The sequence below is a fragment of the Roseococcus sp. genome (assembly GCF_965227005.1).
Taxonomy (GTDB): Bacteria; Pseudomonadota; Alphaproteobacteria; order Acetobacterales; family Acetobacteraceae; genus Roseococcus.
This window is the reverse complement of record NZ_CBDDFJ010000021.1, coordinates 224,901-280,133: the sequence shown is the minus strand read 5'-3', so window position 1 is coordinate 280,133 and position 55,233 is coordinate 224,901. Positions and strand designations below refer to the sequence as shown.

General features: G+C 70.1%; 56 protein-coding genes and 1 pseudogene (2 of these 57 running past the window's edge). 31 read left to right on the top strand and 26 right to left on the bottom strand.

The genetic code is table 11. The annotated features are described in order from the left end of the window. The 7 genes from ACO057_RS12510 to ACO057_RS12480 all read left to right on the top strand — a co-directional run. On the top strand, positions 1-358 hold the 3' portion of the coding sequence (locus ACO057_RS12510) for a winged helix-turn-helix domain-containing protein (RefSeq protein ID WP_421992195.1). It extends 323 nt beyond the left edge of the window; 358 of the gene's 681 nt are visible here — the last part of the coding sequence; the start codon falls outside the window, past its left edge; its stop codon occupies positions 356-358. Positions 359-386: 28 nt separating this feature from the next. Further along, entirely contained in the window at positions 387-1,793 is a 1,407-nt protein-coding gene (locus tag ACO057_RS12505; RefSeq protein WP_421992158.1) for an ATP-binding protein, read from the top strand. Between the two features lie 70 nt (positions 1,794-1,863). Continuing rightward, positions 1,864-2,130, top strand: coding sequence for a hypothetical protein (locus tag ACO057_RS12500; protein ID WP_421992156.1), 267 nt, complete (start codon positions 1,864-1,866; stop codon positions 2,128-2,130). 58 nt (positions 2,131-2,188) lie between these two features. Then, positions 2,189-3,316 carry a YbfB/YjiJ family MFS transporter gene (locus ACO057_RS12495; protein ID WP_421992154.1) on the top strand — a complete coding sequence of 376 codons (1,128 nt, stop codon included), beginning with the start codon at positions 2,189-2,191 and terminating at the stop codon, positions 3,314-3,316. Between the two features lie 66 nt (positions 3,317-3,382). Beyond that, positions 3,383-4,141 carry an SDR family NAD(P)-dependent oxidoreductase gene (locus ACO057_RS12490; protein ID WP_421992152.1) on the top strand — a complete coding sequence of 253 codons (759 nt, stop codon included), beginning with the start codon at positions 3,383-3,385 and terminating at the stop codon, positions 4,139-4,141. A gap of 138 nt (positions 4,142-4,279) precedes the next feature. Continuing rightward, entirely contained in the window at positions 4,280-5,788 is a 1,509-nt protein-coding gene (locus ACO057_RS12485) for an ATPase domain-containing protein (RefSeq protein ID WP_421992150.1), read from the top strand. Then, entirely contained in the window at positions 5,778-7,835 is a 2,058-nt protein-coding gene (locus ACO057_RS12480) for an ATP-binding protein (RefSeq protein WP_421992148.1), read from the top strand. Before ACO057_RS12485 ends, ACO057_RS12480 begins: the two co-directional genes overlap by 11 nt. 9 nt (positions 7,836-7,844) lie before the next feature. Here the strand turns inward: ACO057_RS12480 and ptsP are convergent, their stop codons facing one another. The 5 genes from ptsP to ACO057_RS12455 are packed head-to-tail and all read right to left on the bottom strand — an operon-like array spanning position 7,845 to position 11,967. Further along, on the bottom strand, positions 7,845-9,686 hold the full coding sequence (gene ptsP / locus ACO057_RS12475) for a phosphoenolpyruvate--protein phosphotransferase (protein WP_421992146.1): 1,842 nt from the start codon (positions 9,684-9,686) through the stop codon (positions 7,845-7,847). Then, on the bottom strand, positions 9,676-10,047 hold the full coding sequence (locus ACO057_RS12470) for an HPr family phosphocarrier protein (protein ID WP_421992144.1): 372 nt from the start codon (positions 10,045-10,047) through the stop codon (positions 9,676-9,678). The genes ptsP and ACO057_RS12470 overlap by 11 nt, the downstream gene beginning before the upstream one ends. Beyond that, entirely contained in the window at positions 10,044-10,502 is a 459-nt protein-coding gene (locus ACO057_RS12465) for a PTS sugar transporter subunit IIA (RefSeq protein ID WP_421992142.1), read from the bottom strand. Before ACO057_RS12465 ends, ACO057_RS12470 begins: the two co-directional genes overlap by 4 nt. Further along, entirely contained in the window at positions 10,499-11,524 is a 1,026-nt protein-coding gene (gene rapZ, locus ACO057_RS12460; RefSeq protein ID WP_421992140.1) for an RNase adapter RapZ, read from the bottom strand. The genes ACO057_RS12465 and rapZ overlap by 4 nt, the downstream gene beginning before the upstream one ends. Continuing rightward, positions 11,521-11,967 (bottom strand): HPr kinase/phosphorylase, encoded by a 447-nt coding sequence (locus tag ACO057_RS12455; RefSeq protein WP_421992138.1) that lies wholly within the window; start codon positions 11,965-11,967, stop codon positions 11,521-11,523. The genes rapZ and ACO057_RS12455 overlap by 4 nt, the downstream gene beginning before the upstream one ends. Positions 11,968-12,081: 114 nt before the next feature. Between ACO057_RS12455 and ACO057_RS12450 the strand changes: the two genes are divergently transcribed. Beyond that, on the top strand, positions 12,082-12,987 hold the full coding sequence (locus ACO057_RS12450; protein ID WP_421992136.1) for a serine/threonine dehydratase: 906 nt from the start codon (positions 12,082-12,084) through the stop codon (positions 12,985-12,987). An 18-nt stretch (positions 12,988-13,005) separates the two neighbouring features. On the opposite strand, the gene ACO057_RS12445 is transcribed toward ACO057_RS12450, so the two are convergent. Then, complete coding sequence (locus tag ACO057_RS12445; protein ID WP_421992134.1) at positions 13,006-13,692, bottom strand: substrate-binding periplasmic protein; 687 nt, start codon at positions 13,690-13,692, stop codon at positions 13,006-13,008. Between the two features lie 205 nt (positions 13,693-13,897). On the opposite strand from ACO057_RS12445, the gene ACO057_RS12440 reads away from it, so the two are divergent. Beyond that, positions 13,898-16,402, top strand: a complete 2,505-nt coding sequence (locus tag ACO057_RS12440; protein ID WP_421992132.1) for a response regulator — start codon at positions 13,898-13,900, stop codon at positions 16,400-16,402. Between the two features lie 315 nt (positions 16,403-16,717). Continuing rightward, positions 16,718-17,935 (top strand): cupin domain-containing protein, encoded by a 1,218-nt coding sequence (locus ACO057_RS12435; RefSeq protein ID WP_421992130.1) that lies wholly within the window; start codon positions 16,718-16,720, stop codon positions 17,933-17,935. 51 nt (positions 17,936-17,986) lie between these two features. Here the strand turns inward: ACO057_RS12435 and ACO057_RS12430 are convergent, their stop codons facing one another. The 4 genes and pseudogenes from ACO057_RS12430 to ACO057_RS12415 form a co-directional block, all read right to left on the bottom strand. Continuing rightward, positions 17,987-18,760 carry a creatininase family protein gene (locus ACO057_RS12430; RefSeq protein WP_421992128.1) on the bottom strand — a complete coding sequence of 258 codons (774 nt, stop codon included), beginning with the start codon at positions 18,758-18,760 and terminating at the stop codon, positions 17,987-17,989. A 42-nt stretch (positions 18,761-18,802) separates the two neighbouring features. Further along, positions 18,803-18,976, bottom strand: coding sequence for a hypothetical protein (locus ACO057_RS12425; RefSeq protein ID WP_421992197.1), 174 nt, complete (start codon positions 18,974-18,976; stop codon positions 18,803-18,805). Between the two features lie 46 nt (positions 18,977-19,022). Beyond that, a pseudogene (locus ACO057_RS12420) lies at positions 19,023-19,811 on the bottom strand (aspartate-semialdehyde dehydrogenase); the annotation flags it as partial. Positions 19,812-19,905: 94 nt separating this feature from the next. After that, the gene (locus tag ACO057_RS12415; RefSeq protein ID WP_421992126.1) at positions 19,906-20,748 is read right to left on the bottom strand and encodes a peptidase; all 843 of its coding nucleotides are present in this window, start codon (positions 20,746-20,748) and stop codon (positions 19,906-19,908) included. A 46-nt stretch (positions 20,749-20,794) separates the two neighbouring features. On the opposite strand from ACO057_RS12415, the gene ACO057_RS12410 reads away from it, so the two are divergent. Genes ACO057_RS12410 through ureG form a run of 7 tightly spaced genes read left to right on the top strand, consistent with a single transcriptional unit; the run spans position 20,795 to position 25,883 of the window. Beyond that, positions 20,795-21,586 carry an urease accessory protein UreD gene (locus tag ACO057_RS12410; RefSeq protein ID WP_421992124.1) on the top strand — a complete coding sequence of 264 codons (792 nt, stop codon included), beginning with the start codon at positions 20,795-20,797 and terminating at the stop codon, positions 21,584-21,586. A 24-nt stretch (positions 21,587-21,610) separates the two neighbouring features. After that, positions 21,611-21,913 carry an urease subunit gamma gene (locus ACO057_RS12405; RefSeq protein WP_421992122.1) on the top strand — a complete coding sequence of 101 codons (303 nt, stop codon included), beginning with the start codon at positions 21,611-21,613 and terminating at the stop codon, positions 21,911-21,913. A 10-nt stretch (positions 21,914-21,923) separates the two neighbouring features. After that, on the top strand, positions 21,924-22,229 hold the full coding sequence (locus ACO057_RS12400; protein WP_421992120.1) for an urease subunit beta: 306 nt from the start codon (positions 21,924-21,926) through the stop codon (positions 22,227-22,229). Positions 22,230-22,284: 55 nt separating this feature from the next. Beyond that, a complete protein-coding gene (gene ureC, locus ACO057_RS12395) occupies positions 22,285-23,994 on the top strand; it encodes an urease subunit alpha (RefSeq protein ID WP_421992118.1) in 1,710 nt (569 codons plus the stop codon). A gap of 14 nt (positions 23,995-24,008) precedes the next feature. Further along, positions 24,009-24,587, top strand: a complete 579-nt coding sequence (locus tag ACO057_RS12390) for an urease accessory protein UreE (protein ID WP_421992116.1) — start codon at positions 24,009-24,011, stop codon at positions 24,585-24,587. Beyond that, positions 24,535-25,251, top strand: coding sequence for an urease accessory protein UreF (locus ACO057_RS12385; RefSeq protein WP_421992114.1), 717 nt, complete (start codon positions 24,535-24,537; stop codon positions 25,249-25,251). The genes ACO057_RS12390 and ACO057_RS12385 overlap by 53 nt, the downstream gene beginning before the upstream one ends. Next, entirely contained in the window at positions 25,248-25,883 is a 636-nt protein-coding gene (gene ureG / locus ACO057_RS12380; RefSeq protein WP_421992112.1) for an urease accessory protein UreG, read from the top strand. Before ACO057_RS12385 ends, ureG begins: the two co-directional genes overlap by 4 nt. Here ureG and ACO057_RS12375 read toward each other — a convergent pair. The 7 genes from ACO057_RS12375 to ACO057_RS12345 form a co-directional block, all read right to left on the bottom strand. Further along, the gene (locus ACO057_RS12375; protein ID WP_421992110.1) at positions 25,873-27,207 is read right to left on the bottom strand and encodes an MFS transporter; all 1,335 of its coding nucleotides are present in this window, start codon (positions 27,205-27,207) and stop codon (positions 25,873-25,875) included. The two genes, ureG and ACO057_RS12375, sit on opposite strands and share 11 nt — an antisense overlap. A gap of 75 nt (positions 27,208-27,282) precedes the next feature. Then, on the bottom strand, positions 27,283-27,513 hold the full coding sequence (locus tag ACO057_RS12370) for a hypothetical protein (protein ID WP_421992108.1): 231 nt from the start codon (positions 27,511-27,513) through the stop codon (positions 27,283-27,285). A gap of 39 nt (positions 27,514-27,552) precedes the next feature. Continuing rightward, positions 27,553-29,070: a polysaccharide biosynthesis/export family protein gene (locus ACO057_RS12365; protein WP_421992106.1), complete on the bottom strand. Its 1,518-nt coding sequence runs from the start codon at positions 29,068-29,070 to the stop codon at positions 27,553-27,555. Between the two features lie 221 nt (positions 29,071-29,291). Beyond that, the gene (locus ACO057_RS12360; protein WP_421992104.1) at positions 29,292-30,563 is read right to left on the bottom strand and encodes a capsule biosynthesis protein; all 1,272 of its coding nucleotides are present in this window, start codon (positions 30,561-30,563) and stop codon (positions 29,292-29,294) included. Further along, entirely contained in the window at positions 30,520-31,167 is a 648-nt protein-coding gene (locus ACO057_RS12355) for an ABC transporter ATP-binding protein (RefSeq protein WP_421992102.1), read from the bottom strand. Before ACO057_RS12355 ends, ACO057_RS12360 begins: the two co-directional genes overlap by 44 nt. A 6-nt stretch (positions 31,168-31,173) precedes the next feature. Beyond that, entirely contained in the window at positions 31,174-31,977 is an 804-nt protein-coding gene (locus ACO057_RS12350; RefSeq protein ID WP_421992100.1) for an ABC transporter permease, read from the bottom strand. Positions 31,978-31,986: 9 nt separating this feature from the next. After that, entirely contained in the window at positions 31,987-32,280 is a 294-nt protein-coding gene (locus tag ACO057_RS12345; RefSeq protein ID WP_421992098.1) for a DVU3141 family protein, read from the bottom strand. A gap of 234 nt (positions 32,281-32,514) precedes the next feature. Between ACO057_RS12345 and ACO057_RS12340 the strand changes: the two genes are divergently transcribed. Next, positions 32,515-33,291, top strand: coding sequence for an SDR family NAD(P)-dependent oxidoreductase (locus ACO057_RS12340; protein ID WP_421992096.1), 777 nt, complete (start codon positions 32,515-32,517; stop codon positions 33,289-33,291). Here ACO057_RS12340 and ACO057_RS12335 read toward each other — a convergent pair. Then, complete coding sequence (locus ACO057_RS12335; protein ID WP_421992094.1) at positions 33,282-34,625, bottom strand: tetratricopeptide repeat protein; 1,344 nt, start codon at positions 34,623-34,625, stop codon at positions 33,282-33,284. The genes ACO057_RS12340 and ACO057_RS12335 overlap by 10 nt on opposite strands. Positions 34,626-34,627: 2 nt before the next feature. Then, on the bottom strand, positions 34,628-35,746 hold the full coding sequence (locus ACO057_RS12330; protein WP_421992092.1) for a CaiB/BaiF CoA transferase family protein: 1,119 nt from the start codon (positions 35,744-35,746) through the stop codon (positions 34,628-34,630). 110 nt (positions 35,747-35,856) lie between these two features. Here ACO057_RS12330 and ACO057_RS12325 point away from each other — a divergent pair, with 110 nt between their 5' ends. Together ACO057_RS12325 and ACO057_RS12320 are read left to right on the top strand one after the other, a co-directional pair. After that, positions 35,857-36,822, top strand: coding sequence for a tripartite tricarboxylate transporter substrate binding protein (locus ACO057_RS12325; protein ID WP_421992090.1), 966 nt, complete (start codon positions 35,857-35,859; stop codon positions 36,820-36,822). Beyond that, positions 36,819-37,799: an NADPH:quinone oxidoreductase family protein gene (locus tag ACO057_RS12320; protein ID WP_421992088.1), complete on the top strand. Its 981-nt coding sequence runs from the start codon at positions 36,819-36,821 to the stop codon at positions 37,797-37,799. The genes ACO057_RS12325 and ACO057_RS12320 overlap by 4 nt, the downstream gene beginning before the upstream one ends. A gap of 20 nt (positions 37,800-37,819) precedes the next feature. Here ACO057_RS12320 and ACO057_RS12315 read toward each other — a convergent pair whose 3' ends face one another. The 6 genes from ACO057_RS12315 to ACO057_RS12290 all read right to left on the bottom strand — a co-directional run bounded on the left by ACO057_RS12315 (position 37,820) and on the right by ACO057_RS12290 (position 45,176). After that, a complete protein-coding gene (locus ACO057_RS12315) occupies positions 37,820-38,953 on the bottom strand; it encodes a THUMP domain-containing class I SAM-dependent RNA methyltransferase (protein WP_421992086.1) in 1,134 nt (377 codons plus the stop codon). A 42-nt stretch (positions 38,954-38,995) separates the two neighbouring features. After that, positions 38,996-39,742 carry an enoyl-CoA hydratase-related protein gene (locus ACO057_RS12310; RefSeq protein ID WP_421992084.1) on the bottom strand — a complete coding sequence of 249 codons (747 nt, stop codon included), beginning with the start codon at positions 39,740-39,742 and terminating at the stop codon, positions 38,996-38,998. Between the two features lie 29 nt (positions 39,743-39,771). Further along, complete coding sequence (mobB, locus tag ACO057_RS12305; RefSeq protein ID WP_421992082.1) at positions 39,772-40,269, bottom strand: molybdopterin-guanine dinucleotide biosynthesis protein B; 498 nt, start codon at positions 40,267-40,269, stop codon at positions 39,772-39,774. 9 nt (positions 40,270-40,278) lie between these two features. Continuing rightward, complete coding sequence (locus tag ACO057_RS12300) at positions 40,279-41,475, bottom strand: MFS transporter (protein ID WP_421992080.1); 1,197 nt, start codon at positions 41,473-41,475, stop codon at positions 40,279-40,281. A gap of 126 nt (positions 41,476-41,601) precedes the next feature. Then, entirely contained in the window at positions 41,602-43,551 is a 1,950-nt protein-coding gene (locus ACO057_RS12295) for a lysylphosphatidylglycerol synthase domain-containing protein (protein WP_421992078.1), read from the bottom strand. Beyond that, positions 43,548-45,176, bottom strand: coding sequence for a lysine--tRNA ligase (locus tag ACO057_RS12290; protein WP_421992076.1), 1,629 nt, complete (start codon positions 45,174-45,176; stop codon positions 43,548-43,550). Before ACO057_RS12290 ends, ACO057_RS12295 begins: the two co-directional genes overlap by 4 nt. 290 nt (positions 45,177-45,466) lie before the next feature. On the opposite strand from ACO057_RS12290, the gene hpxZ reads away from it, so the two are divergent. Together hpxZ and ACO057_RS12280 are read left to right on the top strand one after the other, a co-directional pair. Beyond that, complete coding sequence (gene hpxZ, locus ACO057_RS12285) at positions 45,467-45,856, top strand: oxalurate catabolism protein HpxZ (protein ID WP_421992074.1); 390 nt, start codon at positions 45,467-45,469, stop codon at positions 45,854-45,856. Between the two features lie 111 nt (positions 45,857-45,967). Then, positions 45,968-46,591: a glycine zipper family protein gene (locus ACO057_RS12280; protein WP_421992072.1), complete on the top strand. Its 624-nt coding sequence runs from the start codon at positions 45,968-45,970 to the stop codon at positions 46,589-46,591. A gap of 21 nt (positions 46,592-46,612) precedes the next feature. On the opposite strand, the gene ACO057_RS12275 is transcribed toward ACO057_RS12280, so the two are convergent. After that, a complete protein-coding gene (locus ACO057_RS12275) occupies positions 46,613-47,842 on the bottom strand; it encodes an RsmB/NOP family class I SAM-dependent RNA methyltransferase (protein ID WP_421992070.1) in 1,230 nt (409 codons plus the stop codon). An 87-nt stretch (positions 47,843-47,929) separates the two neighbouring features. On the opposite strand from ACO057_RS12275, the gene ACO057_RS12270 reads away from it, so the two are divergent. The 9 genes from ACO057_RS12270 to ACO057_RS12230 all read left to right on the top strand — a co-directional run. Then, positions 47,930-49,633 (top strand): ArnT family glycosyltransferase, encoded by a 1,704-nt coding sequence (locus ACO057_RS12270; RefSeq protein ID WP_421992068.1) that lies wholly within the window; start codon positions 47,930-47,932, stop codon positions 49,631-49,633. Next, positions 49,630-50,244, top strand: coding sequence for a DedA family protein (locus tag ACO057_RS12265; RefSeq protein ID WP_421992066.1), 615 nt, complete (start codon positions 49,630-49,632; stop codon positions 50,242-50,244). The genes ACO057_RS12270 and ACO057_RS12265 overlap by 4 nt, the downstream gene beginning before the upstream one ends. Further along, positions 50,241-50,744, top strand: coding sequence for a GNAT family N-acetyltransferase (locus tag ACO057_RS12260; protein ID WP_421992064.1), 504 nt, complete (start codon positions 50,241-50,243; stop codon positions 50,742-50,744). Before ACO057_RS12265 ends, ACO057_RS12260 begins: the two co-directional genes overlap by 4 nt. Positions 50,745-50,923: 179 nt before the next feature. Continuing rightward, entirely contained in the window at positions 50,924-51,655 is a 732-nt protein-coding gene (locus tag ACO057_RS12255; protein WP_421992062.1) for a prephenate dehydrogenase/arogenate dehydrogenase family protein, read from the top strand. A gap of 53 nt (positions 51,656-51,708) precedes the next feature. Then, on the top strand, positions 51,709-52,458 hold the full coding sequence (locus tag ACO057_RS12250) for an SDR family oxidoreductase (RefSeq protein WP_421992060.1): 750 nt from the start codon (positions 51,709-51,711) through the stop codon (positions 52,456-52,458). Positions 52,459-52,527: 69 nt separating this feature from the next. Beyond that, complete coding sequence (locus tag ACO057_RS12245; protein ID WP_421992058.1) at positions 52,528-53,268, top strand: hypothetical protein; 741 nt, start codon at positions 52,528-52,530, stop codon at positions 53,266-53,268. 20 nt (positions 53,269-53,288) lie between these two features. Continuing rightward, positions 53,289-54,035, top strand: coding sequence for a hypothetical protein (locus ACO057_RS12240; RefSeq protein WP_421992056.1), 747 nt, complete (start codon positions 53,289-53,291; stop codon positions 54,033-54,035). Between the two features lie 2 nt (positions 54,036-54,037). Beyond that, positions 54,038-55,030 (top strand): hypothetical protein, encoded by a 993-nt coding sequence (locus tag ACO057_RS12235; RefSeq protein WP_421992054.1) that lies wholly within the window; start codon positions 54,038-54,040, stop codon positions 55,028-55,030. Positions 55,031-55,101: 71 nt separating this feature from the next. After that, positions 55,102-55,233: the beginning of a Bug family tripartite tricarboxylate transporter substrate binding protein gene (locus ACO057_RS12230; protein WP_421992052.1), read on the top strand. It continues 831 nt past the right edge of the window; the window shows 132 of its 963 coding nt (coding positions 1-132); its start codon is at positions 55,102-55,104; its stop codon lies beyond the right edge, outside the window.

Below are 55,233 nucleotides of genomic sequence, written 5' to 3'. Positions count from 1 at the left end.
GCTGCTGGCCCGCGTCGAGGCCCTCGGCCGCCGCCCCTCCTCGGAGGCGCCGGTGACCAAGCTGAAGGTGGCCGACCTCGAGCTCGACCTGCTCTCCCGCACCGTCACGCGCGGCGGGCGCAAGATCGACGTCCAGCCCCGCGAGTTCCGCCTGCTGGAGCATCTGATGCGCCATGCCGGCCAGGTGGTGACGCGCACCATGCTGCTGGAGAAGGTGTGGGACTACCACTTCGACCCCCAGACCAACGTCATCGACGTGCATGTGAGCCGCCTGCGCCAGAAGCTGGACAAGGGCTTCGACAAGCCGCTGATCCATACGGTGCGCAATGCCGGCTACATGATCCGGGCCGAGGCTTGATCGCAGCATCGGTCCGGCCTTCGCAGACATGAGCGAGGCGCCCCGCATTCCGGGAATCCGGCCTGCCGCGCCCCGCCTGCTGCAATCGGCCGGATTTCGCTTCGCCCTTCTCTTCGTCGCGATCTTCTCGGTCGCGGCGGGCTTCCTCGTGGCCGTGCTCTGGTGGGCGACCGCCGGCGCGCTGGACCGGCAGACCATCGCCTCCATTCGCACCGACGAGACCACCCTCGTCGAGCGCTTCCGCGAGCAGGGCACGACCGGCCTCATCGAGGGCATCGAGGAGCGCCTGGCCCTCGATGCCCAGAACGAGGCCATCTACCTCCTCACCGACGAGAACGGCCGCCGGATCGCCGGCAATCTGCGCGACTGGCCGACCGCGATCGGCGAGGACGGCGCCTGGTTCCGCACCCGCATCCAGCATGACGGTGCGGTGGCCGAGGCGCGCGTGCATCGCCGCGACCTCCCCGGCCTGCGCCTGCTGGTCGGCCGCGACGAGAGCGAGCGCGTGCAGCTTCGCCTGCTGCTCACCGAGGGCGTGGTCTGGTCGCTCGGCGCGGTCCTGCTCTTCGCAGGGGTGGGCGCCGCGCTGATCCGCCGCGCCCTGCAGGCCCGGATGCGCCCGGCGGTGGCGACCGCGCTCGGTATCGCGGGCGGCGATCTCTCCCACCGCGTGCCGATCTCCGGCCAGGGCGACGAGTTCGACCGGCTCGGCGCCACCATGAACGACATGCTGGACCGCATCGCCGCCTTGATGGCCGGGCTGCGCAGCGTGTCGGACGCCATCGCCCACGACCTGCGCACGCCCATCGCCCGCGCCCGCGCGAAGATGGAGGAGAGCCTCACCACCGCCTCCGGCGAGCCGGAGCTGCGCGCGGCGATGGAGGAGGGGATCGCCGATCTCGACAACATCACCCGCGTCTTCCAGGCCCTGCTGCGCATCGCCGAGGCCGAGGCCGGCGCCCGCCGCGCCGCCTTCGCGCCGCTCGACCTGCCCGAGGTGCTGAGCGATGCCGCCGAATTCTACGAGGCCATGGCCGAGGCGCGCGACCAGCGTCTGGAGACGGCCCTGCCCGAGCACCTGGCCCTGGTGGGCGACCGCGACCTGCTGCTTCAGGCCGTGGCCAATCTGCTGGACAACGCCATCAAGTTCTCGCCGCCGGGCGGGGTGATCCGGCTGGCGGCGCGCGAGACCTCCGCCCAGGTCGAGATCTCGGTGAGCGATTCCGGCCCCGGCCTCTCGCCGGAGGATCGCATCTACGCGCTCGACCGCTTCTACCGCGCCGATGCCTCGCGCCATCAACCGGGCTCCGGCCTGGGGCTGTCGCTGGTTCGCGCGGTGGCGCAGCTGCATGCGGGAGAGGTGCGGCTGGACGATGCGATGCCGGGGATGGACCCGCCCGGGCTGTGTGTTTCGATCTGCCTGCCAAAGCCCTGAAATTCCGAATGAACAAGGCTTCACGGCCGGCCCATCGGGGGGTGACGCCGGGCAGTGCATTTCCCGGGTCATGCATTGGCTGCTCGTCCTGCCGGTATCCTCGGTCGCCGTCCTCCCCATCCAGTCGGATCGCCCGTTGCGGATGACGACCGAGAGCGCGGAATATTGCCAGGCCCTCGCCGCACGGCTGGCCGTGGCGCCCCTCGCCGCGGCGGAGGTGCCGCGCAGCCTGGGCGAGGAAGGCCGACATCTCTGCGCCGGCGGCCATTACCGCGTCGGCATCGCCAAGCTGCGCCGCGCGATCCGCGCGGCCCAGGCGAAAGCGCAGGGCGGATAGGCCGACCCGGTCTTTCGCCCACTCCCCAAATCTTCGCGGCGGGCGCAGGCTTGCCGGGATGGCCCTGCCGAACTCCCTGACCCCCGCCTTTGCCGGAGCGGCGACGACCTGCGCGGGCAATGGCCTCGCCCGTTTCGCCTTCGTGCCGCTCTTCCCTGCGCTGGTGACGGCCGGCTGGGTCACCGGCGCGCAGGCGGGCGCGCTGGGGGCGGCCAATCTCGCGGGCTACCTGCTGGGGGCCTTGAGCGCGCAGATCGTGGGCCGGCGCCTCGGCACGCGCCCGGCGCTGGGCGCGGGCATGGCCGGGCTGGTGGTATCGCTGGCCCTCTGCGCGATTCCGGGCGGCGTGTTCTGGCTGCTGCCCTGGCGCTTTCTGGCCGGGGTGGCGGCGGGGATCCTGATGTCGCTGGCCGGGCCGGCGGCGCAGCGCGCGGCGCCGCCCTCGCTGCGTGGCACGGCCTCGGGCATCGTGATGGGTGGCGTGGCGGCGGGCATCGCGGCCGGCGCGCTGGCGGTGCCCCTGCTGCTGCTGGTGGGGCCGAGCACGGCCTGGCTGGGCCTCGCGGGGCTGGTCGCGCTTCTCTGGATCTATGCCCAGCCGCGCTTTCCGGCCGATCCCGGCGGGCGGGCGGATGGCGGCAAGCCGCCGCTCATGCCCTTCCTCCTGCTCGCCTACGCGCTCTCGGGCGCGGGGCTGGTGCCGCACATGATCTACCTGGCGGATTTTGCCGCGCGCGGCTTCGGCCTGGGGGTGACCGTCGGCAGCGGCATCTGGCTGATCTTCGGCCTGGGCGGCATGGCCGGCACGCTGCTGGGCGGCCGCGCGGCCGATCGCCTGGGCGGGGCGGCGGCGGCGCGCATCGGCCTCGCCGTCCAGGTGACGGCCCTCGTGCTGGCGCTGGTGCCCTGGTGGCCGGCGCTGATCGTCTCGGCGCTGGCGGGCGGCTTCGCGGCGGTCGGCATCTCGGCCATCACCCTCGCCTGGGCGCGGGAGCTGGCCGGGCCGGCGACGGGCGCGCTCTGGGTGCGCGCGACGGTGAGCTTCGCGGTGACCCAGGCCGCCATGGGCTTCGGCTTCGCCGCGCTCTTCGGCGCGACGGGCGAGAGCCACCACGCGGTCTTCCTGGGCGGGCTGATCTTCTCGGTGCTGGGCCTCGCCGCCACCCTGGCGCCGCATCGGCGCTGAGGCCGGATTGCCGATCCGCCTGGGGCTGTGCAGTTTGACCGTCCCATCGCCTCACGGAGACCGTTCATGCCCGAAGCTTCCCGCGTCATCCTCGTCACCGGCGCCGCCTCGGGCATCGGGGCCGCCTGCTGCCGGGCATTGGCCGCGCCGGGCACGGCCCTGCTGATCCACACGCGCAAGAATGCCGAGGGCGCCGAGGCTGTCGCGCAGGAGGTCCGCGCGCTGGGGGCCCAGGCCGAGGTGATCCTGGGCGATATCGGCGAGCCGAACGTCCCCGCCGCGCTCATCGCACGGGCGCAGCGCGCCTTCGGCGGGCTCGACGTGGTGGTTGCCAATGCCGGCTTCGCGGACAAGACGCCGCTGGCGCAGTCCGACGACGCGCTCTTCGCCCGCAGCATCGACACCATCCTCTGGGGCTTCACGCGGCTTTCGCGCGCGGCGGTGCCGGCGATGCAGGGGCGCAAATCCCCGCGCATCATCGCCATCTCCTCCTTCGTGGCGCATGTCTTCCGCAAGGGCGTGACGACCTTCCCGGCGAGCGCCGCGGCCAAGGCCGGCGTCGAGGCGCTGGTGCGCGCTCTGGCCGTCGAGACCGGGGCGGACGGCATCACGGTCAATGCCGTGGCGCCGGGCTTCACGCGCAAGGATCCGGGCGCGCATGCCGCCTATAGCGAGGAGCAGTGGAAGCAGGTGGTGGCCAATATCCCGCTCGGCCGTCTCGGCACGCCCGACGACGTGGCCGCGATGGTCGCCTTCCTGGCTTCGCCAGCGGCGGACTACGTCACGGGCCAGGTGATCCACGTGAATGGCGGGCTGGTGGGTTAGGCAAGATGTCGGTGGCGGGCATCTGACAAGGTCAACCTTCGCCGCCCACCTGCGTTAGCCACTAGCCTGCGGACGAGTTCCGGCGCGGGCGGCTTTTCGCAGCAGCCGGGTTTTCGGGAATGAGGATTGAAGCGGTCCATGACGACGGATCATAGTCGCGGCAAGGCAAGGACCGGCGTCACGGGTCTGGACGATATCCTGGCGGGCGGGCTCTCCACGGGCCACGTCTTTCTCCTGGAGGGAAGCCCGGGGACCGGCAAGACCACGATCGCCCTCAGCTTCCTGCAGGAAGGCGCCCGCAAGGGCGAGAGCTGCCTCTACGTCACCCTGTCGGAAACCGAGCGTGAGTTGCGGGAGAGCGCGGCGTCCCATGGCTGGGTCCTGGATAACAATATCCGGATCTTCGAGCTGGTGCCGCCCGAAAGCCTGCTGGACATGGATCAGCAGCAGAGCCTGCTCTACTCCTCGGACCTCGAGCTCGGCGAGACGACCAAGATGGTCTTCGAAGCCTTCGAGCGCGAGAGGCCCGTCCGCGTCGTGCTCGACAGCCTCTCCGAGATCCGGCTGCTGGCCCAGAGTTCCCTTCGTTACCGCCGGCAGATCCTCGCGCTCAAGCACTATTTCGCCCGGCAGGGCGCAACCGTCCTGCTGCTCGACGACATGACCACAGACACGATGGACAAGACCGTGCACAGCGTGGTGCACGGCGTGATCCGGCTCGAGGAGCTGGCGCCGGACTACGGCGCGGAAAGGCGGCGCCTGCGCGTGTCGAAGTACCGCGGGCAGGCCTTCCGCGGCGGCTATCACGACTTCACCATCAAGACCGGCGGAGTCGAGGTATTCCCCCGCCTCGTCGCCTCGGAGCATCGCACGGGCTTCGAGCGCCGGCAGATGACCAGCGACATCCGCGAGCTCGACGCCCTGCTCGGCGGCGGGATCGAGCAGGGGTCCAGCACCCTCGTGCTCGGCCCCGCTGGCACCGGCAAGAGCACCTTCACCCTCCAGTTCGTCGCCGCCGCGATCAAGCGGGGCGAGAGGGCCGCCCTTTTCATCTTCGACGAGGAGCTGGGCCTGCTCTTCGACCGCACGCGCGCCATGGGGTTCGACCTCGAAGGCATGCGCGCCGCAGGCTCGCTCCATATCGAGCAGGTGGACGCGGCGGAGTTGTCTCCCGGGGAATTCGCGCATCGGGTGCGCGCGAGCGTCGCCCGTGCCGAGGCGAAAACCGTCGTGATCGACAGCATCAACGGCTACCAGGCCTCGATGCCCGCGGAGAACGCGCTGATTCTGCACATCCACGAGCTGCTGCAATATCTGAACCGGCAGGGTGCCAACACCTTCCTGACGGTCGCGCAGCACGGGCTCGTCGGCGACATGAAGGCGCCGGTCGACGTCACCTATCTCGCGGATACCGTGATCCTGCTCCGGTATTTCGAGGCCGTCGGAAAGGTGCGGCGGGCCGTCTCGATCATCAAGAAGCGCACCGGCGCCCACGAGGATACCATCCGCGAATTCAGGATCGGTCCCAAAGGCCTCAGCATCGGTGGGCCGCTGGAGGGCTTCCAGGGCGTGCTGCGCGGCGTGCCGACCCTTGTCGGCAACGACGCGACGCTGCTGTCCGCAAACCCGTTGAGCGATGGCAAGTAGAATCCCTTCACGGTATCTTGCCCTGGTCCTGGCGCCGGCAGGGCGCGATGCGGTGGTCGCCCAGGCGCTGCTGAAGGAAGCCGGCATCGATATGGCGCGTTGCGTCGACCTCGCTGATTTCCAGCAGGCGCTCAACGACGACATCTGCATGACCGTGGTGACCGAGGAGGCCCTTCGCTCCTCCGATCTTCGCGGCATCGCGGCCCATGTGGCCGGGCAGCCGCCCTGGTCGGACCTGCCCTTCATCGTGCTGACCCAGCGGGGGGGCGGCCCGGAGCGCAATCCGGCGGCCGGCCGCCTCGCGGAGATCCTCGGCAACGTCACCTTCCTGGAGCGCCCCTTTCACCCGACCACCTTCGTCAGCGTCGCGCGCACGGCGCTCAAGGGCCGACAGCGGCAATACGACGCCCGAGCCTGGATCGAGGAGCTGCACGAGGGCGAGGAACGGCTTCAGACGGCGCTCGCCGCGGGCCGGCTCGGCTCGTGGGAGCTGGACATGGAAACCGGCGTGCTCACCACGTCGCCCGCCTGCAAGGCCGTGTTCGGACGCGCGCCGGAGGCGTCCTTCACCTATGCGGAGCTCGTCGCAAGCATCCATTCCGACGACCGTCCTGCCATGGAGGCGGCCGTCCGCGTCACCGTGGAGACGGGCAGCGATTATGCCATCGAGTACCGAAGCATCTGGCCGGACGGCTCGGTCCACTGGGCGGAAATCCACGCCCGCCTCGTGAAGGACATTGGCACCCGCCGCTCGCGGATGGTGGGCGTCTCCGCCGACATCACCGAACGCAAGGTCGGCGAGGATCGTCTCCGTCGCCTGAACGAGACGCTGGAGGAGCGCGTGGCCGAGCGCACGGCCGAGCTGAAGCAGGCGCACGATGCCGTCCTCGCCCAGGTGGATCAGCGCGAGTGCGCGGAAGAGCAGCTGCGCCAGGCGCAGAAGATGGAGATGATCGGCCAGCTCACCGGCGGGGTGGCCCACGACTTCAACAACCTCCTCATGGCCGTGCTCGGCAATCTCGACCTGCTGCGGCCGCGAGTCGCCGCGGACCCCGATGCTGCCCGCCTGATCGACATCGCCTCGCAGGGCGCCCAGCGCGGGGCGGCCTTGACCCAGCGGCTGCTCGCCTTTGCCCGCCGGCAGGACCTGCAGGTGCAGCCGCGCGACATGGTGGCGCTGGTCAGCGGCATGAGGGACCTGCTGGCGCGTTCCGTCGGGTCCCGGATCGAGCTGAGGCTGGACCTGCCCTCGCGGATCGCTCCCGCTCTGATGGACGCGAACCAGGTGGAGCTCGCATTGCTGAACCTGGCGGTGAACGCGCGCGACGCCATGCCCGACGGCGGCCCGGTCACCATCAGGGTGGACCGCGCGGAGATGCCCCCGGGCCGCGACCTCGAGCCCGGCTCGTATATACGCCTCATCGTGCGCGATGGTGGACATGGCATGGATGCCGCGACGCTGAAGAAGGCGACGGATCCCTTCTTCACCACCAAGGAGGTGGGCAAGGGAACGGGCCTCGGCCTGTCGATGATCCACGGCCTCGCCATTCAGCTGAAAGGCACGCTCCGGCTCTACAGCGAGGTCGGTCGCGGCACGAGCGCGGAGCTGTGGCTGCCCGTGGCGGACGGCGCCTGCGAGGCGGCGGAGGAAGCGGTCCCCGCCCCCGCCATGGCGCGGCCATCCACGCCGGTCACCCCTCGCACCATTCTGGTGGTGGACGACGACGTGCTGATCTCGATGACAACGGTCATGATGATCGGCGATCTCGGACATCGCGTGCTGGAAGCGAATTCCGGCGCGAAGGCGCTGCAGATCCTCGGCAGCGACGAGGTCATCGACCTCCTGGTCACGGATTATTCGATGCCGCGCATGACCGGCGCGGAACTCGCGAAATCCGCGCGCAAGCTGCGCCCCGGCCTGCCGATCCTCCTGGCGACCGGCTATGCCGAGCTGCCGCCCGGTGCCGGTATCGACCTGCCGCGGCTGGCCAAGCCGTATCAGCAGGAACAGCTGCGCGTCGAGCTCGCCAAGCTGCTCGGGCCGTAGTCCCGCGCCTCAGCCAGGCTTCTGGCCGAACCGCTCCACGAGCTGCGCGATGCGCGCGGGGTCGCTCTGCTCCATCACGCGCCGCGCGAAGCGCGCGCAATCGTCGATGTCGAGATTGCGGACCGCCTGCTTCACGCGGGGGATGGCGCCCGCATTCATCGACAGGCTGCGCAGCCCCAGGCCCAGCAGCAGCGGCACGAGCTTGGGATTGCCCGCCATCTCGCCGCAGACGCTGACCGGCATGCGCAGGCGCAGCGCGGCTTCCGTGGCGAATTGCATCAGCCGCAGCACGGCCGGATGCAGCGGATCGTAGAGATGCGCCACGTCGATCTCGGCGCGGTCCACGGCCAGGGTGTACATGGCGAGGTCGTTGGTGCCGATGGCGAAGAAGTCGGCCTCCAGCGCGATGGCGTCGGCGGCCAGGGCCGCGCCGGGCGTCTCGATCATCGCGCCCAGCGGCGGCAGCTTCTCGGGCAGGGTCTCGCCGCGGCGGCGCAGGCGGCGGGCCACGCGCTCATAGATCTCGCGCGCCTGGGCGACCTCCTTGGGGATGGTCACCATCGGCAGCAGGATGCGGACATTGCCCAGATGGGCCACGCGCAGGATGGCGGCGAACTGCTCTTCCAGCAACTCGGGCTTCTTCAGCAGCAGGCGGATGCCGCGCAGGCCCAGCGCGGGGTTGGGGCCGGTCGGGACGGGCACGCCCTGGGCCAGGGCCGCCATGTCCTTCTCGCCGCCCCAGTCGAGCACGCGGATGGTCACGGGGTCCTGCCCCATGGCCTCGACGATGGTGCGATAGGCCTCGACCTGCGCGTCCTCGTCGGGGAGGTCCTCGCGGTTCATGAAGAGGAACTCGGTGCGCAGCAGGCCGATGCCCTGCGCGCCGGCATTCGCGATCAGCGGCAGCTCGGCCGGGATTTCCAGATTGGCCTGGAGCTCGACCTGCTGGCCGTCGGTGGTCTCGGCGGGCAGGCGGCGCAGCTTGCCCAGCCGCGTGCGCTCCTTGGCTTGGGCGGCGAGGCCCTCCTTGGCGGCGGCGAGCGCCTCCGCGCCCGGATGCAGGGTGATGCGGCCCGTATTGCCGTCGATCACCGCCTGGTCGCCGCGCTGGGCGGCGGCCGTCAGCCCGGGGCAGCCCAGCACCGCGGGGATGCCGAGGGCGCGCAGCATGATGGCGGTGTGGCCATCGGCCCCGCCCTCCTCGGTGGCGACCGCGGCGACGCGGCCGGGTTCCAGCAGCGCGGCATCGGCCGGGGTGAGCTCGTCGGAAATCAGGATGGCGCCGGTCGGAACGCCCTTGAGGCTGCGGAAGGGCGTGGCCGTCAGGTTGCGCACCAGGCGGCGGGCGATCTCGCGCACCTCGCCGGCGCGGCGGTTCAGTCCGGCCTTGTCGTCGTCCTTGGCGGCGAGGATGAGGGCGGCGATGGCCTCCGCCTCGTCCTGCACGGCGGTCTCGGCCGAGAGCAGCTCCTCGCCGATGCGTTTGCGCGCGCCGCGCAGCAGCCGCGAATTGCCGAGCATGAGGATATAGGCGTCGAGCAGCGGCTCGAGCTCCTCCTGCGCCTCTTCGGGCAGGACGGAGAGGCGCGTCTTGAGCTTGGAGACCTGCTTGCGCGAGAAGGCCGCGGCGTCGGTGAGCCGCGTGCGCTCGGTCTCGACCAGCTCCTCGCCGATCGCGCGGCGGGCGACCTCGGAGGCGACTTCGGTCGTGTCGTAGATCAGCCCGACGACGATGCCGGGCGAGACGGGAATGCCGCCGAGGAGCTGCTCGGACGCGCGATGCGTGCGTGGGGCGCGGCGCGCGGATTCCGCGGGCCGTGCCTCGGACTTCCCGGGGCCCTCAGTCTTCATGGAAGCCGGCTTCGATGAGCCCGGCCACGGCATCCAGCGCCTCGCGCGCGTCCCAGCCCTCGGCCTCCAGCAGGACGTCGCTGCCCTGGCCGGCGCCCAGCATCATGAGCCCCATGATGGAGCAGGCCGGAACGCTCTGCCCGCCGTGGCTGAGATTGAGGCAGGCCGAATAGCGCTCGGCCAAGGCGACCAGCTTGGCCGCGGCGCGCGCATGCAGGCCGCGGCTGTTCACGATCTTGATCGTGCGCTTGAGCACCATCCCATCCCCCCCGCAGCCGCAACCGGTCTCGATCGGCGGCACTTCGGCCGCGGAGGCGAGATGCGGCGTGGCGTCGGACTCCGTGGGCCATTCATTCATCATGCGTTTCCGCCTTCAGGGGGTTTAGCAGGTCCGGGAGGGGGAGTGCCGGCCCCGTTGACGCCGTTGAGGAGCTCACCGGCCGCGGTGAGGTATTTGCGGCCGGCCTTGGCCGCGTGGTCGACCGCCTCGGCCAAGGGCTCGGAGCCGCGGATCTTCGCGAGCTTCACGAGCAAAGGCAGGTTCACGCCGGCGATGACTTCCACGTTCTTGTGGTCGCAGAGCGAGAAGGCGAGGTTGGAGGGGGTGCCGCCGGCGATGTCGGTCAGCAGCACCACGCCGTCGCCCTGGTCCACATCGGCGATGCGCGCGCGGATATCCGCGCGGCGGTTCTCCATGTCGTCGTCGGGGCCGATGCAGACGGTCGCGACGGCGGGCTGGGGGCCGACGACATGCTCCATGGCGTGGCGCAGCTCGAGCGCCAGCCGGCCATGGGTGACGAGCACGAGGCCGATCATGATTTCGAATTCATGGAAAAATTCATAGAGACGCTGGGGGGCATGGAAGGGCTCGGGGCCACCTTCTCGGAAATAACAGGGGGATCCGACCTGCTGGCGGAGGGGGGGGCGCCAGTGGTCGGGGGGCCGGATATATCGTTGGTCTGAGCCAATTCCCGATGCGCGAGATCAACACGCCAGCCCTGCTGCCGGAGATGGGCTGCTAATTTCTCGGCCACGAAGATCGATCGGTGCCTTCCTCCCGTACATCCGACGGCAATGGTCAGGTACTTCTTGCCCTCCGCGACATAGCGCGGGAGCAGCGGCTCGATGAAGCCGACGAGGCGCGTCCAGAAGGCCGGGAAATCGGGGTCGGCGGCGACGTATTCGGCCACCGGGGCATCGCGCCCGGTCATCGGCTTGAGGGCCGGGATGTAGTGCGGGTTGGCCAGGAAGCGCAGGTCGAAGACCAGGTCCGCCTCGCGCGGCAGGCCCTTGGGGAAGGCGAAGGACTGGATGTGCAGCGAGAGGCCCGGCGCGCCGTCCGGGCGGAAGCGCGCCTCGATCAGCCGGCGCAGCTCGGGCAAAGGCAAGGCGGAGGTGTCGAGCAGGAGGTCGGCGGCGTCGCGCAGGGGAGTCAGCAGCGCGGCCTCCATGCGGATGCCGTCCAGCACGCGGGCGCCGAGCGGGCCTCCGGGCGCCATCGGGTGGCGCCGGCGCGTCTCGGTGTAGCGGCGCAGGAGGACGTCCTCCTCCGCCGTCGCGAAGACCAAGGTGGGCGCGATGCCGTCGCGGTTGCGAATGCGGTCGAGCGTGGTGAGCACCTCGATGGCGTCGAAGCCGCGGGTGCGGGCGTCGATGCCGGCGGCCAGCGGGCCTTCGCCCTCCTCGACCAGCGAATCCAGGATGGCCAGCGGCGGGTTGTCCACCGTTTCGAAACCGAGATCCTCCAGCACGCGAAGGATGGAGGCCTTGCCGGCGCCCGAGAGGCCCGTGACGAGCACGAAGGGGCGGGCGGTGTGGGATGCCTCGGGAGGGGTCACGCGGTGAAGGCTCCGCAGGTGAGCGTCCCGCGTTTCGCCAGAACGCCCATGGCGCAGGCCAGCACATCCGGCGCCGAGGCGGCGGCCCCGTTCGTCTCCAGCAGCGGCAGCGCCAGGCCCAGGGCCTCCCATTGCCGCGGCTGAGGGAGGCGCACGACCTGCTCGCGGCCGACGAGGCGCACGGCGAGGCGCAGCGGCGCGGCGCGCCAGGGCAGGTTCGCCACAAGGCCCAGGCCGAAGACTTCCATCCGCCCCGCGAGGGTGGGGGGCGGTGAAGCCTGCAGGCGGCCGTCGACAGCCTTCAGATCCAATTGGTCATCCGCCACCAGGTCCCAACCACGCCCGAGGAGGCGCAGCAGCAGGTCCGACTTGCCGCCACCCGGAGGAGCGAGGATCAACACCGCCTCGCCATCCAGGGCCGCACAGCTTGCGTGCAAGAGCATCCGGCCGCCAGAATGTTTCAACAGGTTACTTTATGGCAGGATTGGGGCTGGCCCGAAAGGGCAATGGAATCGCGGGGAATATCCATGCCGACAGATGGGTCGATAGATCGAGTCATGATCGCCGAGGCGACCCGGCGCATCGCCGCGGATATTCGTCGCACGCCGCTGCTGGAGATGCCGGGCTGGGGTGTACTCAAGCTCGAGATGCTGCAACTCGCCGGCAGCTTCAAGCCGCGGGGCGCCTTCAACCGGATGCGGGCCGCGGGCGCGGGGGAGGCGGGGGTGATCGCCGCCTCGGGCGGCAATCACGGCGTGGCGGTGGCGGCCGCCGCGCGGTCGCTCGGGCTGAGGGCCGAGATCTTCGTTCCCGAAATCTCGGCCGAGGCGAAGCGGGCCCGCATCCGTGGCTTCGGCGCCCATCTGGTGGTGGGTGGCGCGACCTATGACGAGGCGCGGCAGGCCAGCGAGGCCCGCGCGGCGGAGACGGGGGCCCTCGTCGTCCATGCCTATGACCAGCCGGAGGTCCTGGCCGGCCAGGGCACGGTCGCACAGGAATGGGAGGAACAGGCGCCGGAGCTCACGCATCTGCTGGTGGCTGTGGGCGGCGGCGGGCTGATCGGCGGCATCTCGGCCTGGCACCGGACCAGCGGCGTCACACTGGTGGCCGTCGAGCCGGAGGGCTGCCCCTGCCTGCACGACGCGCTGGCGGCGGGACGGCCGGTGCCCGCCCCGGTCGGCGGGCTCGCGGCGGACAGCCTCGGCGCGCGGCAGGCGGGATCGCACATGTTCCCCCTCGCGGCCGGTTTGCATGCCGCCGGGCGGCTGGTTCCGGCGCTGGTGACCGACGAGGCCATCCGTTCGGCGCAGCGCGCGCTGTGGGAGAACGCCCGGCTGGTGGCCGAGCCGGGCGGGGCGGCCGCGCTGGCGGCCCTGATGAGCGGGGCCTGGGTGCCGCCGCCGGGCGCCAAGGTCGGCGTGCTCGTCTGCGGGGCGAATACGGACCCTGGCACGGTGGCCTGAGTGTCCAGGGGATGAGGGTCACCGGATGAGGATCGGCGTCAGGCCATGCCTGAGCGCCGATCGCGCCAGTGTTCCGTCCGCCCGGGCGGCGCCGAGGAAGCTGTTCACCTCGCCCAGCCAGGCCGGATCGTGGAGCGGCAGCGCCCAGGCGTAGAGCGTCTCGCCGAAGCGCTCGGGCGGCTCGATCACGCGGGCCCAGTCATGCATGAGCAGCATCCGGCGGGTATAGGCGTAGTCGGTCATGAAGACGTCCGCCCGGCCGGACTGGATCTCCGCCTCGCGGGTGCGCGGCGGCGCCACCACCAGCATGTCGGCGCGCCGCAGGGTCCGGCCCATGAGCGATTCCATGATGGTGCCCGCCGCCACCGCGACCACGGTGCCGGGCGTGTCGATATCCGACCACGTGCGGATGCGGGCGTTGTCCTGCGAGGTCACGGCGTAGATCGGGCTGGCGAGATAGGGCCGGCTGAAGGCGACGCGCTGCGCCCGCGCTGGCGTGATTCCGACGGCCATCATGGCGATGTCGCAATCGCCGGCCTCGATCCGGTCCATGAAGCTCGTGAAGTTGGTCTCGACAAAGCCCAGGCGCACGGATAGCCGGCCCGCCAGGGCGCGGGCGAGGTCGACATCCAGGCCCTCCAGCTCGCTGTTGCGGGAGTTGCGATAGGAGATGGCAAAATAGTCAGGCCAGATGCAAACTCGCAATTCGCCGCGCGCCCGAATCGCATCCAGGCGGGGAGGGAGAGAAATTTGCGCCCGTGCCTCGATCAATGGAACGAGCCCTGCAATAATAGCCCAAATCATGCGCTTTAAAGCGATTCGCGACAGCATCCGACGCTCCTTCGCCCCCGCCAGACCAGAGCCGGGGCCAGCCCAAGCCGCACCCCGGCCAAGCCGTCTTTACGCGGTTGTGGCCGGCCTCGTCATCCTGTGCCTGCTCGCCGTCTACGGGATCGTGATGTATCGCGGCCGGAGCGAGTCCATCATCGCGGCGGAACGCCTCACGCAATCCGTAGCGGAGGCCCTCGCCGACCAGCTCACCCGGGCCATGCAGACGGTGGATCTCGTCCTGCTCGACCTGGCCGAGCGGTCGCTCGCGAGCGGGCCGGAGGCGTTCTCGGGCCAGCGCTCCAATCTTCTGCGCGACATCTCCCAGCTGCGCGGCATCGTGCTGACCGACGCGGCCGGCACCATCCTGGAATCGACGGCCGAGGGGCTGACGGGCCTGAGCCTGGGCGATCGCGAATGGTTCCGCGTGTTGCGCTTCGGCGGCCAGCAGCTGCGCCTCGGCCCGCCCGAGAGCGGGCGCTTCATCGGCGCGCCGAACGCCCGGCCGATCAGCGAGACCGGGCTGTGGTCCATCCCGATGGCCCGGGCCGTGCGCAATGGGCGCGGCGATTTCGAGGGCGCCGTGGTCGCGCTGCTGAACCCGGAATATCTGGTCACCATCTCGCGGCGCTATGCCGAGGCCTTCGGCGTGACCATCCGGCTGCACTCCTTCAACGGGGCTTTGCTGGCCCGCTCGGACGGCAGCCGGCAGGGGATCGGGCAGATCCACCCCGGCGCCTGGCCCTTCCGCAACTTCCTGCCCCGGCGCGAGAGCGGCACCTTCGTCGGCATCGACCAGGACGGCGTGGACGTGATGGCCAGCTTCGCCGTCACCCGCCAGGGCTTCTTCGTGGTCGAGGTGGCGCGCAGCCGTGGCGACGCGCTGGCGGGCAACCAGTCGCTCGGCCTGCTGCTGGGGCTCGGCGTGGGCGGGGCGGGGCTCTTCATCCTGCTGGCGCTCTGGCTGATGGTGCGCCAGGCGCACCGGCTGCGGGCCCAGGGCACGCAGCTGGCGCTGTCCGAAGCCGCGGCCCGCGCCGGCTCGCGCGCCAAGGAGGACTTTCTCGCCAGCATGAGCCACGAGATCCGCACGCCGATGAACGGCGTGATCGGGATGACCGGCCTGCTGCTCGACACCAAGCTCGACACGCTGCAGCGCCGCTACGCCGAGACCATTCAGAACTCGGCTGAGCACCTGCTGATGGTGCTCAACGACATTCTCGATTTCTCCAAGCTGGAAGCCGGCGCCGTCGAGCTGGAGCGCGTGCCCTTCGACCTGGAGAAGGAGATCGGCACCATCGTCGAGCTCTTCGCCCCGCGCGCGGCGAGCAAGGCCGTCGAGCTCGTCGTCTCCATGCCGCCCGAGCTGCCGCGCCTCGTGGTCGGCGATCCGGGGCGGTTCCGCCAGGTGCTGTTCAATCTCGTCGGCAATGCGGTGAAGTTCACCGACAGCGGCTGGATCGAGCTGGAGCTCTCCGCCGAGAGCCTGGGCCCGCGCCGGGGCTGGCGCATGCGCTGCGACGTGCTGGACACGGGCATCGGCCTCGATCCCGCGCAGGTGCCCCACCTCTTCGAGCGCTTCACCCAGGCCGATGCCTCGATCCGCCGGAAATATGGCGGCACGGGCCTCGGCCTCGCCATCTGCGTGCGCCTCGCCGAGGAGATGGGCGGCGGGCTCGAGGCCGCGCCGCGCGATCCGGCTCGCCCGCGCGGCGGCGGCAGCCGCTTCACCTTCACGGCGCAGCTCGGCCAGGTGCCCGGCCCGACCGACCTGCCGATCGCCTCGGCGCTGGCGGGGCTGCGCGTGCTGGTCGTGGATGACCTCGCCCTCAATCGCGAGATCATGGCCCGGCAGCTGGCCGGCATCGGCGCCGAGGCGCTGCTGGCGCCGGACGGGCCCACCGCCCTCGCCATGCTGCAGAAAAGCGCCAGCACCGGGCGCCCGGTGCGCGTGATCATCCTGGATGGGCAACTGGCCCAGGTGCGCGGAATCGATGTCGCGCGGCAGATCCGCGCGTTGCCGGAGGTTCCGCGCAGCGCGATCCTGCTGTGCTCCTCGGGCGCGGCGCTGGGACGCGAGCATCCGGAGGAGGGCCTGGTGGATGCGATGCTTCTCAAGCCCATCCTGCCGGCGCGCCTGCGCGAGGGGCTGCTCACGGCCGTCGCGCCGTCCGCGCCTGCCCCGGCCGCGGTCCCGGATGCCCCCGTGCAGGACGGGCCGAGGCGCAGGATCCTGCTGGTCGAGGACAACGCCACCAACCAGCTCGTGATGAAGACCATCCTGGGCCGGGCGAATTGCCAGGTGGACGTGGCGCCCGACGGCTCGGTCGCGGTCACCATGGCGCATGGCCAGCCCTATGACGTGATCCTGATGGACCTGCAGATGCCGGTCATGGACGGGCTGGAGGCCACGCGCCAGATCCGCGCGAGCGCCAATCCGAACCGGCGGACCCGGATCATCGGGCTGACGGCGGCCGTGGGTCCGGTCTTCGAGGCGCAGTGCCGCGCGGCGGGGATGGACGACTACCTGAGCAAGCCGGTGCAGCGGGCGGCGCTGCTGGAGCGCCTCGGCCTGACGATGGCCTGAGACGAAGGGCCCGCGCGGCGGATTGATTCGGCGACAGGATCTTCCGGCGCCTGGCCATGATTCCGACAGCCCGCCACACTGAAAAGGCGGATGAATTCCGCGGGGCGCGAAAAATCAGGTCTTCGCATCCTGACCTTTTTCTCAGTTTCCGGGCGCGCAAATCCCTGGACTGGTCAGGTCCGGCCATCCGCATGGCTGAGTTACTACCCTGGCAGATCAATCCTGGCCTCGACCGGAGTTGGCTAGGCATTCGGACATCCCGTCTTGCTCTCGCGAGCGCCTCGGGCACCGATCCGAAAAGCCGAGGATCAGAGCATGACCATGTTCAATCGCCGCGACGCGCTGGTGGCCATCACGGCCGGCGGCACGGCCTTCACCGCCGTCGCGCAGGCCGCCGACCCGCCGCAGCCGAGCCGTGGTCCCGGCTTCGGCGGGACCGACCCCGGGCCGCGCAACATCCCGCTGGATACGGCGCATCCGAGCCTGCTCAATCCGCCCGCCACGGATAGCGGCACCATCCCCAATCTGCGCTTCTCCTTCTCCGACGCGCCGATGAAGCAATATACGGGCGGCTGGACGCGGCAGGTGACGGCGCGCGAGCTCGGCATCTCCAAGCCCATCGCCGGCGTCAACATGCGGCTGAATGCCGGCGGCGTGCGGGAGCTGCACTGGCACAAGCAGGCCGAATGGGCCTTCATGCTCTACGGCACCGCGCGCATCTCCGCCGTCGACGAGAAGAGGCGCAACTTCGTCGACGATGTCGGCCCCGGCGACCTCTGGTACTTCCCGGCGGGCATTCCCCATTCCATCCAGGGCCTCGCCGGCGACGGCTGCGAATTCCTGCTGGTCTTCGACGACGGCGAATTCGACGAGGACAGCACCTTCCTCCTCAGCGACTGGTTCAGGCACATCCCACCCGACATCCTGGCCAAGAATTTCGGCGTCGGCGCCGAGAACTTCCGCCAGCTGCCGGACCCCGCCGCGCGCTACATCTTTCCCGCCCCCGTTCCGGGCAGCCTCGCCTCCGACCGGATCGCGGGGGCGACGCAGGCGCCACGAATCTTCAGCCACCACATGACCGCGCAGGCGCCGATCGCCTCGCGCGGCGGCAAGGTGTGGATCACCGACAGCTCGGTCTTCCCGATCTCGGAGACGATCGCGGCGGCGCTGGTCGAGATCGAGCCGGGCGGCCTGCGCGAGCTGCACTGGCATCCGAACACGGATGAATGGCAGTACTGGATCGCCGGCAAGGGACGGCTCGGGGTCTTCGCCGCGCACGGCCAGTCCCGCACCTTCGACTTCTCGGCCGGCGATGTCGGCTTCGTGCCCTTCGCCATGGGCCATTACGTCGAGAACACGGGCGACACGCCGCTGCGCTTCCTGGAGATGTTCAAGAGCAGCACTTACGCCGATGTCTCGCTGGAGCAGTGGCTGGCGCTGACGCCGCCAGGCCTCGTTCAGGCACATATGGGCTTCAGTGACGCGACCATGCAGGCGCTGCGGAAGGCCAAATCGCCGGTCCTGCCGGTGTGATCGCCGATCCCGATCGGGCGAGGTGACCTGACCGGGATCGTCTTCAGGTGGCTAGACCTTCCAGACCTGCTCCGGCTTGGTCCAGAGCACCGGGTCCCGCATCGCCTCGGCCAGGTTCCTCGCCACCGCGTCGATGATGGCCTGGCCCTTCTCGGCCGTCGCGGCGCGCGGATCGCCCTTCACGCCCGTGCGCGGCGCGCGCTCGGGGAAGCTGTAGAAGCGCGAGAAGCCGGGGCGGACCTGCGTGCCGGCATTGCCGCCGGCCGCCTCGTCCAGCTTGTCCATGCGGACCTGCTCCGGCTCCAGCGCGAGCCAGACCGAGGTCTCGCCCTCGCAGGCATGCATCACTCCGGACTGGGTGGTCAGCGTGGCCGCGATCTCGGCCGTCGCCACATTGGGCCAGGTGGTGGTGACGATGGCCATGCCGAATTCATGCGCGAGTTCGCGCACCGAGACGGCGAGCGGATCGATGTTGCCGCCGTGGCCGTTGACGATGAGCAGCCGCGTGAAGCCCTGGGCCTGCAGGCTGCGGGTGATGCAGCGCAGCAGCGCATGCAACGTCGCGTGGTCAATGGTGATGGTGCCGCCGAAGGGCAAATGATGCTCGGACATGCCGGTCCAGAGCGGCGGCAGCACGATGGCGGGAATCTCGGTGGCGAGCTTCGCAGCGGCCACGCTCATCGCATGGGCGGCGTGGCTGTCGGTCCAGACCGGCAGATGCGGGCCGTGCTGCTCGAGGCTGCCGATCGGCAGCACGGGCAGCGCGCCCTTCTCGGCCAGGGCTTTCAGCTCCGGGCCGGTCAAACGTTCCCAACGGACTTCCATAAGGCATGCTCCTTTTATCGGAGGAGCATGCCCCGTCGGGGATCAGGCCGGAACGCCGATCTTCATCTTTTCGGCGATCTGCACCGCATTCAGGGCCGCGCCCTTCAGCAGCTGGTCGCCGCAAAGGAAGAAGTCCAGGCCGCAATCGCCAAAGACGGGATTCGCACGGATGCGCCCGGCCTCGACGTCGTCCTGGCCCGTGGCCGTGAGCGGCATCGGGTATTGCTGCTTCGCCGGGTCGTCCCACGACGCGCACGCCGGCCGCCTTGGCCAGGACCGCGCGCGCGGCTTCCGGCGTCACAGGGCGCTCGGTCTCGATCGTCACCGCTTCGCCATGGACGCGGTAGGTCGGGATGCGGACCGCCGTGCAGGAAATGGGGAGATCGGGCATGCCCATGATCTTCCGGCTTTCCCAGGCGACCTTCATCTCCTCGCGCGTGTAGCCGTTCGGCTGGAAGCTATCGATCTGCGGGATGACGTTGAAGGCCAGCGGATGCGCGAAGACCTCGTTTCGGGCCGGCTGGCCCTCGACGAGAACGCGGCGCGTCTCGCGCTCCAGCTCGGCCATGCCCTCGGCGCCCGCGCCGCTGGCGGCCTGGTAGGTCGAGACGATGACGCGCTTGATGCCGAAGGCCTGACGCAGCGGCTCCAGCGCGACCACGAGGATCGCCGTCGTGCAGTTCGGATTGGCGATGAGGCGGTGGTCGCCGATCGCGTCGGCATTCACCTCGGGCACCACCAGCGGCACGTCGGCCTCCAGGCGGAAGGCGGAGGAGTTGTCCACCACCGCCACGCCCTCGGCGGCCAGCGCGCGCGCATGCGCCTTGGCGAAATCGCCCGAGACGGCGAGCAGCGCGAGATCGAGATGGCGGGCGGCCTCGAGGCTATAGGCCTCGATGGTAATCTCGCCGAAGGGCGTAATCTGTTTCGTGCCGGCGCTACGCGTCGAGGCGAAGAGCTTGAGCTCCGTCACCGGGAAGCCCCGCTTCGCGAGCACTTCCACAATTTCCTTACCGACCGCGCCCGTGGCGCCGATCACGCCGACCCGCATGTGCAGGATCCCTTCAGCTGACAAACCGGGCCGATTTAGCCCAGTGCAGACGGGAAGGCCAATGCTTTCAGGGCGTTCCGGTCATGCGGGCATGTCACCCCTGGACCGGCGCCAGCCGCGTGAGCCGCGAGGGCGTCATTTCCGCCAGCAGCACGCTGCCATCTGGGTGCAGCGCCAAGCCGTGCGCGCCGTTCAGCACCGCCCGCGCCCGGCTCAGCAGCGCGCCCTCGCGCGAGAAGATGGACAGGCGCGGCACCTGGTCCGTCACCCACCAATTGCCCTCGGCGTCGGACACCACGTCCATCGGCTTGAAGACGTCGGTGATCTCGCGGAGGAACTCGCCGCCCTCGGTGAAGATCTGGACCCGGCTGTTGTCGCGGTCGCAGACCGCCACCTCGCCCGCGACGTTCACCCAGACGGCATGCGGCGTGCAGAACTGGCCCGGCCCGCGCCCCGGCTCGCCCCAGCCGCCCCCGGGCGTGCCGTCCGGTTTGAAGCGATGCACGCGCGAGGCCGCATAGCCATCGCCCACGAACATCGTGCCGTCGGGCGCGAAGCAGACGTCGCAGGGGCTGTTGAAGGGCTGCCCGGCTTTGTCGCGCGTGCCGGTCTCGCCGAGCTTCAGCCCATCGGCGCCGAAGCGCGTGATCTGGTGCGTGTCGCGGTCCACGACATGCACGCTGCCGTCGGGCGCGGTGGCGAGCATATGGCCGTCCATCACGCCCTCGCCCCAGGCGTCGAGCCGCATGCCGTCGGCGTCGAGGACGATGACGGTCGGGGCCGGCGCATCGGCGTAGCAATCGGCGCGCAGCAACACGTAGATGCGCCCCGCGCGATCCACCGCCACGTCGCTGACGCGACCTGGTCCGGTGGGGATGTCGCCCCAGGGCCGCTGGATGAGGTAGCGCTGGGTGCCGAGGGTGACGAAGAGCTGCATGGGACGAGCTTGCCATGCGTCGCGAAAGGCGGCCACCGTCGCGCGCATGATTCGACATCAGCGCGCAATTGGCGCGGCCTCCCTGGAAGTGGCGGCGCAGGGGCTGGCGCGGCTGCACCAGGCGGCGCCCCTGCGCGTGCTCTTCCCCACGCCCGATCCGGGCCAGCCGCTGGAGGCGGCGCTGGTGAATGTCGCGGGCGGCCTGGCGGGCGGCGACGCGCTGGAGGCGCGGATCGCGCTGCGCGAGGGGGCGAGGGCGCTGGTCATGACGCCGGCCGCGGAGAAAGTCTATCGCAGCCTCGGCGAGGAATCGCGCATCGCCACGCGGATCGAGGTCGCGGAAGGCGCCGTGCTGGAATATCTGCCGCAGGAGGCGATCCTCTTCGACAACGCCCGCCTACGCCGCCGGATGGACGCGCGGGTCGCGCCCGGCGGCACCCTGCTGGCCGCCGAATCGGTCGTCTTCGGCCGCATCGCGCGGGGCGAGATCTGGCGGAACGGGCTGCTCCACGATTCCTGGCGTCTGCATCGCGGCGACCGCCTGCACTGGGCCGATGCCCTTGCTTTGGACGCGGCGCGGCGGGATGCGCCCTTCGGGCTGGAGGGAGCGGAATCCCTCGGCATGATGCTGCTCCTGGCCGAGGACGCCGCCCGCCACCGCGAGCTCGCGCGCGAGCTGACGCAGGGCGCGGCCAGCCTCGTCCGCCCCGGATTGCTGCTGCTGCGCTTCCTCGGCACGGCAGGCGGGGTGCGTGGCTGCATGGCCACGGCCATCATGGAGATGCGCGCCGCCGCCCTGAACCGCCCCAGGGCGCTGCCAAGACTGTGGACGTGCTGAGGCGCCCCGCGCCATGATGCTGCAATGCAACTGACCCCGCGCGAGAAAGACAAGCTGCTCATCGCCATGGCGGCCCAGGTGGCGCGCCGGCGGCTGGAGCGCGGCGTGAAGCTGAACCACCCCGAGGCCATCGCGCTCATCACGGATTTCGTGGTGGAGGGCGCGCGGGACGGCCGCACCGTCGCCGAGCTGATGGCGGCGGGCGGCGAGGTCATCGGCCGCCACCAGGTGATGGAGGGGATCGCCGAGATGATCCACGACATCCAGGTCGAGGCGACGTTTCCGGACGGCACCAAGCTCGTCACCGTCCACAATCCGATCCGATAGGGGCACGCCCATGATCCCCGGCGAAGTCACCTGCCCCGAGGGCGAGATCGAGCTGAACGCAGGCCAGCCGGTCACGGAGCTGGAGGTCGCCAATACGGGCGACCGGCCCATCCAGGTCGGCAGTCATTATCATTTCTTCGAGACGAACGCGTCGCTCGCCTTCGACCGCGAGGCGGCGCGCGGCCAGCGGCTCGACATCGCGGCGGGCACGGCGGTGCGCTTCGAGCCGGGGCAGACGCGCAAGGTGAGGCTGATCCCGCTGCTCGGCCTGCGCGTGGTCCACGGCTTCCGTGGCCTCGTTGAAGGAAAAGTCTGATGCGCGGCCTGCTGATCGCCTTCGGGCTCCGCCCTCAGTCGGCAGGACGCGTCTGATGGCGAGGCTTTCCCGCTCCGCCTATGCCGGCATGTATGGCCCCACGGTCGGCGACAAGGTGCGCCTGGCCGATACCGAGCTCTTCATCGAGGTCGAGCGCGACCTCACCATCTATGGCGAGGAGGTGAAGTTCGGCGGCGGCAAGGTGATCCGCGACGGCATGGGCCAGTCCCAGCTCACGCGCGCCCAGGGCTCGGCCGATACCGTCATCACCAATGCGCTGATCCTCGATCACTGGGGCGTGGTCAAGGCCGATGTGGCGCTGCGCGACGGGCTGATCATGGCCATCGGCAAGGCCGGCAATCCCGACACGCAGCCGGGCGTGGACATCATCATCGGCCCGGGGACGGAAATCATCGCGGGCGAGGGAAAGATCCTCACCGCGGGCGGCATCGACGCGCATATCCACTTCATCTGTCCGCAGCAGATCGAGGAGGCGCTGGCTGCCGGCATCACCACCATGTTCGGCGGCGGCACGGGCCCCGCGCACGGCACGCTGGCCACCACCTCCACGCCCGGCCCCTGGCACCTCGCACGCATGCTGCAGGCCGCCGAGGCCTTCCCGATGAATCTCGGCTTTCTCGGCAAGGGCAATGCCTCCAAGCCCGATGCGCTGGAGGAGATGATCCGCGCGGGCGCGGCGGGCCTCAAGCTGCACGAGGACTGGGGCACCACGCCCAAGGCCATCGACACCTGCCTGGACGTGGCCGACCGCTTCGACGTGCAGGTCGCCATCCACACCGACACGCTGAACGAATCCGGCTTCGTCGAGGAGACGATCAAGGCCATTGCCGGCCGCTGCATCCAGGCTTTTCATACCGAAGGCGCGGGGGGCGGGCACGCGCCGGATATTCTGCGGCTTGTCGGCGAAGCGAATGTGCTGCCGTCCTCGACAAACCCCACCATGCCCTACACCGTGAACACGGTGGACGAGCATCTCGACATGCTCATGGTCTGCCATCACCTGGACCCACGCATCGCCGAGGACGTGGCCTTCGCGGAATCCCGCATCCGGCGCGAGACCATCGCCGCCGAGGACATCCTGCAGGACATGGGCGCCATCAGCATGATGTCGTCCGACAGCCAGGCGATGGGACGCGTCGGCGAGGTCATCATCCGCACCTGGCAGACCGCGCATAAGATGAAGGTCCAGCGCGGCCCGCTGCCCGGCGAGACCGGCCGGAACGACAACCTCCGCGCGCGCCGCTACATCGCGAAGTACACGATCAACCCGGCGATATCGCAGGGCATCGCCACGCATGTCGGCAGCGTCGAGGTCGGCAAGATGGCGGATCTGGTGCTGTGGAACCCGGCCTTCTTCGGCGTGAAGCCCGAGATGGTGATCAAGGGCGGTTCCATCGCCATGGCGCCGATGGGCGACCCCAATGCCTCCATCCCCACGCCGCAGCCGGTGCATTACCGCCCGATGTTCGGCGCCTATGGCCGTGCGCTGCTCTTCGGCAGCGTGACCTTCACCTCCACCGCCGCCATCGAGGCGGGGATTGACCGCAGGCTCGGCCTCACGCGGCCGCTGCTGCCGGTGTTCAACACGCGCGGCGGCATCACCAAGAAGAGCATGATCCTGAACGACGCCACGCCGAAGATGGAAGTGGACCCCGAAACCTACGAGGTGCGCGCCGATGGCGAGTTGCTGATCTGCGAGCCCGCCGAGGTGCTGCCCATGGCGCAGCGCTATTTCCTGTTCTGACCGGAGGATCCCCGATGCACGACACCCTCCCCCGCGCCACGAAGGTGCTCCCTGCCGGCAGCTTCACCGCCGATGCCGAGGTCAGGCTCGACTTCGACGACCGCTTCCGCCGCCGCAAGCGCTACGAGACGGCCGGGGGCATCCCCTTCGTGCTGGACCTCGCCGAGGCGCAGGTGCTGCGCGACGGCGACGGGCTGCTTCTGGATGACGGCCGCGCCGTGCTGGTCCGCGCGGCGGAGGAGACGCTGGTGGAGGTTCGCGCCACCAGCCCTTCGCATCTCGTGCGGCTCGCCTGGCATATCGGCAACCGCCACCTGCCGGCCGAGCTTCAGGCCGACCGCATCCTGATCCGCGAGGATCATGTGATCGAGGCCATGCTGCGCGGACTCGGCGCGACGGTGACCAAGGTGCGCGCGCCCTTCAATCCCGAGGGCGGCGCTTACGGCGAGCACAACCGGAGCTCGCACCAGCCTTTCCGCGAGCATGGCCAGGATCACCACAGCCACGACCATGGACACGACCACGATCATGACCACAGGCATGATCACGACCATGGCCACGGACATCACCACCATCACCGCCATGGTGACTGACGCCGATCTCTTCCGCCTGATGGCCTGGACCTCGCCCGCCTATCCGGTGGGCGGCTTCAGCTACAGCCACGGGATCGAGATGGCGGTGGAAGAGGGGCGCATCCCCGATCGCCACGCGCTGCTGCGCTATGTCGAGGCGGTGCTGCGCGCCGGCGCGGGTCATGTGGATTCCGTGCTTTTCGCGCATGCCCATCGCGCGCCGGATGATGCCGCGCTGGACGACATCGCGGAGCTCGCCGCCGCCTGGCGCGGAACCGCCGAGACGGCGCTGGAATCCACGCAGCAGGGCGGCAGCTTCGCGAGCGTCACCGCCGCGACCTGGCCCGATACGCGCTTCGCGGCCTTCGCCAAGCGCCATCGCGGACGGCTCGCCCATGCCGTGGCCTTCGGCGCGGCGGCGGGCATGGCGGGGATGCCGTTGCGCGTCTCGCTTCTGGCCTATCTGCAAGGCTTCTGCGCCAATCTCGTCAGCGCCGGGGTGCGCCTGGTCCCGCTCGGCCAGACCGACGGCCAGCATGTGACGGCGGCGCTTTTGCCCATCGTCGCCGAATGCGCGACCCTCGCCGAACATGCATCCCTCGACGATCTCGGCACTTCGGTACCGCTCCTCGACATGCTCTCCATGCGTCACGAAACCCAGTACACAAGGCTCTTCCGCTCATGAGTAACGGACCTTTCCGCGTCGGCGTCGGCGGCCCCGTGGGCTCCGGCAAGACGGCGCTGGTCGAACGCCTGTGCAAGCTGCTGCGCCAGACGCACGACATCGCGGCCATCACCAACGACATCTACACCAAGGAGGATGCGGAGTTCCTCACCCGCGCCGGCGCGCTGGAGCCCGATCGGATCATGGGCGTCGAGACCGGCGGCTGCCCGCACACCGCCATCCGCGAGGACGCCTCCATCAATCTCGCCGCCGTGGAGGAAATGTCCGAGCGCTTCCCCAGGCTGGAGCTGCTCTTCATCGAGAGCGGCGGCGACAACCTGGCCGCCACCTTCAGCCCCGAGCTCGCGGATCTCACCATCTACGTCATCGACGTCTCGGCCGGCGACAAGATCCCCCGCAAGGGCGGGCCGGGCATCACGCGCTCGGACATGCTGGCGATCAACAAGATCGACCTCGCGCCGCTGGTGGGCGCGGACCTCTCCGTGATGGACCGCGACGCGAAGCGCATGCGGGGCGCGCGGCCCTTCATCTTCTCCAATCTGAAGATCGACCTGGGCGTGGCCGAGATCGCCGACTTCATCCTGGAGCAGGGCGGCCTGGCCTCCCGCGAGGCCCGGCTCGCTACCGCCTAGACAGGCTCGCCACGGCCGAGAGCACGGCCAGCACGGCGCCGCAGAGGAAGGCCAGCCACGGCCCCGCCAGCGTGAAGCAGGCGGCGGCCGTCGTCGCGCCGAAGGTCTGGCCCAGCACCCGCGCCGTCGATTGCAGCCCGCCCGCGCCGCCCGCCCGGGCGCGCGGCGCGCTGATCACGATCGCGCGGTTGTTGGGGGCCTGGAAGAAGCCGAAGCCGATGCCGGCGAGCAGAAGCGTCGGGCAGATGAGCTCCGGTCGGTCGGCCGGCAGGAAGGACAGCAGCGCCATCGCGCTCGCCATCGTCACGCCGCCGATGGCGCAGGGGATGGCCGAGGGCAGACGGTCCGACAGGCGTCCGGCGATGGGCGCGAGCAGCCCGATCGCGAGGGGATAGGGCGTGATGATCAGCCCGATCTGCACGGGCGAGAACCCCGCCGCCGAGAGGTGGAAGGGCAGGTTGATCGCCACCAGGATATGCGCGGCGAACATGCAGGTGGAGGCGATGACCGCGATGCGGATCGCGCGCACACGCAGCAGGTCGAGCGGCAGCAGCGGCGCCGAGCGCGACATCTCGCGCCAGACCAGGGCGATCCCGCAGACGATGCCCAGGGTCAGCAGCAGCCCGCCGGTGGCCGGCCGGTGCAGCAGCAGGTCGAGCCCCAGGAAGACCAGCCCGAAGGCCACGACATTGAGCCCCGCCGAGAGGATGTCGAAGGGGCGTCGCTGCGGCGGAACGTCGGGCAGATACCGCACGCCGAAGGCCAGGGCCGCCAGACCGATGGGCAGATGCACGGCGAAGACGAAGGGCCAGGGCGCCACCGCCAGGACCGCGGCGCCGATGGAGGGGCCGGAGGCCGAGCAGAGGGCGACGACCATCGCGTTATTGCCGATGGCGCGGCCCAGTTGCGAGCCCGGATGGGTGAAGCGGATCAGGCCGGAAAGCAGGCTCATCACCGCCCCGGCCCCCAGGCCCTGGGCGACACGCGCCGCCAGCAGCAGTCCGAAGCTCGGCGCCAGGGCGGAGCCCAGCGCGCCGAGCAGGAACAGCGCCAGTCCGAAGCTCCAGACGCGCTTGAAGCCGAGAATCTCGCCGAGGTTGGAGAAGGGAATCAGCGTCCCCACCACGGTGATCTGGAAGGCGTTGACCACCCAGACGACCTCGGCCGGCGTCAGCCCCAGCGACTGCGCCGCCGAGGGCAAGGCGATGTTCACCATGCTCGCATCGAGCACGGCGATGGCGATGCCCGCGCCCAGGCAGATGGTGGCATAGGTGCGGCGGGGCTGCGGCAGGCCGTCGGGCTCGGCCCGCGCCGTATCGGACATGTTACTCACAGGTTCCGTGAGTCGCATGACGCGACGGAGGCGAAAAGCCTGGGGCCGGCACGGCAGCCCTGCCGTTCACGCGGCGCGCGATGTCTTCGCCCCGGCCACCCACAGCGAGGCGCGGACAAGATGGTCGCGCGTCACGAGGGCGGTGAGCTGATCCTCGGCCCAGCCCTCGACATCCATACGCTTGCCGAAATCATCCGGCGGCGCGTTGTCCTCGATCTCGACCGGCGTGCAGCCGAAGCGGGGATTGCCGCCGAGGTCGTGCTGCGCCGGGAAAGGCGCGATATTGGGCGTTTCCATGCGGCGAGGCTACGCCGCATGGAAGGATCATCGCAATCCTCAGTTGGTGAAGACGCGCGCCGCCAGGGCCGCCTGGAACAGCACCTGCATGATGTCCGTCGCGAGCTGGAGGTAGCGGCCATCCAGCCGCGGCAGCGCGATCACCTCGTCGCCCGGCCGCAGGGGCGAGCTGGGGTCGAGCACCACCTCGCCGGAGGCGCGACGGATCATGATGTTGCTCATGCTGCCGCGCGCCGTGAGGCCGCCGGCCTCGGCCACGAGCCGTTCGACTGTCATGCCCTGGCGCCAGACGACGGCGCGCGGTGTGCCGATCTCCCCGGCGACCAGAACGGTGTCGCGCCGCTCGGGAATGACGATCGTATCGCCGTCCAGCAGCCGCACGCTGGAGCACATGCCGTTGCTGAAGACGACGACCCGCCCCTCGGGCTGGATGCGGCGGGCGCGCTGCAGATAGGTCGAGACCATATTGGCCTCGGCCGTGCGGATATTGGCCACGCCCTGCGTGGGAGACACGGTGAGGAAGAGCGCGCGCTCCAGCCGGTCCGCCGCTTCGTTCAGCGAGCGGGTCTGCTGCGCGGCGACGCTCGGCCGAAGCAGGAAGATGCTGGAGGTGTCCGCCAGGACCGGATCGACGGCGATGTAGTCGAGCAGGTCGCAGAGCTGCACGTCCCGGTCGACGACGAGCACCGAGGGGCCGATGCGGCTGCCTTCGACCGTGACCTGCACCGTCTGGGCTGGGCGGTCGGTGATGAAGGTCACGACGTCCTGGTCGCCGAGGGTGACGCCCGGCAACTCGGCCAGGGTCGCGTAACGCGAATAGGGGCGGCCGTCGCGGCTGCCCTGGATGATGGCGTTGGTCGCGCTCGGCAGCGGGCGCGCGTATTCGATGATTTCGCGGCCGCTCATCACGCGGTTCGGAACTTCGAAGAGGAAGTTGTTGCGCACCGCGCCGTTCGCGCCGGCAAGGGCGCGCTGCCGTCCGACGACCAGCGTGTCGCCTTCCTGCAGCCGGATGGTCGGCAGGCGGCCGTCCAGGAGGAAGTCGTAGAGGTCGACATTGGTCACGCGCCGGCCGCCGCGCAGGATCGAGATCTCCCGGTAGCTGCCGCGCGAGGCATCGACGCCGCCGGCGCGCACCAGGAAGTCCAGCACGCTGTCGGATGGGCTGCCGGCGAAGCGGCCCGGCGTGCGCACGAAGCCGGTCACATAGACGCCGATGCGCTGTGTCGACAGCAGCACGGAATAGACCTGCACCTGCTGATTGTAGACGCGGCCCACCTCGGACTGGACGCGGGATTGGAGATCGCCCGAGCGCGTGCCGGCCAGCAGGACGGGGCCGATATTGGGCAGGAAGAAATTGCCGGAAGGATCGACGACGCCGGTTGCTTCGGAATCCATGGCGCCCCAGACTCGGACCGAGACCCGGTCCCCGGGGGCCAGCACGTAATTCGGGTTGGGCGCATCCGAGGTCGTGTCGGCGGATCGCGTGAAGAGCGTGGCGCCGAAGACGGCGGTGGGCCGGCCCGTCGCGCGCGACATCTCGCCGAGCGGTGTCACGACCGTGGCGCCGGCCTCGGCCTCGGTGGTCGAGCCCAGGCGATTCGTGCCGGGATCGCCGGGAGCCGAGCCCGCCGCGCTGGCGCCGGGGTTGCCGCCGGTGAAGGCGGCCGGGGCCGTGGTCGTGTTGAAGAAGTTGCCCAGGAGTCCTGCATTCTGCGCGTGCGCCCCTTGTCCCGCCAGGACAAGGAGTGCCGCCAGGGGCCATCCGGATCAGAATATCAGCGCGCATGTTCTCTCATCCCGGCCAGCATCAACCAAGCCAAACCATACAAAAGGCTCAACGACAAAAATACATAGAGCGTCGCCCAATAGGGCAGCGGAAACAGGGAACGCTCCGCGAGATTGGGCTCGACCACGCGCAGCAGGAAGATCTGCTGGCGCTGGGCATCGCCGGCGGCACGGTCGGACGCGATGCGTGCGCCGGACAGCTGCTGCGAGGCCAGATCCACCTCGCCTTGCAGGCGCGTGAAGGTCGCGAGCTGTTCGGTGATGCCGCTGCCGGCCATCGCGAGCCGCTGCCGTTCTTCCCGGGCCTGCGCGTCGAGTGCTGCGATCCGGTTGCGGAGGTTCTGAATTTGCGGGTTGTTGGGCCGCGCGAAGGCCTGCAGCGCCTGCAGATCGCTCCGTGCGCGGGCGGCATCCGACTCCAGCTGGCCGATGGTGCCGACGGCGATTCCGGAAGACTGGCTCGGATCGAGCGACTGCGATTCCTGCCGGAACAGGGTGACCGCCGTCTGTGCGTTCATCAGCCGCTCCTCGGCGCGCTGAAGCTCGATGCGCGAGGCCCGCAGGGCTTCTTCGCGCACGTTGAAGTTCATCTCATTGACCAACTCCTCGCCCAGGCTCAGCAGGCGGCGCGAGATCTCGCGGCTGTCCTCCGGCCGGAAGGTCCAGACACGGAGGATGGTGATCATGGTCGAGGCATCGATATCGGCGCTGACCTGCCATCGGTAGAAGGAGCGCAGCCGCTCGGCCGTCGGCTTCTCCCACCAGAGCCGGAAGACCGGATCGGCGAAGGAGGGGCGGAACACCTCCAGAAGGTCGATGCGGTCGCGGATCCGGTTGATCGCGTCATAGGACATGAGGAAGTCCTTCACCGCGGCGATGTTCTCTGGCGAGGTGATGAAGCCGGCGGAACCGAGCATCTCGCCCCCCACATTGGAGGCGGCCGCGCGCGGCATCTGCGAGCGGACCGTGAATCGCGACTCGCTCAGATACTGGGGGCTTGCGACCAGGAACAGATAGAGCCCGGCCAGTAGGGTCGGGAAGAGCACCCAGCAGCTGAAGGGATGGCCGCGCAGCCATTCGCCCAAGCTCAGGCGCCGGCGCTTGCCGTCACCGATGGAGCCCAGCAAGGGGCGCTCGCGCGACCGCTCGCGCAGCGCGGTGGGCCTGCCGAGGGCCGGGGTGGTGGAAGGTTGGGTGCGCGGCGTGTACGTCTGCTGGCTAGAGCTGCTTGTACTCGGCGAAAGCTTGGTCCAGATCTTCATGGAATTTCAGCCTTCCATCGCTCAGAATTGCGGCATGCGTGCAGAGTGAGCGAACGGTCTCCATTTGATGGGACACGAGGATGAGCGCGCTGCGCCCTCGTCGCGACAACAGCGACTGCCGGCATTTCTCGGCAAAGCGCGCATCGCCCGCCGCGATGACCTCGTCGATCAGATAGCATTCGAAATCCACGGCCATGGAGAGGGCGAAGATGAGGCGTGCCCGCATGCCGGCCGAATAGGTCTTCACCGGCTGACGGAACTGGTCGCCGATCTCCGAGAACTCCTGGACGAAGCTTTCCACCCAGTCGATGCGCCGGTCGTAGAGCCGCGCGATGAAGCGGGCGTTGTCCGCGCCCGAGAGCGCGCTGTGCACCGCTCCGTCGTACCCCATCGGCCAGGAGATGCTCATGCGCCGCCGGACCCTGCCCGAGGTCGGGTGCTCCACGCCGGCCATGATCTTGATGAGCGTGCTCTTGCCCGATCCGTTGCGCCCGAGGATGCCGACGGCATCGCCCGGCCAGAAGGTCGCGTCGACGCCCTTCAGCACTTCGCGCGTGATGCCGTTCCGCTTGAAGCTCTTGCGGACGTCGCTCAGTTCGAGCATCGCCGCTCATGCCTCGAAATGCGGCTTGGCCGCCTTGATGGCGCAGAGGCCCAGGAAATTGAGGCTGATAATCCAGGTCAGGACATATCCAACGTCGTAATGATAGGGCACGCCCAATCCGAATTGTCCCTCGCGCGTGAATTCCATGATGTGGATCAGCGGAACCCAAAGCAGGACTTCCTGATAACCGCCAGGTAGCCACCAGACCATATAGAACATGCCCGAGAAGGGCATCATCAGATAGGTCATGGGGTGGACCAGGCGATCGACGAGCTGCGAGCCGATGGCCGTGGCCGACAGGACGAGCAGGCCCGTTCCGTGCGCGAGGCCCATCATCATCAGGACGCCCATGGCCATCTGCAGCGAATCCGCCGGCCACTCGCCTTCGAACAGGCCTATGAGCATGCAGAACACGGCCATGCAGGTCATGACGGCGGCGGTGTCCAGCAGGGTGCGCGCCACCATGACCGCCTCGATGGTGACCTTCGAGTGGTAGAAAAGCTGGAAATTGGACTCGATGCCGTGGGGTGATCGATTCACCAGAGTCCGGAACAGGTAGAACAGGATGTAGCCGATGACGAAGAAGCTGAACTTGTTCAGGCCGCCCGGCATGGAGGAATCGATGCCGCCAAAGCGCTTGAGAAGGGCGACTCCCAGGCCCAGCGTCGCCGGCTCGACGAAAAGCCACACATAGCCGAGGTTTTCGCGCCCGAAGCGCGTGTGAATCTCGCGCAGGATCAGCGCGCCGATGACCCGGCAGCGCGCCCGGACCGCGCCGTACAGGCTGATGTCATGCGGGATGTACCGCATGGAGCCCATCTAGCGCAGCGATCCGCGCAGCAGCGGCCGCGACGAGGCGAAGGCGCCGTCCGGCCGGCGGCAGGCCACCGCCACCCTCTCGGATCCGCCATAGCCGAGCGTGATCTCACGGCACTCGCGGCCGCTGGCGGCATTGTAGGAGCGTGTGAAACGCGCCGGGGCGCCATCGACCGTCCCGGTCTGTCCGGGCGAGGCCGAGGCCGCGAAATCTCCGAGCGCATCGGTCCCCCGCGGCAAGGCGGCGACCTGCGCCCCAGGGTCGGCGATCGGACCCGAGCCCAGGCTGGGGGCCATTCCCGGAACCATCCCGCACCCGGCCAGTCCCGCTGGCAGCAGGATCAGGACAATCCGCATCAAACCCTTCAAAGGTGGAATCCCTCTTCAACTCAACGGCGCCAGGCCGGACGGCACCCACTTCGCAGCCCTTCTATCGCGTCTCCCCTGGGTCAACAAATCATTGCCAAACGGAATGATTGAACGCTCACGTATCGGCTGATTGTCTTTAGAGGGAGAGCCGACCGAATCGCCATGACGTATCAATCCATCCTCGTCACCGGATCGTCACGGGGCCTCGGGGCCGCTTTGGCGCGCCGCTTCGCGGCCCCCGGCGTGACACTGCGCCTCGTGGCGCGCGATGCCGGGGCCCTGGCCGCCTCGGCCGCGGCCTGCGTCGGACGGGGCGCCACGGTCGAGACCGCGCTGTGCGACGTGCGCGACGCCGCCGTCCTGGCCTCGCGGCTCCAGGCCTGGGACGACGCCGTGCCCTTCGACCTCGTGATCGCCAATGCGGGCGTCACGGGCGGCACGCCGCCCGGCGGCGGGCTGGAGGACTGGGCGAGCGCCGACCGGGTGCTGGGGGTGAACCTGATCGGCGCCGTCAACACCGTGGCGCCGCTGCTACCGCGCCTCGTGGCACGAAGGGCCGGGCGCCTGGCCTTCATCGCCTCGGTCGCGGCCTTTCGCGGATTGCCGGACAGCCCGGCCTATTGCGCCTCCAAGGCGGGGCTATGGGCCTATGGCGAGAGCCTGCGCGCGCGTCTCGCCCCTGAGGGGGTGGGCGTCACGGTCTGCGCCCCCGGCTTCTTCCAAAGTGCGATGAGCCGGAAGTTCAGCGGCTCCCACCCCTTCGAGCTGAGCGCGGAGGCGATGGCCGAACGCCTGGCCCGCGCCATCGAGGCCGGGCAGGGGCGTGCCATCGTCCCGCGCCGGATCGGCCTGCCGCTGCGGCTGCTGGAGCTGCTGCCGGCGCGGCTCGCGGATCTCGCCACGCGCCGCTTCCGCTTCACCATCGCGGATCAGCGATAGGCTTGGGCCGCCTTCGCATAGCCCACGCGCCGCTCGGGCGGCGTGGGCCAACGGCCGGTGACGCGCTCCAGCAGCATCTGCGCGTCCGAGGTCATGCCGGCCTCCATCGCGCAGTCGAGGAAGAGCTGCTCCAGCACGTCCTGCTGGGCATGGCTGCCGCCGAGCTCGTAGATCCCGCCGATCGCCGGGCGCATCGCCTGCACCGCCTCGGCATGCCGGCCGCGCGCGCGCAGCAGCAGCGCCTCGCAGCAGGGCAGCGCCGCGTCGCGGACGATGCGGGCATTCTCGCCGCTATTGGCGCGGCCGTAGTCGCGCATGGCATCCAGCATGCGCTCCGCCGCATCGAAGCGGCCATCGGCGGTCAGCGCCATCATCCAGTGCGGCAGGGTGAAGGCCGAGAGGCAGTCGCCGATGCGGGCCTCCGCCTTGTCGGCCAACTCCAGCCAGCGCTCGCCCACATCCACACCCTGGCGCTGCAGCCGGAAGAGCATGGAGGCCGCGTTCTGGCAGTCGATGTAGAGATCCGGCTGCATCTGGGTGATCGGGCTGTCCAGGTTGCGGAAGCCGGTGTCGTAGAGGCGCAGCACCTCGTCGAACTCGCCGCGCTCCATGTGGAACATGGCCTGGTGCCAGGAGAGGTGGTGCAGCAGGTTGTTGCCGCCGTCGAAGTTGTGCGCGAGGCCGGTGATCCACTGGATGCCTTCGCTGCGGCGGCCCTGCATTTCCAGCACATGCGCCACCGCATGCGCGGCCCAGAGATCGGCCGGGTCGCGGCGGATGGCCTCGCGGCCGGCGGCCTCGGCGACGATCAGGCTGCCGCATTCCTCGTGCGCGAAGGCGCGGCAGGCGAGCAGCGAGCCATAGCCCGGCACCTCGCCGTCCCAATGGGGCAAGGCGCGCTCGACCGTGGCCATCATCTCCGGCGTCTTGCCCATCCAGAAGGCGGCGAAGTGGTGCAGGCGGAAGGCGAGGATGTCGCGTGGATGCTCGGCGAGCAGATGCTCCCAGATGGTGATGGCGTGGTCCTGCCCGCCTTCGGACCAGGCGGCGAGCGCAGCCATGTGCATCTGCTCGCGCGGCGTGCCACCGAGGCCGCGGGCCGCGTCCAGCGCGGTCTTGGCGGCGGGGACATGCGCCGACTTATAGGCCAGCATGGCGAAGGCCGCCTTCATGACGTGGAGCATGGGCGCCTCGCCATCCAGCTTCAGCGCGGCCTTGAGGCGCAGCGGCGTGTCGGCGCGGTATTTCAGAAAGCCCTCGACGGTGTGGTCGAAGGCGCGCACCGCCTCCTCCGAGGCGAAGCTGGCGCGGTTTCCCTGAGCGTCATGCGGCATGATCAGACTCCGAATTCAGCGAGGACGGCGTTGGTGTCCTGCCCGAGCGCGGGCGCGGGCATCTCCCAGGCGCCGAGGCCGGGGATGGCCGGGAAGGGCAGCGCCCCGAGCCCCGGCTGCTGCAGGACCGGCGCGGCATGGATGGCCTGCACATGCGCCTCGGCCAGGTATTCCAGCGGCGTGTTCACCTTGTCGCACAGCAGCCGCGCGGCCTGGAGCAGGCCGAGCCACTCCGACGCGGTCCTGGTGAGGAAGACCTCGCGCAGGATGGCGACCAAAGCGGGCTTGTTGGCGAAGCGGGTCGGGAAATCGGTGAAGCGTGGATCCTGTGTCAGCTCCGGCCGGCCGAGCACGTCGCAGAGCGTCACCCACTCGCTCTCGCGCACCAGGGCGAACATCACCGAGACGCCGTCCTGGGCGGGATAGGCGCCGGCGGGGGTGTTCACCTCGTCGGGCATGCGCCCGAGCAGGCCGGATTCCGCGATGGGCAGCACGAGCATGGAGGCCGCGCCCTGCATCAGCGAGATGTCGAGATGCCGCCGCTTCGGCGGGGCGCCCGAGGCGCGGTCGGCCGCCTGTTCGGCCAGCGCGGCCTGGCAGGCGGCGAAGGCGGAAAGGCCGGTGAAGACGTCCACGATCTGCGTGCCGACGCGGTGGGGCATCCCGTCCATGCCCGGATTGATCGCGACCACGCCGCAATAGGCCTGGGCCACGCTGTCGGTGCAGGGGCGTTCGCTGTACGGGCCCTCCTGGCCGAAGCCCGAGACGGAGATGCAGACCGCGTCGGGCTTTGCGCTTTCGGGGCCGAGGCCGATGCGCCGCGCCACGCCGGGCCGGAAGGCCTCGATGAGCACGTCGGCCTTGGCGGCCAGCTTCGCGGTCTTCGCGCGGTCGGCCTCGTCGGTGAGGTCCAGCACGATGGCGCGCTTGCCGCGGTTGAAGGCGGTGTGCATGACGCTGTGGCTTTCCGCGCGCGTGCTGAGGCCACGGGACCAGTCGCCCTTGGGAGGCTCGAGCTTCACGACGTCGGCACCGCACTGCGCCAGCAGCATCCCGCAATAGGGGCCGGCGATGCCCTGGGCGGCGTCGAGAACGAAAATTCCCTTGTAGGGCTGCAGCATCGTTTTCCTCCTGTTGGAGGCATCATCGCGGAAAAAGCCGCCGGGGCGAAGGGCCGGTGGCCCCGGCCCGGGACCGCGCTATCATCCGCGCAATCCACAAAGGAACGTCCATGACCGCCACACGCCGCGCCCTGCTGGGCGCCGCCCTCGCCGCGCCCGCGCTCGCCCAAGCCCAGACCCCGGATTGGCCCCGCTCCGTGCGCGTGATCGTGCCCTATCCGCCGGGCGGCCCGACCGACATTGTGGGCCGCGTGACGGCGGCGGGCCTCCAGGCCGAGCTGGGCTCGGCCTTCGTCGTCGAGAACCGGGCCGGCGCCGGCGGGACCATCGGCGCGGGCGAGGCCTCCCGCGCCGCGCCGGACGGCACGACCTTCCTGGTCAATGCCTCGGCGCATGTCATCACCCCGCACCTCATGCGCGGGCTGCCCTTCGACGCCCTGGCCGATTTCACGCCCGTCACCGAGATCGTGAAGGTGCCGCTCATCCTCGTGGTGAACGAGGCGGTGCCGGTGCGCTCCGTGCAGGACCTCATCAACCTCGCCAAGGCGCAGCCGGGGCGGATCTCCTACGCTTCCTCCTCGATCGGCGGCGCGCCGCACCTGGCGGGCGAGCTGTTCAAGCTGATGACGCGGACGGACATCACCCACATCCCCTATCGCGGTTCGGGCCCGGCCCTGCAGGACCTGCTGGGCGGCACGGTGCAGGTCATGTTCGACAGCCTGGCCTCGTCCGCCGAGCATGTGCGCTCCGGCCGGCTGCGCGCCATCGCGGTGACGACGACGCAGCGCCTGCCGAGCCATCCGGAACTGCCAACCATCGCCGAGTCCGGCGTCCCCGGCTACGAGATGACCACCTGGTACGCCATGTGGGGCCCGAAGAACCTGCCGCCCGCCATGGCCGCGCGCATGCAGCAGGCGGTCGCGAAGGTCTGCCAGCGCGAGGATGCCCGCGCGCGCTTCGCCTCCATGGGCGCCGACCCGATCGCCAGCGCGCCGGCCGATTTTGCCCGCTTCTCCGCAAGCGAGTACGAGCGTTTCGGGCGGCTCGTTCGTGACGCCGAGATCAAGGGGGAATGATGCGCGCACTGGTCTGCGAATCCTGGCGGAGCTTCGACGAGCTCGAGATCAAGGATATCCCGCCGCCGCCGATGCGGCCCGGCGCGGTCCGCATCAAGGTCGAGGCCGTGGGCGTCTCCTTCGCCGTGCAGCTCGTCGTCGCGGGAAAATACCAGCGCAAGCCGCCGCTGCCCTTCGTGCCCGGCACCGAGGTCGCGGGCACCGTGCTGGAAGGGCCGCTGCCCAAGGGCACGCGCGTCTTCGCCGTGCTCGACTGGGGCGGCTTCGCACAGGAGGCGGTGGCGGATGCGATCCACGTCACGCCCATCCCCGACGGCCTGCCGCTGGCGGCTTCCGTCGCCTTCCCGATCAGCTATCCGACCGCGGGCTCGGCGCTGATGTGGCGCGGCCGGGTGAAGGCGGGCGACTGGGTGCTGGTGCATGGCGCGGCGGGCGGCGTCGGCCTCGCGGGCGTGGAGATCGTGAAGGCGCTGGGCGGGCGCGTCATCGCCCGCGCCGGCGCGGCCAAGCATGCGATGCTGCATGCGCGCGGCGCGGATGCGGTGCTCGACAGCGCCGCGCCCTTCCGCGAGCAGGTGCGCGAGATCACCGGTGGCGCGGGCGTGGATTGCGTGCTGGATACGCTGGGCGGCGACATCTTCGATGAATCGCTGCGCTGCCTGGGCGACGGCGGCACGCTGGTGACGGTGGGCTATGCGGGCGGCGGCATTCCCACCGTTCCGGCGAATATCCTGCTGCTGAAGAACATCGCCGTCGCGGGGCTCAACTGGGGCACCTATGTCGGCTGGTCGCCGGGCGACAATCGCGAGGTCCATGCGGCCCGCGCGCGCGAGTTGTGGGACCAGCTCGTGACCTGGTGGGCCGCCGGAAAGCTGCGCCCCGAGGTGCATGCGAGCTATCCGCTCGAGAACTTCCGCGAGGCCATGGCGGAAGTGCGCGAGCGGCGCTCGGCCGGCCGGGTCGTGCTGACGCCCTGACCGATGCCCTGACTTGGCGCTCAGACCAGCGGCGCGGTCCGGTACAGCGTCACGCGCAGCCCGCCATGCGGGACCGGCGCCTCGGTCGGCAGGAAGGGCAGGCGGGTGGCCTGGGCCAGCGAAGCGTCATTGGCGATGAGGCCCACACGCCAGCCGGTGAAGCGGCTTTTCAGCGTCTGCCCCAGCGCGGCGTATAGCGCCGTCAGCTTCTGCTTGTCGCCGATGCGCGAGCCGTAGGGCGGATTGACGATGACCAGGCCCGGCGGCCCTTCGGGGGCCGTGATCTCGCTGATCGTCGCCTGGCGGAACTCGGTGCAATCGGCGACGCCCGCGCGCTCGGCATTGGCGACGCCCATGGCGATCGCGCCGGCGTCGCGGTCGCTGCCGTAGAAGCGGGCCGTGGGAACGCGGCGGCTCTTCACCTCGCGCATGTCCTGCCAGGCTTCGGGGTCGAAGGTCGCGAGCTGCTCGAAGGCGAAGTGGCGGAAGCGGCCGGGATTGAGGCGGCAGGCGATCTCGGCGGCCTCGATGACGAAGGTGCCCGAGCCGCACATGGGGTCGAGCACGGGCTCGCTGCCGTCATAGCCGCATTGTTGCAGGAAGAGCGCGGCCATGGTCTCGCGCATCGGCGCGCGGTTCACGGCCTCCTTGTAGCCGCGCTTGTGCAGCAGCTCGCCCGAGGTATCGAGGCTGATGGTGCAGAAGTCCTGCTCGATCCGCACCCGGATGGTGAGCTCCGCCTCGTCGTCATGCGGCGCGCCGACGGCCTCCTGGATCGACTTCACGATCCGCTCCTCGGCCGCGCCCGAGTGATAGATGCGCGATGCCGCGCAGGTGGCCTCGACGCGGAAGGGCACGTCGCGGCGCAGGACGCTGGCCCAGGGCACGTGGCGCGCCCGGGCGTCGAGCTGGGCGAGATGCTGCACGTTGAACCCATCGAGGCGCGCCAGGACCCGCCCGGCGCCGCGGAGCCACAGGTTCGCGCGCCAGACTTCCGGCCAGCCGCCCCGGATGGTGACGCCTCCGGGCACGGGCTTGGCGAGCTTGAAGCCCTTGCCGCGCACCTCGGCGTGGAGCGCATGCTCCAGCCCCGGCAAGGCGGCGAGGAAAATCTCGAAGTTCTGGTCTTTCGGCGTCTTGGCGGAACGGGTCATCGCCCTGCCCTATCATCCCAGGGCAAGGGCGGCCACCGTGGCCTATTTCTTCAGGAAGCTCGCGAAGACGGCCTGGGCCTCGGCGCTGCGCAAACGCTCGCCGAAGGCGACGCGCTCGGCCGCCATCACCTCGGCCAGCGCCGCGGCATGGGGCGCGCGGATCAGGCGCTTGGTCTCGGCCACCGCCCCGGGCGGCAGCGCGGCCAGGGTGCGCGCCATTTCCAGCGCGGCAGGCTCAACCTCGTTGTCCGGCACGGCGCGGGAGGCGAGGCCGCTCGCGGCCGCCTCGGCGCCGGAGATCTGCGCGCCCGACAGCAGCCACCAATTCGCCTTGACCGTTCCGACGCGCGCCGCCAGCAGCAGCGAGGAACCGGCCTCGGGCACCAGGCCCAGCCGGGTGAAGGGCATCTGCAGCCGCGCCGTCTCGCTGGCCACCACCGCGTCGCAATGCAGCAGCATGGTCGTGCCGATGCCGACCGCATAGCCGCGCACGGCGGCGACGACCGGCTTGGGGAAGGCGACGATATTCTCCAGGAAGCTGAAGGCCGAGCCGGGCGAGTTCGCGGGGCGGTCGCCCACGGCGGCGAAGTCCTTGATGTCGTTGCCGGCCGTGAAGTCGGCCCCGCCGGCCAGCATCACCACGCGCACGCTGTCATCGCTCGCGGCCGCGCTCAGCGCCGCGCCCATGGCGTCATACATGGCGCGGGTGAGGGCGTTCTTCTTATCCGCGCGGTTGAGGCGGATGGTGAGCACGGCCTCGTCGCGCTCGGTCAGGACATGGTCGGACATGGTCTTCTCCCGGATTTGCTCCGAGTAGATCAGAAGTCCCCGGCGTAGCGTAGGGCCGCATCCGCAATGGCCTCGATATCGTCGAGAGGCATCGCCGGCGGAGCGTCCGGCGGCACCGCCACGTCTGCCGCGATGGCGCGGATCAGCGGATCCTCCAGGTAGAGAAAGGGCTTTTCATTGGCGGCGCGAAAAATCTCGATCTTGGGAACGGGGTCGCGCTTGAAGCCTTCGACCACCACGAGGTCCACCGGGTTCAGCCGCGCCAGCAATTCCTTCAGCGATGGCTCGGGCGCGCCGCGATGCTCGGTCATCAGCGCCCAGCGATGGGCCGAGGAGACCAGCACCTGCGCCGCGCCGGCCTGGCGGTGCTCGAAGCTGTCCTTGCCGGGCTGGTCCACGTCGAAATTGTGGTGCGCGTGCTTCACGGTGGAGACCGTCACGCCGCGCGCGATCAATGCCGGGATGAGGCGAACCACCAGCGTGGTCTTGCCCGCGCCGCTCCATCCCGCGAGGCCGATGATCTTCATGCGGACAGGTTAGCGCCGGTCCAGCCACCAGGACAGCATCCAGATCGCCAGGCCGCCCAGCGCGAGGCCCACGCCGACCCAGCCCGTCGAGGTCCAGCCATAGCCGGCCGAGATCGCCAGCCCGCCGAGCCAGGGCCCCAGGGCATTGGCCGCGTTGAAGGCCGAATGGTTCAGCGCCGCCGCCAGGGTCTGCGCATCGCCCGCCACATCCATCAGCCGGGTCTGGAGGATGGCGCCAAGGCCGCCGCCCATGCCGATCAGCAGCAGCACCGGCAGCAGCGTCCAGAGGCTCTGCGCCGCCCATCCGTAGAGCGCGAGCATGACCGCGCTGAACAGCAGGGTGATGGCCGCCGCCGGCATCTGCGCGCGATCGGCCGCCCAGGCGCAGAGCAGGTTGCCCGCCGTGAGCCCGACGCCCAGCACGGCGAGCGCCACCGGCACCATCGCCGGCGAGACGCCCGTCACCTCGACGAGGGTGGTGGCGAGATAGGTATAGACGGCGAAGAGCCCCCCGAAGCCGATGGCGCCGGTGCCCAGCGCCAGCCAGACCTGCGGCCGGCGCAGCGCGCCGAGTTCGCGCAGCGGGCTGGCATGGCGGTCGCCCGGCTCATGCGGGAGGAAGGCGAGGAGCAGGACCACCGTCGCGCTCGCCAGGAGCGCCACCAGCCCGAAGCCCCATCGCCAGCCGACGACCTGGCCCAGGCCATTGGCCAGGGGCACGCCCACCACCGTTGCCAGGGTCAGCCCTAGCATCATGCGCGAGACCGCCTGGGCGCGGCGCTCGCGCGGGACCAGCGAGGCGGCGACCAGCGCCCCCACACCGAAGAAGGCGCCATGCGGCAGGCCGCTCAGGAAGCGGAAGGCGAGCATCCAGCCATAGCTCGGCGACAGCGCGGAGAGCCCGTTGGCCACGGCGAAGACCACCATCAGCCCGACCAGCAGCGAGCGCCGTGGCAGCCGCGCGCCCAGCACCGCGATCAGCGGCGCGCCGATCACCACGCCGAGCGCGTAGAGGCTGATGACATGGCCCGCCATCGGCTCGTCGACGCCCAGCGCCGGCGCGAATTGCGGCAGCAGGCTCATCGCCGCGAATTCGGTGGTCCCGATGGAGAAGCCGCCCATGGCGAGGGCGAGGAGCACGAGTGCCGGCCCGGCGGCGGAGCGCGGCACGGGCAGGGCGGCGGAGACGGTGGCGGGCTGATTCAAGCGCAGGTCCTCGGCGACCGGGAGATCCCCGGCCGCGATCAGATTCAAATTTCCTGGAGCTTGCTTCCCCGGGGCTTCGGCCCCGTTGTTCCCGTCATCAATCCTGACCTAAATGGGCGAGGCAGGTCAGCCCGCAACCGGCGCCGCGGATGATTCCGCCGGACCGCCGCAGTAATCCATCAGCACGGCCATGTCGTGCTCGGCATGGCAGGCCACGAACCGGCCCGGCGACTTGGGGTCCGGCAGGGTCTGCAAGCCCGTATCCGCATAGATGCGCAGATAGGCCGGGCCCACGCCGACGAAGGCCGCGCGCGCGCCGTTGCGCTCGCACAGATCGCGGAAGCGCCAGATGGCCGAGACGGCATCGCGCGCATCGCCGGCCGGATCGCCATGGCCGATCCAGATGGGGCCGGCCTTGGAGAAGGCGAAGCCGGCGCGGGCCGCCTCGCCCCAGAGCACGCCATCCGCCTGGGCAGGCAGCGTGCCGCCGAGCGCGGCCAGCAGGGCGCGCTGCGTGCCGTCATAGGCGGCGGGGCGGATGCGCGCCGGCCGCAGCAGCCGCACGATGCCGATGAGCAGCAGCAGCCCCGTGATGCCGACGGCGAAGCGGAGCTGGATGGGCGCGCCATAGGTCAGCGCCACCTCCCACCAGTAGTCGTCCTGCAGGCGGCTGGCATTGGCGAAGAGCGCGATGGCCGCGCCGCTGATCGCGACGGCGGCGAAGGGCAGCAGCATCTCCTGCGAGAGCGGCTCGGCGCGCAGGCGGCTGTCGCGGTAGAAGGCCTGGCGCATGGTGGCCAGCACGCCGGCGACCAGCAGGAAGATGCCCCAGGTCCACCAGGCCTCGTTGCGCAGCCAGGCGATCAGGGCGCCCATGCCCAGCAGCACCAGCGCCGCGCCCCAGGCGATGTTCAGCCGCCGGGCGAGGCCGAAGGCCATCACCATCAGCAGCGAGCCGACGATGGAGGCGGCGAATTGCGAGGCGATGGCGGCCTCGTAGCCGGCCCATTCCTTGAACTCGTCCACCGGCAACGAGCCCAGGAAGATCAGCAGCGCGCCGCCCAGCGCCACGAGGCCGGTGAGCACCGGCACCTCCAGCGGCATGGCGCCCGAACCGAGCGCGGTGAAGCGCGACAGGGCGTTGCGGCGCTGGCTGATCTCGAAGCCCGCGAAGAGCAGGCCCGAGATGAAGAGCGGCACGATGTAGTAGTAGAGCCGGAAGACCAGCAGCGCCCCGATCACCTCCGCCGGGCCCATATAGGGGGCGAGGCCGATGACGATCGCCGCGTCGAAGACGCCGAGCCCGCCCGGCACGCTGGCCACGATGCCCGCCGCATAGGCGGCCAGGTAGATGCCGACGAAGCGGATGAAGGTGAGCCCCTCCACCGGGGGCAGCAGCACATAGAAGATCGCCGCCGTGACCGCGACGTCCACCGTGGCGAGCAGGCTCTGCGCGATCGCCATCCGCGTCCCGGGCAGTTCCACCACATGGCCGAAGACGGTCACGGTGCGGCGGAAGCGGCTCAACAGGATGTAGGAGAGGACGATGCCGAACAGCGGGATCGCCAGCGATTGCAGCACCCAATGCGGCAGATGCGTCCCGACCCAGGGCAGGACCTCCGGCTCCAGGATCAGCACCCATCCGCCCAGTGCCATGCCACCGAGCCCGAAGGTCAGCGAGGTGAAGCCGATGACCTTGCCGATCTCGAGCGTCGAATAGCCCCAGGCCGAATAGAGCCGGTAGCGCACGGCCGCGCCCGAGACGGCCGCGAAGCCGAGATTATGCGCCAGGGCATAGCCGCAGAAGGAGGCGACCAGCGCCCGCCCCCAGCTCGACGGTTTTCCGGCATAGCGCGCGCCCAGCCAGTCATAGGCCGCGAGCACGAGGTAGGCGACGACCGTCAGCCCCGCGCCCAGCCAGCGCGCGGAATCCGGGATCTCGCCCATCGCGCGCATGACGTCGGCCATGGAGAGGCTGCGGAATTCGCGCTGGACGACCCAGATGGCCGCCACCAGAAGCATCAGCCCGAAGACGGTGGCGCCATGGCGCTTGAGGAACGGCAGCAGCGCCTTCACGCCGTGGCGCTCTCCCGCGCCAGGGCGTGCTCGATATGGGCGCAGGCCTCGACCACGCCCATCACCGCGATGGTGCCGCCGAAGCGCGGCCCCTCGGATTTGCCGAGCAGCACCTCGTAGAGCGCGCTGAACCAGGCGCGGCCGACGCCGGGGCGCCCGCCATCCTTGGCCGGCGTCTGGAAGGCGGGGAATTCGCGGCCGGCGTCATAGACGGCCTCCTGCAGGGCGGCCTCGCGCTGGGGGCCGGGGGGCAGGGCGTCGAATTCCGGTGCGCGCTCGCGCAGGATCTCCACGAGGCGGCGCATGGCGGCGGCCTCCTCGGGCGTGGCGTCGCGGAACTTGCGCTCGGGGGCGATAAAGTCGCGCCAATAGGCGCAGGCATTGCGGACCAGGCGGTCGAGCAGGGGCTCGGCCTCGCGCGACAGCTCCGGATGATACTTCTTCAGATAGGCCCAGAGCCGGTCCGGATCATCGGTGTTCGCGATGCCGGCGAGGTTCAGCAGCGTCGCGTAGGAGACCGGCGGCGGTGAGAAATTCGGCGGATGGCCGCGATGGATGTGCCAGGCGGCATTCGAGGGGTCGGGATTCTCGCGCAGCTTGGCGAGGTTCGCGATCCAGTCGTCCACCGCGCGGGGGATCACCTCCTTGTGCAGGCGCTTGGCGCTGCCCGGCGAGGCGAACATGAACCAGGCGAGGCTCTCCGGGGGGCCGTATTCCAGCCATTGCTCGATGGTGAGCCCGTTGCCCTTGCTCTTGCTGATCTTCTGGCCGGCGGCGTCGTTGAACAGCTCATAGGTGAAGGAGACGGGCGGCTCGCTGCCCAGCACCTTGCAGATCTTCGAGGAGAGCTTGACGCTGTCGATCAGGTCCTTGCCCGACATCTCGTAATCGACGCCGAGCGCGTGCCAGCGCATGGCCCAGTCGGCCTTCCACTGCGCCTTGCAGGCGCCGCCGGTGACCGCTGTCTCGAAAACTTCACCGGTGTCGGGGTCGCGCCAGACGATCGTCCCGGCCTCGGGGCGGGTCTCCTCCATCGGCACCTGCATGACCACGCCGGTCTTGGGATGGATGGGCAGGAAGGGCGAGTAGGTGGCGCGGCGGTCCGGACCGAGGGTGGGCAGGATCACCTGCCGGACCTCCTCGTGCAGGGCCAGCATGCGCAGCAGGGCCGCGTCGAAGCGGCCGGAGGCGTAGTAGTCGGTGCTGGAGGCAAAGTCGTAGTCGAAGCCGAACTCGTCGAGGAAGGCGCGCAGGCGGGCGTTGTTGTGCTGGCCGAAGCTGGGATGGGTGCCGAAGGGATCGGGAATGCGCGTGAGCGGCTTGCCGAGATGCGTGGCCAGCATCTCCTTGTTCGGCACGTTGTCCGGGACCTTGCGCAGCCCGTCCATGTCGTCGCTGAAGGCGAGCAGGCGGGAGGGAATCCCGGTCAGCCGCGTGAAGGCCTCGCGCACCCAGCTGGTGCGCGCGACCTCGCCGAAGGTGCCGATATGCGGCAGGCCCGAGGGGCCGTAGCCCGTCTCGAACAGCGCCTCTTTTTTCCCTGAGGCGGCCATGCGGTCAGCGAGCTTGGCGGCCTCCTCGAAGGGCCAGGCGCGAACGGAGCGGAGAGAGGGATCGGCGGACATGGGCCTCGGGATGGCAGGGGGATGGCTCAGGGTCAATGCGCGACTGCCCATCAGGGCGGCAAGCCTGCCCCGCAAAAGCGCAAGGTGAGGCGGGAAAGGCGCGACCAGGGCGATTCTCGCCTTCCGTCCAGCCCTCCCGGGGAGGTCCATCCCGCAGGAAGGACCCCTGCCCGAGTTCGACCCAGCACCTATGCCCCGGCGGAGACGCCCCTCTTCCGCACGGCCGCCGCGCTGGAGAAGAATGAGTGTCCGCGCTTCGCCCCCCCTTTGAGGAAGATGAGGAAGAACTGATGCACGACGTGAATATCCCCGAGGTGCATGCGGAGGTCACCGCCGCCTTCCATCGCTACGAAGCGGCGCTGGTGAGCAACGACGTGGCCGTGCTGGACGAGCTCTTCTGGAACGAGGAGCACACGCTGCGCTTCGGGGTGACGGAGAACCTCTTCTCCTATGCCGAGATCGCGGAATTCCGTGCCAGCCGCCCCTCCCAGGGGCTGACCCGCAAGCTGCTGCGGACCGTCGTCACCACCTATGGCCGGGACTTCGCCACGGCCAATACGACCTTCCTGCGCGACGGCTCGGATCGGGTCGGCCGGCAGAGCCACAGCTGGCTGCGGACGCCGGAGGGCTGGCGGATCGTCGCCGCCCATGTGTCGCTGCTGCCGCCGGGCGTGGGGTAGATATCGCGCGGAACAGCCATGAAATTTTGTAACCGCCGCTGCCGCTTCGTGCCTGGGAAGTTATATCCGAAGCACGGAATTCGGCCTGCGAGGACAGCCATGAAAAATCTGATGATCCTGGGATTGGCGGGCCTGTCAGCCTGCGCGGTTCCGCCGCCTTCCGGCCCGACGCTCATGGCGCTTCCTCCCCAGGGGAAGGACTTCGCGCTGTTCCAGCGCGAGGACATGGCCTGCCAGCGCAATGCCGGCCTCGCCATCGGCTATGTCGATCCCTCGCAGGCGACGAATGCGGCGGTGGGAAGCGCTGTGGTCGGAACGGCCGTGGGCGCGGCGGCCGGCGCGCTGATCGGGGCCGCGGCCGGCAATCCGGGCGCGGGCGCGGCCATCGGCGCGGGTGCGGGTCTCGTCACCGGAAGCGCGGTCGGCGCAAATGCCGCCGCCGGCACGGGTTATGAGATGCAAGCGCAATTCGACACGGTCTATGCCCAGTGCATGACGGCCTATGGCAACACCATCCAGGCCGGACCGGCGAGGGCGGCGAGCATTCCCTATTACGCGGGGTCCTATTATCCCGCGCCCTTCTATCCCTATCCCTACTATTATGGCCCCAGTGTAGGGTTCTATGGCGGGTATGGCGGGTATGGCGGATATTGGGGTGGATATCGCGGCGGATACTGGGGTGGACGAGGCGGTTATTGGGGCGGATATCGCGGCGGCTACGGTCGCCGCCGCTAGTCCGTCTGGCCGGAAGGGCTCCTAGCCCTTCACGAGACGGACGGCGAAGAAGCCATCCATCCCGCCCTGGTCGGCCCACATATCCGGCCGGGTCCGCATGGCGCCCTGCGCGGTCGCGCCGATTTCCGGCAGTTCCTCGTCGCGGATCGGGTCGATGCGCATCCCTTCCGGCAGATGGGCCAGATGCGCCTCGCCTTCCTCGGCCTGGAGCGAGCAGGTGGCGAAGACCAGCCGCCCGCCCGGCTTCAGCAGCCGCGCTGCCGCTTCCAGCAACTGCCGCTGCTGCGCGGCGAGCTTGGTGATGTCCTTGGACTGCTTGAGATAGGGCAGGTCCGGATGGCGGCGGATGGTGCCGGTGGCCGTGCAGGGCGCGTCGAGCAGGACGGCGTCGAACTGCTCGCCCGGTCGCCACTTCAGCACATCGGCATTGGCCAGCTCCGGGCCGAGCTGCAGGCGGACCATGTTCTCCCGCAGGCGGCTCATGCGGCTGGAATCCCGCTCCACCGCCACGACCTCGGCGCCCAGCGCCGCGAGTTGCGCGGTCTTGCCGCCCGGCGCGGCGCAAAGATCGGCCACGCGCTCGCCTGGCCGGACGTTCAGCAGCCGGGCTGGCAAGGCGGCGGCGGCGTCCTGGGCCCAGAAATGTCCCTCGGCGAAGCCCGGCAGCTCCGTGATGCGCGTGCCGGCCGGCATCCGCGCCGTGCCGGTGGGCAGCATGATGGCGCCCTCGGGGGCCGCCACGCCGGGCTTCAGGGAAAGATCCAGCGGCGCCTCGATCCGATGCGCCGCCGCGATGGCGCGCACCGCCGAGCCATGCGCCGCATGCCAGCTCGTCCAGAGCCAGGTCGGCGTATCGATCCGCGGGTCCATCTCCTCCAGCACGGCCGGCCCGGCCTCGGAGACCCGGCGCAACACGGCATTCACGAGGCCCGCCAGGGGCTTGGGCGCCAGCGACACCGCCGAGGCCACGGCCGCATGCGGCGGCGTCCCGAGCAGCAGGAGCTCCGCCGCGCCGATCCGCAGGGCGCGCTGGGCGGGCTTGGGGGGCTCGCGGCGCAGCCAGGGCTCCATCGCGGCGTCGATGCTGCCAATCCGGCGCAGCACGGCGGCGGCGATGCGGTGGCCGGAGGCCTTGTCGCGCGCCTCGATGTTGGAGGGGATCGCGTCCAGCGCGTCCTCCATCGTGCGTTGCTGCTCGAGGACGGATTCCAGCAGAAGCGAGGCGACAAGGCGGGCAGGTGAGATGCTCATCCGGCGGTTTATGGCCGCGCGCCTCCTCACATGCTAGACGCGCCGCAACATGCCGCCCCTCCGCTCCCTCCGTAGCCACCCCGCCGCATGAGCGCGGCGCGGCTGGATTCCTGGCTCGACACGGCCAGCGGCGCGGCCCAGCGCTGGCCTCGGCTGGTGCTCGTTCTGCTCTGCCTGGCGCTCTTCCTGCCGGGATTCTTCAACATCCCCGCCACGGACCGCGACGAGAGCCGCTTCGCCCAGGCCTCGCGCCAGATGGTCGAGACGGGGGACTACGTTCACATCCGCGTCGGCGACGAGGAGCGGAACAAGAAGCCCGTCGGCATCCATTGGGCCCAGGCGGCCAGCGTCCATCTGCTGGAACTGACCGGCCTGGGCGACCGCCGCGAGATCTGGGCCTATCGCATCCCCTCGCTGCTGGGCGCGATCCTCGCCGTGCTGGCCACCTTCCAGTTCGGGCGCGGGCTGGTCGGTCGGCGCACGGCGATGCTGGCGGCCGCCATGCTCGCCGGCTGCATGGTGCTGATGGTCGAGGGCCATATCGCCAAGACCGATGCGGCGCTGCTCGCCTCCGTGACCGGCGCCATGGGCCTCTTTGGCCTGGCCTATCTGCGGCCCGAGGCCTTCACCGCGCGGCAGGCTTTGGCCTTCTGGGTGATCCTGGGCATCGGCGTCCTGCTGAAGGGGCCGATCGCCCCCATGGTCCCGCTGCTGACGGGGCTGACCCTGGCCGTCTGCGACCGCCGCGCCGGCGGCCCCTGGCTGCATGCGCCCTGGCTGCGGCCGCTGCGCCTGACCTGGGGCGTGCCGGTCATGGTGGCGATGGTGCTGCCCTGGATGATCGCGATCGGCATCGCGACCGAGGGGCGCTTCTTCTCCCAGGCCATCGGCGGCGACATGCTGGGCAAGGTCGGCGCCGGCGACGAGAAGCATTGGGGCCCGCCCGGCTTCTATGTCCTGACCTTCCTGATCGCGGCCTTCCCGGCCGGCTTCCTGGTGATGCTGTCGCTGCGGCAGAGCTGGGCCGAGCGCCGCAAGCCCGCCATCCGCTTCCTCCTCGCCTGGATCGTGCCGACCTGGCTGCTCTTCGAGGCGGTGGCGACCAAGCTGCCGCACTACACCATGCCGACCTATCCGGCGCTGATGCTGCTGGGCGCCGTCTGGGCCATGGACCCGCTGCGCCGCGAGCCGCCGCGCTGGCTGCGCTGGACCGCGAAGCTCGCCGTGGCGGGCGTGGCGCTGGGCCTCGCCTTGGTGGCCGTGGCCGTGCCCTGGGCCGTCACCGGGCATGAGCCTTTGGGCGCGCTGCTGGCTTTGCCGGCGGCCGCGCTGCTGATCTGGCTGACCTGGCGCGAGATCGGGCGCGGGCATTGGGCACGGGCCGCGGCCGTCGCGGTCGTGGCCGCCATCCCGCTCTATGTCAGCGTCATGCAGCTGACCTTCCCGCGCATCGAGGCGATCTGGATCGCCCCGCGGATCGAGGCCTTGCTGGAGCGCGCCGCGCCCGGCCTGCCCTCGGAGAAATTCGGCATCACCGGCCATGCCGAGCCTTCGACGCTGTTCCATGTCGGCGGCGGGCTGCGGCTTTTGCGGCGCGGGGAGGATGCCGCCATCTTTCTGTCCGCCGAGCCGGGCAGGGTGGTGGCCGTGGGTGATCGTGCCGAGGCGGATTTCCGCCGGGAAGCCGCGCGGCTTGGGCTGCGCGTGGAGGAGATGGGTTCCGTGGATGGTCTGAACTACACGCGCGGTCGGCGCGTGACGCTGCGCTTCTACCGGGTGGCCACGCCATGATGGACCTCATCACGAGCTGGGTCGCGGCGGCCGGCTACGTGGGCATCATCGGGCTGATGTTCCTGGAGAACCTGTTCCCGCCGATCCCCTCCGAGCTCATCATGCCCTTCGCCGGCTTCGCCGCCGCGCGGGGCGAGCTCTCGGTCACCCTGGTGATCCTGGCCGGCATCTTCGGCACGGTCATCGGCAATATGTTCTGGTACGAATTCGCCCGGGCCTTCGGCGCGGCCCGCACGCGCGGACTTTGCGAGAAATACGGCCGCTGGATCGGCGTGAAGTCGTCCGACCTCGACAAGGCGGAGGAGACGCTGCGCCGCTGGGGGCCGCTGGCGGTGTTCCTCGGCCGGATCATGCCCGGCATCCGCACCGTGATCTCGATCCCGGCCGGCCTCATCGAGATGCCGCGCAAGACCTTCTATGCCTGGACCACCCTGGGCACGACCATCTGGGTCGGCGCGCTGACCATCGTCGGCTACGTCCTGGAGGAGGGCTATAATCAGCTCGAACCCTGGATCGACCCCATCGGCAAGGGCCTGGTCCTGTTGGTGGGCGTGCTGTTCCTCTGGCAGATCTGGCGCATCTGGCGCCGCGACAAGCAGCAGCCTCGGTGACGATCCCAGTCCTCCGCTCCGCCCGGCTGACCCTGCGGGGCATGCGCGCGGAGGATCATGCGGATCTGCTCGCCCTCGCACGGGACCCGGAGGCAATGCGCTTCATGCACGAGGGGGCGACGCCTTCCGCGGCCGACGTCTGGAACCGCATGGCTGGCGCGCTCGGGCAATGGGCGCTGCGCGGCTATGGCATGATGATCGCGGAGGACGGCGAGGGGTTCGTGGGTCGGCTCGGCTTCTTCCACCCCTACGGCGGCGCCCATCCGCTGCTGGTCTATGCGCTGGCGCCGCGCTGCTGGGGCCGCGGCTATGCCACGGAGGGCGTGAGGCTCGCGCTCGACTGGCTCGCCGAAGCGCATGGGCCCTACCGCGTCACGGGAAATATCGATTCGGCCAACACGGCCTCGGCCCATGTCGCCCGCAAGCTCGGCGCGGTCAGGGACGGGACGGTCGAATGGGCCGGTGTCACGCTCGACCAATGGATCTTCCGCCAATATTGACGCCCATGCCGCGCTGGGCTTACCTGCGCCGCGTGACGACGATCTCCACCCTCTCCGGGCTGTATTACGCGCCGCTGTCCTAGCGGCGGGGTGATCTGTGTCATCCATCAACCGCTGCCTCGCCAGCGGTTGATTTCACGACATTCCGTTGGCCTCGCTGCTTCTGCAGAGGTTCTGACGTGCTCCCCAACAGCGACATCGGCATCATCGGCTTCGGCGCCTTCGGGCGACTGATGGCCCGGCACCTCGCGCCGCATTTTTCCCTATGCGCCTACGATCCTGCGCCTGGATCGGGAATGGAGGGCGTGATGCAGGTCGATCTGCCGGCGGCCGCCTCCTGCCCGATCGTGATCCTCGCCATGCCCGTCGGCGCCATGGAGGAGACGGTGCGCGCCATCGGGCCGCATCTGCGGCGGGGCGTGCTGGTGCTCGATGTCGGCTCGGTGAAGGTGAACCCGGCGGCGATCATGCGCCGCGGACTGCCTGCCCATGCCGATATCGTCGCGACCCACCCGCTCTTCGGGCCGCAAAGCGCGCGCGACGGCATCCGGGGCCTGAAGATCGCCGTCTGCCCGGTCCGCGGCAAGCGCGCGCCGCGGGTGGCGGCCTTCCTGCGCAAGGTGCTGGGCCTGGACGTCATCCTGACCACGCCGGAGGCGCATGACCGCGAGGCCGCGATGGTGCAGGGCCTGACCCATCTCGTCGCGAAGGTGCTCGTGCAGATGGAGCCTCTGCCCAGCCGCATGACGACGCGGAGCTTCGAGCTGATCCTCCAGGCCGTGGGCATGGTCCGCCACGACGCGCCGGAGGTGTTCCGGGCCATCGAGCAGGCCAACCCCTATTCTCACGGCGTGCGCCGGCGGTTCTTCGACCTGGCTTCGGCGCTGGATACCGAACTCGCCAAAGGTTGACGCCGGGTCGCTTCCAGCGCGGGAATGCGGAAATAAACGCAGGGAGGACCATCATGGCTGGACGTCTGACGGGCAAGCGCGCCTTCGTGACCGCGGCGGGGCAGGGGATCGGGCGCGCCAGCGCGCTGGCCATGGCCGCCGAAGGCGCCTCGGTCATCGCCACCGACCGCGAGGCCGCCAAGCTCGCGGGGCTGGAGGCCCATGGCATCACCGTGATGGCGCTGGACGTGCTGGACGACCACGCGGTCGAGGCCGCGATCACAGGGGCCGGCACGCTCGACATCCTCTTCAACTGCGCGGGCTTCGTGCACCAGAACACGGCGCTGACCTGCACGGACGACGAGTGGGACTTCGCCTTCGGCCTCAATGTCCGCTCCATGTGGCGCTGCCTGCGCGCGGCGCTGCCGGGCATGCTGGCGGCGGGGCATGGCAGCATCATCAACATGGCCTCGGCCGCCTCGAGCATCAAAGGCGCGCCGAACCGCTTCGTCTACGGCACGACCAAGGCGGCGGTGATCGGCATGACGCGCGCCATCGCGGCGGATACGGTGACTCAGGGTGTGCGCTGCAACTGCCTCGCGCCCGGAACCGTGGACACGCCGAGCCTGGGCGACCGCATCGCGGCCAATGCCTCGGCGGCGGGCGGGCTGGAGGCCTCGCGCGCGGCCTTCATCGCGCGCCAGGCCATGGGACGGCTGGCGACGGCGGAGGAGATGGCGGCGCTGGTCGTCTATCTCGCCAGCGACGAGAGCACCTTCGTCACCGGCCAGGCGATGGTCATCGATGGCGGGTGGACGCTGTAGCGTCGCGAAGCGCTTGACGCGACGGCGCTTCTTCGTCACTCCGCGCCTCGTGTCATGAGCTTGCAGGGGATGGCTCGCCGCTTGCTCGGATTCCGCTTCTGGCTGCTTCTGCCCGCGCTTCTCGGCGCCTGCGCGCTCCCGCTCAACACGGCGGTGCGGGACTGGTCGGGAACCGCCGGCATCGCCGTCGCCCGGCCCGGCGTCGCGGAGCCCGAGGCGGCCCGCGCCCTACGGCAGGCGCTCTCGATCTACTTCCAGGCGCTGGGCGTGTTGTGGGACGGTTCGGATCTGACCTTCGACGAGGCGCGCTTCGCCGGACTTGCGGAGAAGGTGGCCGAGCCGCGGGCCGCGCAGGCGATCGCCGAGCTCGGGCGCGTGCTGCGCGCGGCGAGCGACGAGAAGCCCCCACGCTGGCTCCCGCGCGACAATTCCGGCCCGGTGCCCGCCTATGAGGACCGGCGGCTGACCCGGACGATCCGGGCGGCCGATGGCCCCGTGCGGATCCTGCTCGCCGCTTTGTCCGGCACGGTGACCATGCCCGCGCGGACGCCGATTCCGGACGCGGGGGTTCCCGACGTGGGCGATCCGGCGCTGCGCCAGGCGCTCCTGGAGCGGGACGCGCATTTCGTCGCGGAAGGGCAGGCGGCCGGCGCGCGGTATCTTGCGGTGCTGGACCGCATCGCCGAGGGCCAGGCCGTGCTGGCGGACCGCGCCGGGCAGATCCGGCAGCGATCGACGGAGCTTCAGCTTCGCGACGCCGAGGATCGCCTCCAGCGCGCCATCGACGCCCGCCGCGCGCCGGCGCCATGATCCCTAGGAAGGCCCCATCCATGCGCGGCACCCTTGTCCTCTGGGCCTCGCTCGCGCTCGCCGGCTGCAATGCGCCCGACTACTCCCCCGTGCGCGACTGGGCCTCGACCGCGAGCCGCGCGGTGGACTTTCCGCGGGTGGCCGGCGGCGCGATCCTTCCGTCGCCCGGTGCCGATGACGGCATTCTCGCCATGCAGGAGGCCCTGGTCACCTACCTCCGGGCCATCGCGACGCTCGCTTCGGATGGCGTGCTGCCCTATCGCGAGAGTCCCTTCGTGGAGCTCGCGGCGCGCGCCGCGCTGGGATCGCCCATGGGTGGTCAGGCCATCACCGCGTTCGGCCTGCTGCTGCGCCACGCCAATCGCACCAACGCCCAGGCGCCGATGCTGCGCGACAACATCCAGGCCGCCGATCCGCATGTGCAGGCGCTGGTCTCCGCCTTGCGGAACGCCGTCGCGCACCGGATCGGGGACGAGACCCCGGCGCGCCAGGACGCGGCCGCCTTCTATGCCGGGATCGAGGCCAGGAGCGGCGATGCGGCGGCACGCCAGGTGCTGCGCGAATGGGCCCGCCGGCGCGACGACGAATTCGCCGCCCAGGCCGCCGCGCGCCTTCGATACGACGAGATCCTGACCCAGGTCGCCGCCGGCCATGCCCTGCTCAAGGGCCGCGCCGGCCGCGTCACGCGCGAGGACGTGGTGCAGGAGGTCCGCATCGCCGAGGATCAGCTGCGGCGCGCCGCGCTGGCGCTTCGCGAGGGTGGATGAATTTGGCCTGGGGTCGTTTCCTCGGCATGGCCATCGGGCTTCTGGTCGCGGCCTTTGGCGCGGCCGCGCAGCCGAATCAGGTCCAGGACCGCCTCGCCCAGATGCGCACGACCTTCCAGCCCAGGAGCGGCGGCGTGCTCGGGCTGATGGGCTACAATATGACGCCCGACGGCTCAACCAATTCGCTGGTGATCAACCGCGGCTCCGGCCATGCCGGCGGCGATGGCGCGACCGCCCTGCAGCTCAGCCAGTTCGGCTTCGGCTTCACGGCGAGCGAGTCCCTGCCGGTCTTCCTGGAAGCCTATCTGGGCATCGCGCGCTACGATCCGCGCGCCTATCTCACGAGCGGGGCGGAGGATCGCGCCTTGCCACTGCGCTGGAACAACATCACGGCGACGCTGGGCATCGGCTACGACATCCGCCTCGCCGAGAATCTCTGGCTGCGGCCGATCCTGAACGGCTCGCTGGGCATCGCGGCCACCGATGCGTCGATCTTCGGCGCCTTCGTCGACTACCGCCGCGGCACCGATCTCTCCGCGCTCACCGACAAGCACATGAACGTCTACGGCCTCGGCGCCTCGCTGATGCTCGCCTATTACGACTACACGCCGGCGCGGGATATCGATGTCGAGCTGCGCTACACGCAGCTCCGGCTGCAGAGCTTCGGCGACACGCCATCGGGCATCGGCGGCAGCTCGGTTCCGCGCACGCTCGGCCTCTGGTCGCGCCTGCGCTGGCCCACCGGCTGGGAGGCCTTCGGGCGGCCGGTGCGCTGGGTGATCGACGGCTCGGGCACCGCCTATCTCGGCGATCAGCGGCAGGCGCTGGGCTATGCCTGGGCGGTGAAGATCGGCGGCGGCATCGAGTTCGACGTGGGGCGGTATGAGGTCGGCGCGATGGGGCTCAATCTCAGCCGGGTGCGGCTGATCGGGCGCTACTTCTTCGGAGATGGCGGCGTGACCGGCGCGTCCTTCGGGATCGGCATGAGTTTCTGAGGAACGCGCCGGTTTGACAGCGCGCTCCGCGCCTCCCGATACTTCCGGAAAATCGTCCCCGGGAGGACAAGATGAAAACGTCACGCCGCGCTTTGCTGGCCACGCCCGCCGCCCTGCTGGCCACGCCCGCGCTTGCTCAGGGCGCCTGGCCCAACAAGCCCGTCCGCATCTTCGTCGGCTTTCCGGCCGGCGGCACCACCGAC

What these genes read in the sequence shown, in the direction of transcription:
- ACO057_RS12350 (WP_421992100.1), bottom strand. Translation starts at nt 31,977, where the DNA reads ATGCGGTACATCCCGCATGACATCAGCCTGTACGGCGCGGTCCGGGCG.
- ACO057_RS12485 (WP_421992150.1), top strand. Translation starts at nt 4,280, where the DNA reads ATGACGACGGATCATAGTCGCGGCAAGGCAAGGACCGGCGTCACGGGT.
- ACO057_RS12240 (WP_421992056.1), top strand. Translation starts at nt 53,289, where the DNA reads ATGCGCGGCACCCTTGTCCTCTGGGCCTCGCTCGCGCTCGCCGGCTGC.
- hpxZ (WP_421992074.1), top strand. Translation starts at nt 45,467, where the DNA reads ATGCACGACGTGAATATCCCCGAGGTGCATGCGGAGGTCACCGCCGCC.
- ptsP (WP_421992146.1), bottom strand. Translation starts at nt 9,686, where the DNA reads ATGAAGACTGAGGGCCCCGGGAAGTCCGAGGCACGGCCCGCGGAATCC.
- ACO057_RS12455 (WP_421992138.1), bottom strand. Translation starts at nt 11,967, where the DNA reads ATGCTCTTGCACGCAAGCTGTGCGGCCCTGGATGGCGAGGCGGTGTTG.
- ACO057_RS12325 (WP_421992090.1), top strand. Translation starts at nt 35,857, where the DNA reads ATGACCGCCACACGCCGCGCCCTGCTGGGCGCCGCCCTCGCCGCGCCC.
- ACO057_RS12450 (WP_421992136.1), top strand. Translation starts at nt 12,082, where the DNA reads ATGATCGCCGAGGCGACCCGGCGCATCGCCGCGGATATTCGTCGCACG.
- ACO057_RS12470 (WP_421992144.1), bottom strand. Translation starts at nt 10,047, where the DNA reads ATGATGAATGAATGGCCCACGGAGTCCGACGCCACGCCGCATCTCGCC.
- ACO057_RS12465 (WP_421992142.1), bottom strand. Translation starts at nt 10,502, where the DNA reads ATGATCGGCCTCGTGCTCGTCACCCATGGCCGGCTGGCGCTCGAGCTG.
- ACO057_RS12425 (WP_421992197.1), bottom strand. Translation starts at nt 18,976, where the DNA reads ATGCCGCTCACGGCCACGGGCCAGGACGACGTCGAGGCCGGGCGCATC.
- ACO057_RS12320 (WP_421992088.1), top strand. Translation starts at nt 36,819, where the DNA reads ATGATGCGCGCACTGGTCTGCGAATCCTGGCGGAGCTTCGACGAGCTC.
- ACO057_RS12355 (WP_421992102.1), bottom strand. Translation starts at nt 31,167, where the DNA reads ATGCTCGAACTGAGCGACGTCCGCAAGAGCTTCAAGCGGAACGGCATC.
- ACO057_RS12345 (WP_421992098.1), bottom strand. Translation starts at nt 32,280, where the DNA reads ATGGCCCCCAGCCTGGGCTCGGGTCCGATCGCCGACCCTGGGGCGCAG.
- ACO057_RS12435 (WP_421992130.1), top strand. Translation starts at nt 16,718, where the DNA reads ATGACCATGTTCAATCGCCGCGACGCGCTGGTGGCCATCACGGCCGGC.
- ACO057_RS12270 (WP_421992068.1), top strand. Translation starts at nt 47,930, where the DNA reads ATGAGCGCGGCGCGGCTGGATTCCTGGCTCGACACGGCCAGCGGCGCG.
- ACO057_RS12430 (WP_421992128.1), bottom strand. Translation starts at nt 18,760, where the DNA reads ATGGAAGTCCGTTGGGAACGTTTGACCGGCCCGGAGCTGAAAGCCCTG.
- ACO057_RS12490 (WP_421992152.1), top strand. Translation starts at nt 3,383, where the DNA reads ATGCCCGAAGCTTCCCGCGTCATCCTCGTCACCGGCGCCGCCTCGGGC.
- ACO057_RS12415 (WP_421992126.1), bottom strand. Translation starts at nt 20,748, where the DNA reads ATGCAGCTCTTCGTCACCCTCGGCACCCAGCGCTACCTCATCCAGCGG.
- ACO057_RS12250 (WP_421992060.1), top strand. Translation starts at nt 51,709, where the DNA reads ATGGCTGGACGTCTGACGGGCAAGCGCGCCTTCGTGACCGCGGCGGGG.
- ACO057_RS12310 (WP_421992084.1), bottom strand. Translation starts at nt 39,742, where the DNA reads ATGTCCGACCATGTCCTGACCGAGCGCGACGAGGCCGTGCTCACCATC.
- ACO057_RS12315 (WP_421992086.1), bottom strand. Translation starts at nt 38,953, where the DNA reads ATGACCCGTTCCGCCAAGACGCCGAAAGACCAGAACTTCGAGATTTTC.
- ACO057_RS12505 (WP_421992158.1), top strand. Translation starts at nt 387, where the DNA reads ATGAGCGAGGCGCCCCGCATTCCGGGAATCCGGCCTGCCGCGCCCCGC.
- ureG (WP_421992112.1), top strand. Translation starts at nt 25,248, where the DNA reads ATGAGTAACGGACCTTTCCGCGTCGGCGTCGGCGGCCCCGTGGGCTCC.
- ACO057_RS12400 (WP_421992120.1), top strand. Translation starts at nt 21,924, where the DNA reads ATGATCCCCGGCGAAGTCACCTGCCCCGAGGGCGAGATCGAGCTGAAC.
- ACO057_RS12375 (WP_421992110.1), bottom strand. Translation starts at nt 27,207, where the DNA reads ATGTCCGATACGGCGCGGGCCGAGCCCGACGGCCTGCCGCAGCCCCGC.
- ACO057_RS12370 (WP_421992108.1), bottom strand. Translation starts at nt 27,513, where the DNA reads ATGGAAACGCCCAATATCGCGCCTTTCCCGGCGCAGCACGACCTCGGC.
- ureC (WP_421992118.1), top strand. Translation starts at nt 22,285, where the DNA reads ATGGCGAGGCTTTCCCGCTCCGCCTATGCCGGCATGTATGGCCCCACG.
- ACO057_RS12275 (WP_421992070.1), bottom strand. Translation starts at nt 47,842, where the DNA reads ATGAGCATCTCACCTGCCCGCCTTGTCGCCTCGCTTCTGCTGGAATCC.
- ACO057_RS12495 (WP_421992154.1), top strand. Translation starts at nt 2,189, where the DNA reads ATGGCCCTGCCGAACTCCCTGACCCCCGCCTTTGCCGGAGCGGCGACG.
- ACO057_RS12360 (WP_421992104.1), bottom strand. Translation starts at nt 30,563, where the DNA reads ATGAAGATCTGGACCAAGCTTTCGCCGAGTACAAGCAGCTCTAGCCAG.
- mobB (WP_421992082.1), bottom strand. Translation starts at nt 40,269, where the DNA reads ATGAAGATCATCGGCCTCGCGGGATGGAGCGGCGCGGGCAAGACCACG.
- ACO057_RS12410 (WP_421992124.1), top strand. Translation starts at nt 20,795, where the DNA reads ATGATTCGACATCAGCGCGCAATTGGCGCGGCCTCCCTGGAAGTGGCG.
- ACO057_RS12330 (WP_421992092.1), bottom strand. Translation starts at nt 35,746, where the DNA reads ATGCTGCAGCCCTACAAGGGAATTTTCGTTCTCGACGCCGCCCAGGGC.
- ACO057_RS12480 (WP_421992148.1), top strand. Translation starts at nt 5,778, where the DNA reads ATGGCAAGTAGAATCCCTTCACGGTATCTTGCCCTGGTCCTGGCGCCG.
- ACO057_RS12265 (WP_421992066.1), top strand. Translation starts at nt 49,630, where the DNA reads ATGATGGACCTCATCACGAGCTGGGTCGCGGCGGCCGGCTACGTGGGC.
- ACO057_RS12340 (WP_421992096.1), top strand. Translation starts at nt 32,515, where the DNA reads ATGACGTATCAATCCATCCTCGTCACCGGATCGTCACGGGGCCTCGGG.
- ACO057_RS12245 (WP_421992058.1), top strand. Translation starts at nt 52,528, where the DNA reads ATGGCTCGCCGCTTGCTCGGATTCCGCTTCTGGCTGCTTCTGCCCGCG.
- ACO057_RS12335 (WP_421992094.1), bottom strand. Translation starts at nt 34,625, where the DNA reads ATGCCGCATGACGCTCAGGGAAACCGCGCCAGCTTCGCCTCGGAGGAG.
- ACO057_RS12390 (WP_421992116.1), top strand. Translation starts at nt 24,009, where the DNA reads ATGCACGACACCCTCCCCCGCGCCACGAAGGTGCTCCCTGCCGGCAGC.
- ACO057_RS12290 (WP_421992076.1), bottom strand. Translation starts at nt 45,176, where the DNA reads ATGTCCGCCGATCCCTCTCTCCGCTCCGTTCGCGCCTGGCCCTTCGAG.
- ACO057_RS12405 (WP_421992122.1), top strand. Translation starts at nt 21,611, where the DNA reads ATGCAACTGACCCCGCGCGAGAAAGACAAGCTGCTCATCGCCATGGCG.
- ACO057_RS12385 (WP_421992114.1), top strand. Translation starts at nt 24,535, where the DNA reads ATGATCACGACCATGGCCACGGACATCACCACCATCACCGCCATGGTG.
- ACO057_RS12280 (WP_421992072.1), top strand. Translation starts at nt 45,968, where the DNA reads ATGATCCTGGGATTGGCGGGCCTGTCAGCCTGCGCGGTTCCGCCGCCT.
- ACO057_RS12500 (WP_421992156.1), top strand. Translation starts at nt 1,864, where the DNA reads ATGCATTGGCTGCTCGTCCTGCCGGTATCCTCGGTCGCCGTCCTCCCC.